Annotated in this window: 44 protein-coding genes; 22 read left to right on the forward strand and 22 right to left on the reverse strand. The window is 64.6% G+C overall.

The window, feature by feature from the left end:
- Positions 1-22 precede the first annotated feature (22 nt).
- From KUW00_RS12485 to KUW00_RS12510, 6 genes are all read right to left on the reverse strand, one after another.
- The gene (locus KUW00_RS12485) at positions 23-2,374 is read right to left on the reverse strand and encodes a glucose/quinate/shikimate family membrane-bound PQQ-dependent dehydrogenase (RefSeq protein WP_124802516.1); all 2,352 of its coding nucleotides are present in this window, start codon (positions 2,372-2,374) and stop codon (positions 23-25) included.
- A gap of 180 nt (positions 2,375-2,554) precedes the next feature.
- Entirely contained in the window at positions 2,555-2,908 is a 354-nt protein-coding gene (locus tag KUW00_RS12490; protein WP_108131519.1) for a metalloregulator ArsR/SmtB family transcription factor, read from the reverse strand.
- Between the two features lie 96 nt (positions 2,909-3,004).
- Complete coding sequence (gene arsJ / locus KUW00_RS12495) at positions 3,005-4,252, reverse strand: organoarsenical effux MFS transporter ArsJ (RefSeq protein ID WP_124802937.1); 1,248 nt, start codon at positions 4,250-4,252, stop codon at positions 3,005-3,007.
- Positions 4,253-4,259: 7 nt separating this feature from the next.
- A complete protein-coding gene (locus KUW00_RS12500) occupies positions 4,260-5,276 on the reverse strand; it encodes an ArsJ-associated glyceraldehyde-3-phosphate dehydrogenase (protein WP_124802518.1) in 1,017 nt (338 codons plus the stop codon).
- Between the two features lie 72 nt (positions 5,277-5,348).
- On the reverse strand, positions 5,349-5,804 hold the full coding sequence (locus tag KUW00_RS12505) for an arsenate reductase ArsC (RefSeq protein WP_308812402.1): 456 nt from the start codon (positions 5,802-5,804) through the stop codon (positions 5,349-5,351).
- A 104-nt stretch (positions 5,805-5,908) separates the two neighbouring features.
- Entirely contained in the window at positions 5,909-6,466 is a 558-nt protein-coding gene (locus KUW00_RS12510; protein WP_231498492.1) for a YgjV family protein, read from the reverse strand.
- Between the two features lie 221 nt (positions 6,467-6,687).
- Here KUW00_RS12510 and KUW00_RS12515 point away from each other — a divergent pair, with 221 nt between their 5' ends.
- Together KUW00_RS12515 and KUW00_RS12520 are read left to right on the forward strand one after the other, a co-directional pair.
- Positions 6,688-7,401, forward strand: coding sequence for an arylamine N-acetyltransferase family protein (locus KUW00_RS12515; protein WP_260425262.1), 714 nt, complete (start codon positions 6,688-6,690; stop codon positions 7,399-7,401).
- Between the two features lie 245 nt (positions 7,402-7,646).
- Positions 7,647-8,171: an invasion associated locus B family protein gene (locus KUW00_RS12520; protein WP_045992593.1), complete on the forward strand. Its 525-nt coding sequence runs from the start codon at positions 7,647-7,649 to the stop codon at positions 8,169-8,171.
- An 8-nt stretch (positions 8,172-8,179) separates the two neighbouring features.
- Here KUW00_RS12520 and KUW00_RS12525 read toward each other — a convergent pair whose 3' ends face one another.
- A complete protein-coding gene (locus KUW00_RS12525) occupies positions 8,180-8,392 on the reverse strand; it encodes a hypothetical protein (RefSeq protein WP_222569205.1) in 213 nt (70 codons plus the stop codon).
- 351 nt (positions 8,393-8,743) lie between these two features.
- Here KUW00_RS12525 and KUW00_RS12530 point away from each other — a divergent pair, with 351 nt between their 5' ends.
- A complete protein-coding gene (locus KUW00_RS12530; RefSeq protein ID WP_124802524.1) occupies positions 8,744-9,208 on the forward strand; it encodes a (2Fe-2S)-binding protein in 465 nt (154 codons plus the stop codon).
- On the forward strand, positions 9,205-11,544 hold the full coding sequence (locus KUW00_RS12535; protein WP_124802526.1) for a xanthine dehydrogenase family protein molybdopterin-binding subunit: 2,340 nt from the start codon (positions 9,205-9,207) through the stop codon (positions 11,542-11,544). Before KUW00_RS12530 ends, KUW00_RS12535 begins: the two co-directional genes overlap by 4 nt.
- A gap of 118 nt (positions 11,545-11,662) precedes the next feature.
- On the opposite strand, the gene KUW00_RS12540 is transcribed toward KUW00_RS12535, so the two are convergent.
- Positions 11,663-12,721: a spermidine/putrescine ABC transporter substrate-binding protein gene (locus KUW00_RS12540; RefSeq protein WP_124802528.1), complete on the reverse strand. Its 1,059-nt coding sequence runs from the start codon at positions 12,719-12,721 to the stop codon at positions 11,663-11,665.
- A gap of 177 nt (positions 12,722-12,898) precedes the next feature.
- On the reverse strand, positions 12,899-14,605 hold the full coding sequence (locus KUW00_RS12545; RefSeq protein ID WP_260425263.1) for a murein L,D-transpeptidase: 1,707 nt from the start codon (positions 14,603-14,605) through the stop codon (positions 12,899-12,901).
- Between the two features lie 281 nt (positions 14,606-14,886).
- Here KUW00_RS12545 and KUW00_RS12550 point away from each other — a divergent pair, with 281 nt between their 5' ends.
- The 5 genes from KUW00_RS12550 to KUW00_RS12570 all read left to right on the forward strand — a co-directional run bounded on the left by KUW00_RS12550 (position 14,887) and on the right by KUW00_RS12570 (position 19,629).
- The gene (locus KUW00_RS12550; protein ID WP_045992598.1) at positions 14,887-15,576 is read left to right on the forward strand and encodes a murein L,D-transpeptidase catalytic domain family protein; all 690 of its coding nucleotides are present in this window, start codon (positions 14,887-14,889) and stop codon (positions 15,574-15,576) included.
- Positions 15,577-16,060: 484 nt separating this feature from the next.
- Positions 16,061-17,410 carry an MFS transporter gene (locus KUW00_RS12555; protein WP_045992599.1) on the forward strand — a complete coding sequence of 450 codons (1,350 nt, stop codon included), beginning with the start codon at positions 16,061-16,063 and terminating at the stop codon, positions 17,408-17,410.
- 278 nt (positions 17,411-17,688) lie between these two features.
- Positions 17,689-18,378 carry an SDR family oxidoreductase gene (locus KUW00_RS12560; RefSeq protein ID WP_045992600.1) on the forward strand — a complete coding sequence of 230 codons (690 nt, stop codon included), beginning with the start codon at positions 17,689-17,691 and terminating at the stop codon, positions 18,376-18,378.
- A gap of 64 nt (positions 18,379-18,442) precedes the next feature.
- Positions 18,443-18,922, forward strand: a complete 480-nt coding sequence (locus KUW00_RS12565; protein WP_108450219.1) for a peroxiredoxin — start codon at positions 18,443-18,445, stop codon at positions 18,920-18,922.
- Between the two features lie 269 nt (positions 18,923-19,191).
- Complete coding sequence (locus KUW00_RS12570; RefSeq protein ID WP_045994383.1) at positions 19,192-19,629, forward strand: GFA family protein; 438 nt, start codon at positions 19,192-19,194, stop codon at positions 19,627-19,629.
- Positions 19,630-19,808: 179 nt separating this feature from the next.
- Here KUW00_RS12570 and KUW00_RS12575 read toward each other — a convergent pair whose 3' ends face one another.
- Positions 19,809-21,365 carry a phospholipase D family protein gene (locus KUW00_RS12575; RefSeq protein ID WP_249743055.1) on the reverse strand — a complete coding sequence of 519 codons (1,557 nt, stop codon included), beginning with the start codon at positions 21,363-21,365 and terminating at the stop codon, positions 19,809-19,811.
- Positions 21,366-21,692: 327 nt separating this feature from the next.
- Here KUW00_RS12575 and KUW00_RS12580 point away from each other — a divergent pair, with 327 nt between their 5' ends.
- Genes KUW00_RS12580 through KUW00_RS12595 form a run of 4 tightly spaced genes read left to right on the forward strand, consistent with a single transcriptional unit; the run spans position 21,693 to position 26,959 of the window.
- Positions 21,693-22,235, forward strand: a complete 543-nt coding sequence (locus KUW00_RS12580; protein WP_124802530.1) for a fimbrial protein — start codon at positions 21,693-21,695, stop codon at positions 22,233-22,235.
- Positions 22,232-23,023: a molecular chaperone gene (locus KUW00_RS12585; protein WP_124802532.1), complete on the forward strand. Its 792-nt coding sequence runs from the start codon at positions 22,232-22,234 to the stop codon at positions 23,021-23,023. Before KUW00_RS12580 ends, KUW00_RS12585 begins: the two co-directional genes overlap by 4 nt.
- Before the next feature lie 9 nt (positions 23,024-23,032).
- Positions 23,033-25,642: a fimbria/pilus outer membrane usher protein gene (locus KUW00_RS12590; protein WP_124802534.1), complete on the forward strand. Its 2,610-nt coding sequence runs from the start codon at positions 23,033-23,035 to the stop codon at positions 25,640-25,642.
- On the forward strand, positions 25,643-26,959 hold the full coding sequence (locus KUW00_RS12595) for a fimbrial protein (protein ID WP_124802536.1): 1,317 nt from the start codon (positions 25,643-25,645) through the stop codon (positions 26,957-26,959). It begins immediately after the preceding gene.
- A gap of 37 nt (positions 26,960-26,996) precedes the next feature.
- On the opposite strand, the gene KUW00_RS12600 is transcribed toward KUW00_RS12595, so the two are convergent.
- From KUW00_RS12600 to KUW00_RS12615, 4 genes are read right to left on the reverse strand one after another with little or no spacing between them, the layout of a single operon-like run.
- Positions 26,997-27,344, reverse strand: coding sequence for a hypothetical protein (locus KUW00_RS12600; RefSeq protein WP_124802538.1), 348 nt, complete (start codon positions 27,342-27,344; stop codon positions 26,997-26,999).
- Complete coding sequence (locus KUW00_RS12605) at positions 27,341-28,717, reverse strand: acyclic terpene utilization AtuA family protein (RefSeq protein ID WP_124802540.1); 1,377 nt, start codon at positions 28,715-28,717, stop codon at positions 27,341-27,343. Before KUW00_RS12605 ends, KUW00_RS12600 begins: the two co-directional genes overlap by 4 nt.
- Positions 28,714-30,624: a TRAP transporter permease gene (locus KUW00_RS12610; protein ID WP_124802542.1), complete on the reverse strand. Its 1,911-nt coding sequence runs from the start codon at positions 30,622-30,624 to the stop codon at positions 28,714-28,716. Before KUW00_RS12610 ends, KUW00_RS12605 begins: the two co-directional genes overlap by 4 nt.
- Before the next feature lie 13 nt (positions 30,625-30,637).
- Positions 30,638-31,603 (reverse strand): TAXI family TRAP transporter solute-binding subunit, encoded by a 966-nt coding sequence (locus KUW00_RS12615; protein ID WP_124802544.1) that lies wholly within the window; start codon positions 31,601-31,603, stop codon positions 30,638-30,640.
- A gap of 199 nt (positions 31,604-31,802) precedes the next feature.
- Here KUW00_RS12615 and KUW00_RS12620 point away from each other — a divergent pair, with 199 nt between their 5' ends.
- A complete protein-coding gene (locus tag KUW00_RS12620; RefSeq protein ID WP_124802546.1) occupies positions 31,803-32,729 on the forward strand; it encodes a LysR family transcriptional regulator in 927 nt (308 codons plus the stop codon).
- 22 nt (positions 32,730-32,751) lie between these two features.
- Here KUW00_RS12620 and cobA read toward each other — a convergent pair whose 3' ends face one another.
- Together cobA and KUW00_RS12630 are read right to left on the reverse strand one after the other, a co-directional pair.
- Entirely contained in the window at positions 32,752-33,627 is an 876-nt protein-coding gene (gene cobA / locus KUW00_RS12625; RefSeq protein ID WP_124802548.1) for a uroporphyrinogen-III C-methyltransferase, read from the reverse strand.
- Positions 33,628-33,697: 70 nt separating this feature from the next.
- Positions 33,698-36,544, reverse strand: coding sequence for a nitrate reductase (locus tag KUW00_RS12630; protein WP_124802550.1), 2,847 nt, complete (start codon positions 36,542-36,544; stop codon positions 33,698-33,700).
- Between the two features lie 746 nt (positions 36,545-37,290).
- Between KUW00_RS12630 and KUW00_RS12635 the strand changes: the two genes are divergently transcribed.
- The 6 genes from KUW00_RS12635 (at position 37,291) to KUW00_RS12660 (ending at position 45,509) form a co-directional block, all read left to right on the forward strand.
- Positions 37,291-37,890, forward strand: a complete 600-nt coding sequence (locus KUW00_RS12635) for an ANTAR domain-containing response regulator (RefSeq protein ID WP_045994380.1) — start codon at positions 37,291-37,293, stop codon at positions 37,888-37,890.
- Positions 37,887-38,981: a CmpA/NrtA family ABC transporter substrate-binding protein gene (locus KUW00_RS12640; protein ID WP_124802552.1), complete on the forward strand. Its 1,095-nt coding sequence runs from the start codon at positions 37,887-37,889 to the stop codon at positions 38,979-38,981. Before KUW00_RS12635 ends, KUW00_RS12640 begins: the two co-directional genes overlap by 4 nt.
- 300 nt (positions 38,982-39,281) lie before the next feature.
- Complete coding sequence (locus tag KUW00_RS12645) at positions 39,282-40,595, forward strand: NAD(P)/FAD-dependent oxidoreductase (protein WP_222569206.1); 1,314 nt, start codon at positions 39,282-39,284, stop codon at positions 40,593-40,595.
- A complete protein-coding gene (gene nirB / locus KUW00_RS12650) occupies positions 40,595-43,162 on the forward strand; it encodes a nitrite reductase large subunit NirB (protein ID WP_124802556.1) in 2,568 nt (855 codons plus the stop codon). Before KUW00_RS12645 ends, nirB begins: the two co-directional genes overlap by 1 nt.
- Positions 43,163-43,248: 86 nt before the next feature.
- On the forward strand, positions 43,249-43,614 hold the full coding sequence (nirD, locus tag KUW00_RS12655; protein WP_222569207.1) for a nitrite reductase small subunit NirD: 366 nt from the start codon (positions 43,249-43,251) through the stop codon (positions 43,612-43,614).
- Positions 43,615-44,105: 491 nt separating this feature from the next.
- Positions 44,106-45,509: a PhoH family protein gene (locus KUW00_RS12660; RefSeq protein ID WP_124802560.1), complete on the forward strand. Its 1,404-nt coding sequence runs from the start codon at positions 44,106-44,108 to the stop codon at positions 45,507-45,509.
- A gap of 313 nt (positions 45,510-45,822) precedes the next feature.
- Here the strand turns inward: KUW00_RS12660 and KUW00_RS12665 are convergent, their stop codons facing one another.
- The 4 genes from KUW00_RS12665 to KUW00_RS12680 form a co-directional block, all read right to left on the reverse strand.
- The gene (locus KUW00_RS12665) at positions 45,823-47,388 is read right to left on the reverse strand and encodes a sensor domain-containing diguanylate cyclase (RefSeq protein ID WP_222569208.1); all 1,566 of its coding nucleotides are present in this window, start codon (positions 47,386-47,388) and stop codon (positions 45,823-45,825) included.
- A gap of 186 nt (positions 47,389-47,574) precedes the next feature.
- The gene (locus KUW00_RS12670; RefSeq protein ID WP_108131499.1) at positions 47,575-48,237 is read right to left on the reverse strand and encodes an alpha/beta hydrolase; all 663 of its coding nucleotides are present in this window, start codon (positions 48,235-48,237) and stop codon (positions 47,575-47,577) included.
- A 273-nt stretch (positions 48,238-48,510) separates the two neighbouring features.
- Complete coding sequence (locus KUW00_RS12675; protein WP_222569209.1) at positions 48,511-50,280, reverse strand: SLC13 family permease; 1,770 nt, start codon at positions 50,278-50,280, stop codon at positions 48,511-48,513.
- 282 nt (positions 50,281-50,562) lie between these two features.
- Positions 50,563-50,769 carry a cold-shock protein gene (locus KUW00_RS12680; RefSeq protein WP_045994373.1) on the reverse strand — a complete coding sequence of 69 codons (207 nt, stop codon included), beginning with the start codon at positions 50,767-50,769 and terminating at the stop codon, positions 50,563-50,565.
- Positions 50,770-51,170: 401 nt separating this feature from the next.
- On the opposite strand from KUW00_RS12680, the gene KUW00_RS12685 reads away from it, so the two are divergent.
- The gene (locus KUW00_RS12685; RefSeq protein ID WP_108450109.1) at positions 51,171-52,820 is read left to right on the forward strand and encodes an FMN-binding glutamate synthase family protein; all 1,650 of its coding nucleotides are present in this window, start codon (positions 51,171-51,173) and stop codon (positions 52,818-52,820) included.
- Between the two features lie 101 nt (positions 52,821-52,921).
- Here KUW00_RS12685 and KUW00_RS12690 read toward each other — a convergent pair whose 3' ends face one another.
- Positions 52,922-53,917 carry a cation diffusion facilitator family transporter gene (locus KUW00_RS12690; RefSeq protein ID WP_222569210.1) on the reverse strand — a complete coding sequence of 332 codons (996 nt, stop codon included), beginning with the start codon at positions 53,915-53,917 and terminating at the stop codon, positions 52,922-52,924.
- Between the two features lie 259 nt (positions 53,918-54,176).
- On the opposite strand from KUW00_RS12690, the gene KUW00_RS12695 reads away from it, so the two are divergent.
- Entirely contained in the window at positions 54,177-56,111 is a 1,935-nt protein-coding gene (locus KUW00_RS12695) for an alkaline phosphatase D family protein (protein ID WP_222569211.1), read from the forward strand.
- Positions 56,112-56,243: 132 nt separating this feature from the next.
- Here KUW00_RS12695 and KUW00_RS12700 read toward each other — a convergent pair whose 3' ends face one another.
- Entirely contained in the window at positions 56,244-57,377 is a 1,134-nt protein-coding gene (locus KUW00_RS12700; RefSeq protein WP_045994370.1) for an AI-2E family transporter, read from the reverse strand.
- Positions 57,378-57,671: the final 294 nt, after the last annotated feature.

Genomic DNA, 57,671 nt, shown 5'->3' on the forward strand with positions numbered 1-57,671 from the left:
TTCGGCTCCCCTCCCTGCTCGCCTACTGTGACGCCTGATCCGGCAGCTTGTAGGCCATCACGTAGTCACCGATGGTGGTGCCGATCGAGCCATGCCCCCCGGCCACCAGCACGACCATCTGCTCGCCTTTGCTATTGAGGTAGGTCATCGGCGTGGCCTGGCCGCCGGCTGGCAGCCGCGACTCCCACAGCTGCTCGCCGGTGGTCAGGTCGTAGGCACGGAAGTAGTCGTCCACGGACGCCGCCAGGAAGGCCACTCCTCCGTCGGTGATGATCGGACCGCCGATACCCGGCACCCCCATCTCGAAGGGCAGCGGCAGCGCTGTCATGTCTTCGATGGTGCCGTTCTTGTGCTGCCAGGCGACCTCACCGGTACGCAGGTCGGTGCCGGCCACGTAGCCCCAGGGCGGCTGCTGGCAGGGAATGCCCAGCGGCGACAGGAACGGCTTCATCTCCACCGCGTAGTCGGCACCGGCGTTCTCGTTGAGCCCCTGCTCACCCTGGTTGGTCTCGCCGAGTTCGGCGCCATCCTTGGGCACCAGGGTGCTGGTGAAGGCCAGATACAGCGGCATGCCGAACATCACCTGGCGCTTGGGGTCCACCGCCAGGCTACCCCAGTTGAAGACGCCGAAGTTGCCGGGGAAGACGATGGTGCCCTGCTCGGACGGCGGGGTGTACTGACCCTCGTAGCGCAGCGAGCGGAACTGGATACGGCAGACCATCTGGTCGATCAGGCTGCCTCCCCACATGTCGGCCTCGCGCAGCTTCGGCGGACGGAAGCTCAGGGCAGACCTGGGCTGGGTCGGTGCCGCGTAGTCGCCTTCGATGGTGCCCTGCGGTGCCGGCTCCTCGGTGATCGGGAAGATCGGCTCGCCGGTGGCGCGGTTGAGGACGTAGACGTCCCCCTGCTTGGTCGGCACCACCAGCGCGGGCTGCATGCCCTCGTCGGTCTCCAGGTCGACCAGGCTCGGCTGCGCCGGGGTGTCCATGTCCCACAGGTCGTGGTGGACGAACTGCTGGACCCACTCCACCTGGCCGCTGTCCAGACGCAGCGCCACCACCGAGGTGGCGAACTTCTCTTCGGCCTCACTGCGGAAGTGGCCGAGCTGGTCCGGGGTCCGGTTGCCCATCGGGAAGTAGATCAGCCCCAGCTCTTCGTCGGCGCTGGCCACCGCCCAGCTATTGGGGGAGCTGGTGGCGTAGGTCTCGTCCTCACCGATCGGCGCGGTCTCGTTCGGGTTGCCGGAATCCCAGTTCCAGCGCAGCTCGCCGGTCCTGGCGTCGTAGGCGCGGATCACGCCGGAGGGTGAATCGACGGCGTAGTTGTCATTGACCGCCCCGGCCACCACCACCAGGCCATTGGCCACCACGGGGGGCGAGGTCGAGTAGTAGAAGCCGGACTGGGTGAACGGCATGTTGTGCATCAGGTCCAGCTCGCCGTTGTCGGCGAAGTTGGCGCAGCGGGCACCGGTGGCCGGATCGACGGCCAGCAGGCGCGCATCGGAGGTCGGCATGAACAGCTGGGCGTCGCACTGGATCGGCTCCAGCGCCTCGGCCGGCTGGCTCGCCGCCGCGACGTCGAGGCTATCGCCATCGCCGGATGCCGGCGGCAGGTAGGAGACGCCACGACAGGTCTGGTGCTGGCGTGAGCTTTCCGCAGGCACCTTGGCGTCATACTGCCAAAGTTTCTCGCCGCTATCGGCGTCCAGCGTCACCAGCCAGTTGTGCGGCGTACACAGAAACAGCGCATTACCCACCTTCAGCGGCGTGGCCTCGTAGGTGGTCTCCCCGACGTCGTCAGGGCCCTTCCTGTCACCGGTCTGATACTGCCAGGCCAGTTCCAGTTCGCCGACGTTATCCGGGGTGATCTGGTCCAGCGGCGAGTAGCGCTGACCCAGGTTGCTGCGGCCGTAGGCATGCCAGCTCGCCTCCGGCGAATCGCCAAGCTCGGGTGACTGGACGATCTCGTCCTCGTTGAGTCGCCCCTCGATGCGATGAGCGTCCACCGCCAGACTACCCAGCAGGCCTACACCCAGCACCGCCCAGACCGGCAGCAGCACCGCCGTACCCAGACGCTTGCCGGCACGCGGCGGCCACAGCAGCGGAATGGCTAGCAGCATCAACAGGCCCATGCGGGTGGCCAGCGGCCACCAGTCATAGCCGGATTCCCAGAGGGCCCAGGCGGCCGTGGCGACAAGCAGCCCGGCGTAAAACAGCTGCGCCGGCACGCGACGGGAGCGCGCCATGGCGCCCACCGCGATCAGCACCAGACCGGCCAGGGCGTAGTACCAGCTTCCACCCAGGGTGACCAGCCAGGCGCCGCCCCCCAATAGCGAAAGCCCCACCAACAACAGGATGAGGGAGTAGATGATCATGATCCAAGGTCCTTGCACTGAATCGTTTAAGTGGCCGGCATGTTAATTGGTTAGCATGAGAATTAACATGCCGGTGCACAGCTTCAGTGTAGGCCCTCTTCTTGTAATACAGGCAAGTTGCCTGCGTCTTTTCAAAGGCCGGGCAAGGCGATCAGGGTGACCATGGAAGGCGACAGCGCCTCAGCAGAGGCTCTCGCAGCGCTGCGGACGATCCCCCATCCTGGCCAGTCCTGCGTGCAATGCCTCAAGCTCGGCCCGTCGCCCCCGGGCGCCGGCTTCGAGACAGTCGAGCGCCCAGTCGGGCAGCTCGGCGCTCAGGCGGTAGTGGACCCACTGGCCATCGCGACGATCCTGGAGCAACCCACAGCGACGCAGCTCTGCCAGGTGGCGTGACACCTTGGGTTGCGACACCTCGAGCACCGCGGTCATTTCGCAGACGCAGAGCTCTCCTTCCTGCAGCAGCAACAGCATGATCGACAGGCGCGTCTCTTCCGACAGGCACTTGTAGAGGCGTAACGGGTCCAGCGACATCATCGGCGTTTCCTGTTCATCTTTGCCTGTTCATCTTTTTTCCCTGGGCAGCGGCCTTCTTCGTTCAGCGTCACGGGGTTCCTCCGCGGGCCGACTATCTTAAGCGGGCCTTGCCTCGTCGTCAGCGGCTGCGGGCTCAGGCTGACCATCGCCGGGCAAGGCCAGTGCCATCAGGGCGCTGGCCAGCACCAGCGCCGCTGACACCCACAGGCAGGCCGACAGCCCCTGGCTTTGATACAGCCAGCCCGACAGCAAGGTGCCGAGCAGGCGCCCCATGGCGTTGGCCATGTAATAGAAGCCCACGTCCATGGAGGCACCCTCGGCGCGGGCGTAGTGCACGATCAGGTAGCTGTGCCAGCTCGAATTGATGGCGAACAGCACCCCGAACAGCAACAGGCCCACCACCAGCCAGCCCACCTGAGCCAGCGGCAGCACCGCCAGCAGGGCTGGCAGCCCCGCCAGGGCCAGCGCCCAGAATACCGTCGTGCGTCGCTGGCTTCCTGCCATCAGCGAGGTCAGCCGGGGCGCCTGGGTCTGGACACCGCCGTAGCCGATCACCCAGATCGCCAGCAGCCCGCCCACCGTCCAGTGGCTCCAGCCATGCTGGTCATAGAGAAACACCGGCAAGGCCACCACGAACCAGACGTCCCGGGAGGCAAACAGACACAGGCGCGCGGCCGACAGGACATTGATCGCGCGGGACTTGGAAAATATCTCGGAGAACTTGGGCTTGCGCTTCGCGCGCCCCAGATCGGCCTTGAGGCGAACCAGCGAGAGGACCAGCACCGCCAGCAGCATCAGCGCCATGACGATGACCGCACCACGAAAGCCGATCAGCGTCAGCAGCAGGCCGCCGAGGAAGAAACCGGCCCCCTTCAGCGCGTTCTTGGAGCCGGTCAGGATCGCCACCCAGCGATACAGGGTAGAGCTTGCCGAGGCACTCTCGGCGGGCACCAGTACCTTGACCGCGCTCTTGGCGCTCATCTTGTTGAGGTCCTTGGCGATGCCCGACAATGCCTGGGCCGCCATGACCCAGGCCACGCTCAGCGCCGAGGACGGCACCATCAGCATGGCCAGCGCCACGATCTGCAGAGCGAGTCCCAGATTCATGGTGCGATTGAGCCCCAGCCGTGCCCCGAGCCAGCCCCCCACCAGGTTGGTGATCACCCCGAAGGCTTCGTAGAACAAGAACAGCATCGCCACCTCGAGGGGCGAATAGCCCAACTGGTGGAAGTGCAGCACCACCAGCATGCGCAGGGCGCCGTCGGTAACGGTAAAGGCCCAGTAGTTGCCGGTGATCAGCAGGTACTGGCGGATTTCGAAGGGCAGCGCCTTCACCCGCGCCATCAACGATTCAGCCACGACCCACCTTCAGCGCCAGCTCTGCGGTGCGGTTGGCGTAGCCCCACTCGTTGTCGTACCAGGCGTAGAGCTTGAGCTGGGTGGCGTTGACCACCATGGTCGACAGCGCATCGATGATCGAGCTGCGCGGGTCGGTGCGGTAATCGATGGAAACCAGCGGGCGCTCCTCGTAGCCGAGAATACCGGCAAGCTCCCCTTCGGCGGCCTCGCGCAGGGCGGCGTTGACCTCATCCACCGTCACCTCGCGCTCAAGTTCGAAGACCATGTCGGTGAGCGAGGCATTGGCCAGCGGCACGCGGATGGCGTGGCCATTGAGCTTGCCCTCGAGCTCGGGAAAGATCGCGGTGATCGCCTTGGCCGACCCGGTCGTGGTAGGGATCAGGCTCATGCCACAGGCCCGCGCCCGACGCAGGTCCTTGTGGGGCGCGTCGAGGATGGTCTGGGTGTTGGTGATGTCATGCACCGTGGTCATGGAGCCATGACGGATTCCGAAACACTGTTGAATCACCTTGACCACCGGGGCCAGACAGTTGGTGGTGCAACTGGCGGCGGTGACGATGCGGTGCCGCTCGGGCTCGTAGAGATCATCGTTGACCCCCATGACCACGTTGAGCACGCCCTCCTCCTTGACCGGCGCGCTGACCACGACGCGCCGCACGCCCTGGTCGAGATAGGCCTGAAGCCTGTCCAGAGTCTTGTGCTTGCCGGAGCATTCGATCACCACGTCGCAGCCGGACCAGTCCGCGTCGGCCGGCACGCTTGCTCCGCTGAAGGCCACCGCGCGACCGTCGAGGTTCAGCTGCTCGCCCTCGCCATTGATCCCGCCCTCGGGCGAAAAGTGGCCGTGCACCGAATCGAACTCCAGCAGGTGGGCGAAGGTGGCGGCGTCACCACCGGGATCGTTGACGCGAACCAGGTCGACCTCCCCAGCGGCGATACGCGGCCACAGACTGCGAACCACCAGGCGGCCGATCCGCCCGAAACCATTGATACCGATACGTAGCGTCATGAAAGTCTCGCTTTAGAAAGTGAGTATTGCGCCCCGGCACCCGCCAGGCTCTGCCGACAGAGGGTTACGCCATCAATCGTCGGCCAGGTGGCGGGCGCGATCACGATCCTTGATCTGCAGCCACAGCATCAGGCGCACGCGGATTTCCTGAAGCGCCTGGGCGTAGGCGTTGTCACGCTCGATGCCACGGGGATCGCGGATATCCCAATAGAGATGCTCGTCGCGACTGCCCTCCCAGTCGCGACAGGTTTCCTGGGCCTTGTCGCACAGCACGATGACGGCATCGAAGTGCTGTCCCTCGAAGCTGTCGAGGGACTGACTGGCGAGCCCCTCGGTGCTGATGGACTGCTCCTTGAGCGCGGCCAGCGTCTTCTGATGCGGCTCGTCCGGCTCGGTACCGGCGCTGAAGGCATCGAAGCGATCACCGGCCAGGTGGCGCAACAGCGCCTCGCCCATCAGCGAGCGAGCGGAATTGGCGTGACACAGAAACAACACGCGTTGCTTGCGGGACTCTTGTGACATCGTCATCGGGGGCGCCTCAGGATATATGGAATTTCATATATACGAGACAAGGATGTCAATTCCGTGACCGTTTCGCGTCCACCACAAGGAATCGACGACAGCCGCCAGGATCAGTGGGCGGCGGCCGAGGCCTGGCGCCTCAGGCGCACGATGGTGATGATGTTGGTGGCGAAGATCAGCGTCTCGGCCAGAGTGCCACCCAGCGAACCTGCCAGCAGATTGCTGATGATCCAGCAGAAGGCGGCGCCGGCCAGTACCAGACGCATCGCCACCCCTCTGAGCATGAACATGGCAAAGGTGCCAAGCAGCCCTGCCGCCAGGGCAGGAAGATCACGCGCATCGCTCCAGGTCAGCGCCGCTACCAGCAAGGTGGCGAGCAACATGCCAAGCATGATCGCCAGATTGCCGGGAAAGCGTCGCGCCAGAGCGATGCGCAGGATGATCAGGGCCGAGATCGACGCGGCTACCCAGCTCCCCAGCAGGGCAAACTGGGTCGCGAAGGCCAGGTTGGCTCCCAGCAGCAATACCAGGAGCTTGTCGTCATGCCGGCTGGCGAAGCCGATCACACAGAGCGTGAGCGCCACCAGGCTGACGGCCTGCCCGGCGAGCCATCGCAGCCCCATCTCCTCCATGCCAAGCCCCCAAGCGATCGAAAAAGGATCGGTCATCCTAGCACGGCTGTTGCGCTGTGCCGGGCAGGCAGGCAAGCGACCGAGCCTGTCCGCATGCGTGGTGACGACGCGCGAAGGCTGGCAAGGCCGCTGCCCTCGCACTAGGCTAAACCGAACTTTGCTACGCGTAACCGCCCATGCCCCTCTCGGACTTTCCCTGCGACCAATACCTTGAGCGTATCGGCCTTGTGCAACCTGTCGAGGTGTCTGCCGAGTGCTTGCACGCGCTGCATCGCGCCCAGCTCACCTCGCTGCCCTTCGAGAACTTCGATATCTGCCTGGGCCGCGGCGTGGATGTCAGTGCCCAGGGCATTCTGGCCAAGCTCATCGGTCAACGCCGGGGCGGCTACTGCTTCGAGCTCAACGGCCTGTTGCTGATGGCACTTGAGGCCTTCGGATTCGAGGCCAGGGCCCTGTTGGGACGTGTGCATCTGTCGGGAACCCCCACCGGGCGCAGTCATCAGGTATCGCTGGTGACGCTGGACAACCGCCAATGGCTGGTCGACGCCGGCTTCGGCACCAATACGCCCTGTGCCCCGATACCGCTGACCCCGGACACCCCGCTCCACATCGGAGACCAGACACTACGACTGGTGGAGAACGCTTGCTACGGGATCATGCTGCAATCATTGATGGGAGCCCAATGGGTCGACCTCTATAGCGTCGATTTCACCACGGTGTGCGAAGGTGATATTCAGATGGCCAATCACTTCACCTCCACCTGGCCAGGCCTGCACTTCACCACCTCGCGCATGGCCGCGCTGACCACCCCCGAGGGCCAGATCAGCCTTTCCGACTTCACCCTGAAGATCCGACGCGGGGGCGCGGCAAGCGAACAGCTCCTGCCCCCGGGCGCGGCCTATCTGGCGGCGCTGGAAGAGCACTTCGGGATCGTACTGAAGGCCAGCTACGAGGATCTCGCCCCACTCTAGTCGATCCCGCTGTCGATCTCTCGATCGATCCCGCAGTCGCTCCTGCTTCCACGCTACCCGAGGTCGACCGCATCTTGTGTAGGGTTGGGCTGGGCTGGGCTGGGCTGAGAAAAAGAGAAAATCCGACATGGCGCCGTGGTCAGTGCCCTTAACCCCTCGCGACAGTCGCCAACAGGCCCCATTCCGTGTTGAACTATGCCCCGAGCCTTTGTCTGCCAATGGATTTGGAAAGGAGCCTGCCGTTTATGTTCAATCGCCTTGCGTCCGGCCTGCGTGCCGCCGGTGTGCTGAGCCTGCTGGCGCTGTCGCCGCTGACCTTCGCCCAGAGCACCGGTAATGCCGGACCCGCCGTCAACACCGAAACCTTCCAGTCCTGGGAGGTCAACTGCCCGGTCAACCCGTCCGACGGCTCCTGCTCCATGACCCAGCTGGTCAATGGTGCCGATGGCGAGCCGGTCCTTCGGGTCGTGGTCGGCAACCCTGCTCAGCTGGACGGTTCTGCCATGACCTTCCTGGTTCCGCTGGGCGTACGTCTGGCCCCAGGCCTGCAGCTCAAGGTCGATACCAACGAGCCGGTGGGCATGCCCTACCAGGTGTGTGTGCCCCAGGGCTGCCGTGCCGACATCCCGCTGCAGCCGCAACTGCTCAACCAGTTGAAGGCCGGCAGCACCGCCACCGTCAGCATCGTCAACCCGCGCGGCCAGCGTCAGGACCTCAACGTGTCGCTGATGGGCTTCAGCGCCGCCAAGGATCGCGTCGACCAGAACTGATCGATCCTTCACGCCACCCGCCTTCGGGTGGCGTGTCCCTTGTCTTTTCTCCTCTCCTGTCTCTCCTGTCTCTCCTGTCTCTCCTGTCTCTCCTGTCTCTCCTGTCTCTCCTGTCTCTCCTGTCTCTCCTGTCTCTCCTGTCTCTCCTGTCTCTCCTGTCTCTTCTCCCCACCTGTCGATTTTCTGCCAGTCGCATTGTTACCGATCTTGCGCTCGCGCATTCCTTTAGGTCCTCTCCCGCTGCCGTTTTCGGTCGGCAGAGCCGAGGCCGTGCTACGGCACTCGTGCACCTAAGTACGCTTAGCCAAGGGCGCCGACTTCGGCCCAAAGTGGAACAATAAGTTGCAGGTAAATTGCCTATGATCAGCTGCAGGGGCAAAGCCTCGACCGTGACACGCCAAGGCAACGGCAAGCATGGCGACAACGACCAGTGCAGCGCCAGTGAAGAGCGCAGCGATATCGCAAGCGCATCGACACTAAAGAGCGCAGCGCCAACAAAGAGCACAGCGCCAACAAAGAGCACAGCGCCAACAAAGAGCGCATCGACAACAACAAGCACCAGGAGGTGAACGGTGATAACCCTGACGATCAACGACCAGCAGCATGAACTGGACGTGCCCGAACAGATGCCGCTGCTGTGGGCGCTGCGCGATGTGGTAAATCTGACCGGCACCAAGTTTGGCTGCGGCATGGGGCTGTGTGGCGCCTGTACTGTTCACCTGGACGGCGCCGCCGTGCGCTCCTGCGTCACGCCGGTAGCGGCGGCTGCGGGCAAGCACGTGACCACCATCGAGGCCATGGCCACCGACGCTGTCGGCAGCAAGGTGCAGGAGGCATGGCTGGATGTCGGCGTGGCCCAGTGCGGCTACTGCCAGGCCGGCCAGATCATGAGCGCGACCGCCTTCCTCAAGGACAACGCCAACCCCAGCGACGATGACATCGCCAGCGCCATGGGGGGCAACATCTGCCGCTGCGGCACCTACAACCGGATCCGCACCGCGATCCATCGTGCAGCCGGACAGGAGGAGCAGGCATGAACCGTACCGTCGATACGCTGCTGCTGGCCAACGTCAGCCGCAGACGCTTTCTCCAGGGACTGGCCGCCGGCAGCGCGCTGGTGGTAGCCGCCCGCTGGGACCTGGCCGCCGCCGCCGAGGACAAGCAGTACGGCGCCGCCGGCATGGCCTACGGCTGGGTCGACAATCCCAACGTGTTCATCCAGATCGACGAGGACGGCAGCGTCACCGTGACCAACCATCGCGCCGAGATGGGCCAGGGCATCCGCACCAGCCTGGTGATGGTGGCCGCCGATGAGCTGGGTGCCGACTGGAGCAAGGTCAAGGCTACCCAGGCCCCGGGGGATTCCGACACCTACGGCAACCAGGACACCGACGGCTCGCGCAGCATGCGCCACTGGTTCGATCCCATGCGGCGGGCCGCCGCGTCGGCCCGTCGGATGCTGGAACAGGCCGCCGCCCAGCGCTGGGACGTACCTGTGGACGAATGCCAGGCCGGCGTCCACGTCATCGTCCACACGCCTAGCGGGCGCGAACTCGGCTTCGGCGAGCTGGCGGCGGCGGCCAGGGAGCTCGATATCCCCTCTCGAGACTCGCTGACACTCAAGCCCGAAAGCGAATGGCGACTGATCGGCAAGTCCCTCGGCCCCAGCCACGACAGTGATACCGGCAACCTCGAGCGCGCCCCGGCGGTGGACGGTGAGGATATTGTCAGCGGCAAGGCCATCTACGGCGGCGACATGCGCCTGCCGGACATGGCCTACGCGGTGATCGCGCGCCCCGATGTGCTGGGTGCAAGCGTCGCCAGCGTCGATGACAGCGAGACGCTCAAGATTCCCGGGGTGATCAAGACCGTCAGGCTCGAGGGCACCTCCCAGCCGTCTTCCTTCCACCCGCTCGGCGGCGTGGGGGTGATCGCCGACAACACCTGGGCGGCCATCGAAGGACGCAAGGCGCTCAAGATCCAGTGGAATACCGAAGGGCTCGACGCCAACGCCGGCTACGACACCGAAAGCTACCGCGAGATGCTCGAGCAGCGCGCCGATTCCCCCGGCAAGGTGCTCAGAGCCAGCGGCGATATCGAGGCAGCGCTGGCCGACGCCGAGTCCCGCCACAGCGCCACCTACTACATGCCTCACCTGGCCCATGCCACCATGGAACCACCGGTGGCCATCGCCCGGGTAAACGCAGACGGTGCCGAGACCTGGGCGCCGGTGCAGGACCCGCAGAGCGCCCGCGACCAGGTCGCCAAGCAGCTCGGCATCGACGGCGCCAGCGTCAAGGTCAACCAGACGCTGCTGGGCGGCGGCTTCGGGCGCAAGGCCAAGCCTGACTTCGTGGTGGAGGCGGCGCACTTGAGTCGCGCCCTCGACGGCCGCCCGGTGCAGCTTCAGTGGACCCGCGAGGACGACCTTCACCACACCTACTTCCACGCGCTGTCGGTGGACCGCCTGGAAGCCGGCCTTGGCAGCGACGGCAAGGTCCAGGGCTGGCGTCATCGCACCCTGGCGCCGACCATCATGTCGATCTTCCAGGACGACCCCAAGTACAAGGCGACCTACGAACTCGGCATGGGCCTGACGCCCCTGCCCTTCGACATTCCCGCGCTATCGCTGGAAAACGGCGAGGCCCCGGCACACAAGCGCATCGGCTGGTTCCGCTCGGTGGTCAACCTGCCCCACGCCTTTGCCATCCAGAGCTTCGTTGCCGAACTCGCCGCAGCCGCCGGACGCGATCATCGCGACTACCTGCTGGAACTTCTGGGGCCGGCGCGCGAGATCGACCCGCTGGCCGTCGGCGCCACCTGGAACTATGGAGAGGACCCGGAGCGCTATACCATCGATGTCGGTCGCCTGCGTGGCGTCGTCGAGCGGGCGACCGAGGAAGCCGACTGGGGCAAGTCGTTGCCCGAAGGCCGCGGCCAGGGCCTGGCGGTGCATCACAGCTTCTGCTCCTACACCGCCATCGTGCTGGACGTGGAGGTCAACGATCAGGGCAGTGTGATCGTCCACCAGGCGGACGTGGCCTTCGACTGCGGCCCCAGGGTCAACCCCGAGCGCATCCGTGCCCAGATGGAGGGCTCGGTGGTGATGGGCATCGGCATCGGCCTGCTGAACGAGATCAGCGCAAGCGGCGGTCGCATCGAACAGGACAACTTCCACCAGTACCTGCTGCCACGCCAGGCCAACGCCCCGCGTGAGGTGCGTGTCCATCTGGTAGACAATCCCGATGCGCCGATGGGCGGCGTGGGTGAGCCAGGGCTTCCCCCGGTGGCGCCGGCCCTGACCAACGCCATCTTCGCCGCCACCGGCAAGCGCATCCGGGAGCTGCCGGTGGGCAACCAGCTGAAGGGCTGACATCCACCGAGGTGAGCCCCCTTGCGCGGTGACGTCCGCGCAAAAGCGAGCGGCCAGGCTACCCTGAAAGGGTCGCCTGGCCGCTTTTTTACCGCCATTCCTTGACCGGACGGCTACCTCAACGTGAGCGCACCTCGGTCCATAGCTGCTGCAGCATGGTCAGCGAGTCCCCCTCGATCAGCGGCGTGGTCACCAGGTGACCGCTGGTCTCGGGATCGAGCCTGGAGGCCTCTCGCAGCGCCTCGTCGACCATCGGCAGGGCAGCCTCATTGGGTGTTCTGTAGTAGGCATAGTTCGCCGCCTTGGCGGCATTTTCCGGACGCATCATGAAGCTGATGAAGTCCTGGGCCAGCTGCGGATGGGGGGCTCTCGCCGGCACCACGAAGGTATCCATGCCGAGCTGGGCGCCTTCCTCGGGGGCGAAGAAGGCCAGATCACCATAGATCTCGGGGGAATCGGCCTTGCGGTAGTCCACGTCGCCGCTGTAGGTCACCGCCACTGCACTGACGCCTCGTGCCACCTGCTCCACCGCCGCGGTACTGTCGACGAAGCCGGTGAAGTTGCCCCGCTCCAGGGTCTGGCTGACCAGCTTGGCGGCGTTGATCCAGGCCTCCTGACCGACGCAGTCGAACCCAGCTCCCTGGTAGGCGCAGGCCATGCCGAGTGATACCTGGGGATCGCCACCCAGCAGCGCGAAGGGCTGGTCGGGATTGATCTCGGGGTCGAACAGCACGCTCCAGGAGTGCGGCAGCTCGGCGAAGGTGTTGGTGTCGTAGACGATACCGGTAACGCCCCACAGGTAGGGCACGCTGTAGCGCTCTACGGGGTCATAGGGCGGCTGACGGAAGGCTTCCATCAGATCCTCTCGCCCCTGCTGGATGCGCGGGTCGTCGAGCTCCCTCACCAGGCCGGCGTCGATCAGCCGGGTGACGTAGTAGTCGGTGGGCACCACCACGTCGTATTGAGCGTCACCACCGGCGGCCAGCTTGGAGAACATCTCGGCGTTTGAGGTGAAGTAGTTCTGCACCACCTCCACCCCGAACTCCTGCTCGAAGGCCTCGACCAGCGCCGGGTCCATGTACTCGGTCCAGTTGAACAGAAACAGCTTGTCGTCATCCTGCGCCCAGACACCGGTACTGACCATGCCCAGTGCTGCCACCGCCATCCATCGTTGCATGACTTCGCCTCATTCCATGTCGTTGTTGTTTGATCTTGTCTGAAAAGCGCTTGGTTCGCAGGCAAATAATGCGCCAGCCAGACAGCGTTGTACAACGCGAAACTGACAGGCCCGCCCCTCCCCCTCACAAGGCACGACGCCGCTTGCAAGAGCGGCGTCGTGGATACTCCAGGCCTGTTACAGGATGACCGGGGTATCCAGCGCCGTTACCACCGCCTGGTCGCGGTCGTAGATATCGGGACGGAAGGCCAGGTGGCCATCGGTCTCGGGTTGCACCGTCCAGTAGTTGAGCACCACCGGAATGCGCCGATCCAGAGCCACGTTGCGGGTCTTGCCGTCGTTGATCAGGCGGCCGACGTTGGCGGAGGTGTCCGAGTCGTCGAACAACAGCTGGGCCAGCTCCGCCACCCCTTCCACGCGGATGCAGCCTGAGCTCAGCGCACGCTGAGTACGGTTGAACAGCCCTCGCGACGGGGTGTCGTGCAGGTAGACCAGGTGGTCATTGGGAAAACGGATCACGACCCTCCCCAAGGGGTTGCGAGGCCCGGCCCCCTGCCGCAGCATCACCCCGCCGGGGCTCGACCAGTTGACCGAATAGGGATCAACACGCTTGCCGGAGGGTGATAACGCCACCATGTCACGGCTGGCCAGATACCCCGGATCGCGCTTCACTCGAGGCAGAATGTCCTCACGATAGATCGTGGGCGGCACCGTCCAGGTGGGGTTGAGGGTCAGGTGGGTAATCTCCGAACGCAATGTCGGCGTGCGCCGGTAGGGTTGGCCGACGACGATACGTGAGCGCCAGACGTCGCCGTCGGGGCGGAAGTAGCTGAGCCGATAACCGGCGATATCGACCAGCACGAAAGACTCCGGCAGGCCATGCAGCAGCCAGCGGGCACGCTCCAGGTTGGCGCGGATCTGATCGATGCGAAAGCCCACCGGAAGATTGAGGGCGGTCTGGGTATTGGGTCCGACCACCCCATCGTCGGCGAGCAGGTGGCGGCGCTGAAAACGGCGTACCGCCTCGGCCAGGGTGCTGTCGTACACCTCAGCTTCGGGGGCCTCGAGCTCAACGTGCGGGTAGTGGCCGGTGTCGGCGGACATCACTTCCAGTTCACCGATCATCGCCAGGCGCTGGCGCAACAGCGCGACGTCGGTGTCCTGATCGCCGGGACTCAGCGGCGTCTCGCGACTCGGCAGCAGTGGCCAGCCCCCCAGACGTTCGATGTTGCGATAGCGTGCCAGGGCGGCCCTTAGCTGACGATACGGCTCGAAAGGAGGCCGTGCCAGCGCCAGCGCAGCCTCGACATCGCCGTCGTCCAGGGCACGCGACAACGCCACCAGGTCGAACGTCGGTGGCGCAATATCGACCTCCCAGTCACTGTCGATGCGGTGTGGATCGACCTTGCCACGTTGCAGATGGGCCATGGCGGTCAGCAGCGTTTCGGTGGCCTCGAGCTCGAAGCCTCCGGGGGTCTCGAGATCGGCCCCTCTGGCCTGGCCAAGCAGCGCGTCGGGCGCGTAGTCCGAGGGTGAGAGCCCATCATCCTCGAGCGTCTTGAGTCCGTCGGCCAGGGCCTCCACGCGGCCCATGTCGGTCCACACCGGACGCTGGCCACGCAGACTGTAGAATCGCTGTACCATCTCGGAGGCGCCGACCAACTCGTTGGCCAGGGGACCCGGCACGACCCCGTCGAGATCCTGAAGGTTCTGCTCGACGCTGGCATCGCTGGCAAGCCCCTGGCCGTTGGCGACCTCGCCACTGACGTCGCCTCCGTCGCTTGCCGTTGCCCCCCAGACCGGGGCTACCAGCAGACCATAACAAAGCGCTACAGCGACGCCCCTCCTTGGCATGAGTCGCAATAGAACATTTGGGCTAAACATGGCATCTACTCCCTGCAACATGACGTCAATACTGGCCATCCTGGGCGGTATTGTCATAATAGAGTCGTCGGTATCGGGTTCCGCCGAGCCGACCTGATTTTTCTAGCGTGCGCGAAGATCATGTTTCTCCGCTCTGTGTATTAGCGTATCGCGTTATTTGATCTTGCGTAACGCCTGTTCGCGTATCCGCGACATCACCGACAGGAAGCCTAGAGATGTCACGAAGCTCCTCTCATGACAATGCATCACCTCGTCTCTCGATTTTTCGTTACCTCTTATTATTGACCCTAAGTGCCTTTTTTGCGGCGCCTGTTCTCGCTCAGGACTTTCTCAGGACATCCGTCAGGGCGAATGCGCCGTCAGCCACATCGCTCGAACAGACCCTGGCCCGCCTCGCCCCCAAGGCCAACCCGGGGGTACTGCGCCTGGCCGCACGGGCGCTCAACTGCGCCGACCCCGGCGCCGAGCGCCTGGCGGTCATCGACTTTTCCCTGCCTTCAACCGAACGCCGCCTGTGGGTCTTCGACCTGCGCCAGCCCAGGCTGATGTTTCGCGAATGGGTGAGCCACGGCAAGAACTCCGGCGACGCCATGGCCACGCTGTTCTCCAACGTGCCCGAGAGCTACCAGTCGAGCATCGGACTGTTTCGCACCAAGAACAGCTATGTAGGCAGCAACGGCTATTCCCTGCGACTCGAGGGTCTTGAGCCGGGGGTCAACGACAACGCCTTCGATCGCGCCATCGTGATGCACGGTGCGGACTACGTCAGCCAGGAGTTCATCGACCGTACCGGACGCATCGGCCGCAGCCACGGCTGCCCGGCGGTACGTACCGAGGTGGCGGTACCCTTGATCAACAGCATTCGCGACAATCAGTACCTGTTCACCTACTACCCGGACCAGCGTTGGCTCAACAATTCGGCCTTTCTGCGCTGTCCGAACAGCAGTGAGCGCCTGGCCCTCAACGACTGAGTCCATCGCTTGAGGCTCCAGCATCGGCGTCACCCGCCAGCGACGGGTGACGCCTCCTCCTTGTTCTCTTTTGTTCGCAGTTCTGTTCGCACATCTTCTTGAGTCGTTCTCCTCTCTCGTTCTCTCCCTTCTCTCTCCCTCTACCTTCTCTCTTCCTGCTCCTTCTCTCTCTTCCTGCTCCTTCTCTCTTCGCTGCGCTCCTCTACCTTCTCTCTTTGGCACCAAGTCGGCGCACTGGGGCGGTGTCGAGTGCACAATGATGCAGCGCAATGATGCGATCCTGCTGAAGTGCTATTCCGCATGAAAACCACAAGGTGTTGATATAACGAGGTTTCAATAAAAACAGGCATCCCGCTTGCTTAGTAGTGGTTAGCGAGAGCCAGACGTAGACCAGGCCCCAGCGGTACGAGTGCGTCGGACCCGACCTTCAATGGCGAAGGCCACACAAGTTCGAGTGTTCGTCCACCCAGCGAGGGCTGTGTTCATGAATCTGCGCAACAAGGCCAACAGGATTCGCCTGTTTTCCTTCTCGACTCCCCAGATGCGAGCCTTTCACTTCTCCTGGTTCGCCTTCCACCTGTGCTTCTTCGGCTGGTTCGGCATCGCGCCATTGATGGCCGTGGTCAGAGATGACCTCGGACTGACCAAGACCCAGATCGGCAACACCATCATCGCCTCGGTGGCCATCACGGTAATCGTGCGTCTGGCCATCGGCGTCCTGTGTGACCGCATCGGGCCGCGCCTGGCCTACACCTGGCTGCTGTGCCTGGGCGCCATCCCGGTGATGAGCATCGGTTTCGCCGACAGCTTCGAGTCCTTTCTGATGGCCCGCCTGGCCATCGGCGCGATCGGCGCCTCCTTCGTCATCACCCAGTACCACACCTCGGTGATGTTCGCGCCCAATGTGGTGGGTACGGCCAACGCCACCTCCGCCGGCTGGGGCAACCTGGGCGGTGGCACTACCCAGATCCTGATGCCGTTGATCTTTTCTGGCCTGTTGATGCTGGGCGTCAGCGAGACCCTGGGCTGGCGCCTGGCCATGGTGGTCCCAGGTGTGGTGATGTTCATCGCCGGTCTGTGCTATTACCGCTTCACCCAGGACGCGCCCGACGGCAACTTCAAGGACCTGCGCGCACGCGGCGAGTTGCCGGAAGCCTCCGGCGAAGGCTCCATGTCCAGCACCTTCGGCGCCGCCGCCCGGGATATCCGCGTGTGGGCGCTGTTTGTGGTCTATGCCGCCTGTTTCGGCGTCGAACTCACCATCAACAACATCGCCGCCATCTACTTCTTCGACAACTTCGACCTGACCCTGGCCACCGCCGGCATGATCGCCGGACTGTTCGGCCTGATGAACCTGTTCGCTCGCACCATGGGCGGGGTCTTCTCTGACCTGTTCGCCCGCAACGCCGGGCTCAAGGGTCGCGTACGCTGGCTGTTCATCGCCATGCTGTGTGAGGGCGTGGCACTGATGTTCTTCTCCCAGATGCACGTACTGGCGCTGGCCATCGGCCTGATGCTGGTGTTCAGTCTGTTCGTGCAAATGGCCGAAGGCGCCACCTTCGGCGTGGTGCCCTTCATCAACCGTCGCGCCCTCGGCGCGGTGGCCGGTATCGTCGGCGCCGGCGGCAACGCCGGTGCGGTGGCGGCGGGATTCCTGTTCCGTTCCGAATCGATCAGCTACCAGCAGGGGCTGTTCTACCTGGGCGCGGCGGTGATCCTGGCCTCGCTGTGCGCGCTGCTGGTGCGCTTCAGCCCCGAGGTCGAAGCCGAAGAAGCCGCCGCCTACGAACAGGCTGCCTCAGGCGAGACAAGGGGCGCGCTGTCGCTGCGCTGAGTCCGCTGTTGCGACCCCTGGCAAGACGACCTGGGCCCGGCATCCTGCCGGGCCTTCTCGTATCGGGCCCAGCCTGACGAGCCCCTCCCGTGCAGGTCCGTCCGCCAATATCCGACAGGACTCATCCTTTTCTGCTACCCGATATCCGGGAAAAGATGCCCCTTGAAAGTCGCAGACGCCGCCCGAAGGATTGCAACAAAGGCAATGGACGAGCATGCTGAATCAATCATACAGAGATAGCCCGTCAAGCCCCGTCACCGAGAGACCAGGAGGAAGCGATGCGAGAACGAGTGTTGCTGATCACCGGAGCGTCAAGCGGCATCGGGGCCGCCACGGCCAGGGCGGCCGCTCGAGAGGGCTATCACCTCGTCCTGGCGGCCCGTTCGAAGGACGGACTCGAGGCCCTGGCTCAGGAGCTGGGACCGGAGAACGTGCTGACGGTCGGCGTCGACGTGACCGACATCGAGGCCCAGAAGACCATGGTGGACGAGACCCTCGAGCGCTTTGGTCGTCTCGACGCGGTGTTCGCCAACGCCGGACGTGGTGGCTCTCCCGGCGGCTTCAGCGAGGCCGACCCGGAAAGCTGGAAGTCGATGCTGATGACCAACGTGTACGGGTTGGGGCTGACCATCCAGGCCTGCCTGCCAGAGCTCAGGCGTAGCCACGGACACATCCTGCTGACCGGCTCGGCAGCGGGGCGCACCACCATCCCCGGCTCCATGTACGGTGCCACCAAGTGGGCGGTCTCCGGCATCGGCTACAACCTGCGCGAGGAACTGCGCGGCAGCGGGATCCGAGTCACGCTCATCGAGCCCGGCATGGTCAACACCCCCTTCTTCGATGAACCACCGGAACATGCTCTGGAAGATCGCGACGTCGCCAACGCCGTGATGTACGCCATCTCCCAGCCTCACCATGTCGACGTCAACGAGATTCTGGTGCGTCCCACGCCACCGCTGGAAGAGTGAGCGTCTTCACTCTTCGGACACCACCATCACCGACGCGATTTCACCACACCCAGATGGAGACCTCATGACCATTGCTACCGGCGAACGCCTGCCCGACGTGACCCTCTTTACCAACGGCGACAAGGGTCCAGAGTCACTGACCACCGACGCCTTCTTTTCAGGACGCAAGGTGGTGCTGTTCGCTGTCCCCGGCGCCTTCACTCCGGGCTGTTCCAACACCCATATGCCCGGCTTCGTGGTCAACGCCGACAAGCTGCTGGAAAAGGCCGACGCGGTCGCCTGCCTGGCGGTCAACGACGCCTTCGTCATGGGCGCCTGGCAGAAGGACCAGAACGCCGAAGCGATCACCATGCTGGCCGACGGTAACGCCGATTTCACCCGAGCCATCGGCATGGACAAGGATGCCAGTGCCGCAGGCATGGGCGTGCGCAGCCTGCGCTACGCGATGATCGTCAACGACGGCGTAGTCGAGTATCTGGGCGTCGACACCGAACGCGGCGTGATCGAGGCGTCCAGTGCCGAGACGGTGCTGGCCAGGCTCTAAGGCTTGTACGAAAAGTGCCTGCGCTCGGTAATACGGCGTTAAAAACCGGCTGGTGCGCCAGCCCGGTCAACATGCTCACTTACTCCTCGTAAACTGCGCTTTCTCACCGATTTTTGCCTTGTCTAACCATCGCTCGCCGGCTTTTCGTATAAAGCCTGGAGCTGCAAGCGGGGGCTGACGCCCCCGCCTTCCCCCCCTTCTTCAAGGCGGTCATCCAGCACAGTTCTGCTAGTCTTGGGGAGTAGCCCCCACTGACGAGAGCACGGTCCATGAACGCGACAGCAGACCAGGCCATGCGCTTGAGCGGTACCTGCCTGTGCGGTGCGGTGACACTCAAGGTAGCACTTGAACAGCAGAGCGTCGGCGCCTGCCACTGCCAGATGTGTCGAACCTGGGGCGGCGGCCCGCTGTTGGCACTGGAGTCGGTCAGTCAGCTGACGCTCGAAGGCGAAGAGGCTGTCACCTTCTATTCATCGTCCGACTGGGCCGAGCGTGCCTTCTGTCGCCACTGCGGCACCCACCTGTTCTACCGATTGAAGAACGGCGAGCACACTTCGGTGCCCGTTGGCCTGATCGACAGCGGAGAAGCCTGGCGGTTCGACCTCCAGATCTTCATCGACGAGAAGCCCCACTGGTACCACTTCGGCAACGACACCCGCAATCTGACAGGCCAGGAACTGTTCGAGGCGTTTTCCAAGGACACCTGAGACTGGCTCCTGCCAGGCCCTTGGCCAGCGTTGGTGACTTTCGCCACTTGCGTCAGAGCCCGTCCTGTTCCCCCAGATAACACCAGGACGGCCAGCGCAATGCTGGCCGTCCTGTCTTTGTATCGAGCCGTGTCGAGCCGAGTCTTGTCCTGGCATCTCGGCACTTGCCGCTTGGGACGCTAAAGCATCCACTCCACCGGCAGCACCGAGATCAAGGTTACCGCCGCCCGGCGGAAGATGCCCACGTTGGGCTCGCCGTCGTACTGCACTACCCCTTGCGGCGTGCGCTCCAGCCAGATCATGCTGCCGTCTTCGTCCAGCTTGACCTCGTAGGCGTTGTCGAGCACGTCGGTATTGAACACCCGCTGCATTTCCTGAGCGAGCTCCGGACTCTCGATGATAAAGCCGAGTTCGGTATTCAGTCGCGCCGAGCGTGGGTCGAAATTGAACGAGCCGACGAACAGCCGATCGCCGTCCACGGCGAAGGTCTTGGCGTGCAGGCTGGCACCCGAGCTGCCGAAGGGGCCGGCAGATTCGCTGCGCCCCGGCGCATCTGGCGCGCGCTTGAGCTCGAACAACCGGACGCCAGCCTCCAACAGCTCGCGTCGCCGCTTGGCGTAGCCGGCGTGCACCGCGGCCACATCGGTCGCCTCCAGTGCGTTGGTCAGAATGGTCACCTCCACGCCGCGCGCCTCTAGATCGGCGAACATGCGAGTGCCCTTCTCTACCGGCACAAAATACGGCGACACCAGATGCACGCTGTCCCGGGGCGGCCCCAGCAGGCCACGTATGCGTCCGGTCAGCAGGTCTTCATCGGCGGCCAGCCCCAGGCCCTTGGCCGGATCGTCGCTGACCATTCTGGTGTTTGCCCAGACCAGCTCAAGGCTACCGTCCTCGATCGACTCGATGAACTGGCTTTCGTCCAGCGCCTGCCGGTACTCCAGCGAATCAGGGGTACGGACGATTTCCGCCGAGGCCTGCTCGAAGCGTGCCAGCCCCTGGCGCCCCGCCGAGTCGAGCACCCGACTGGCCGGGTAGGAGGACTGGCTGGCCCAGTACAGATCGAAGTCTTCAGAGACCTGCTCGACCACCGGCCCCACGGCGACGACATCGAGATCGGCGAACATCACGTTGTCGCCGGCGCCGAAATACTCGTCGCCGATATTGCGCCCGCCGATGATGGTGGCCTGGTTGTCCACCGTCAGTGACTTGTTGTGCATGCGCCGATTGGCCCGGGAGAAGTCGGTCAGGTAGCCGATAAACCGCGGTGAGCGCACCACGAAGGGATTGAACAGGCGTATCTCGATATTGGGGTGAGCATCCAGCGCTGCCAGCTTGTCATCGAGCCCTGCAGTGTTGGTGTCATCGAGCAGCATGCGGACGCGCACGCCACGATTGGCGGCGTCCAGCATGGCCTGATACAGCATCGAGCCGGTGATGTCGTCGTGCCAGATGTAATACTGGACATCGAGGGTCCGCTCTGCCGCTTCCGCCAGCAACAGTCGTGCGGCAAAGGCGTCGTGGGGATTGCGCAGGGTATGGATACCACTCTTGCCGGGATGGGCATCCACATAGGGTGCCAGCATCTCGCCGAGCGCCGTGTCGCGGGCCTGCTCCAGCGTCAGATGCTGTGTCTGGCTACGCCCTTCCAGGGAGGGCAGGCCGCTGCATCCAGTTAACAACACGGCCACCGATAGCCACAGGGCAAGCATCAGCGGTTTTCCGATAACGGGCATTCGAGAGTTCCATTCGTCGCTGGGTTGGCCGTTACAGCATAGCGAAGTTGCAGAAGAACCACCGCAAGGCTTTTTCTCATCGCCGGCCTCCTCGGCCGCCCCCTCGATCAACCTCTCGAATGCCCTCTCGATGCCACCCCCACGCGGCCACCGTTGCCACCCGAACGCCATATTGACCACAACGAGCGCTTGCAGCCTTCGTTCGTCGCTGCACTGATTTACGTCAAATCTAATTTTACTTTTTCTAATAGCCTTTCCCCGATCCCCTCACGCAGGCCTTCTCCACCGCCGTGAAAAGCCGACTGCCCCGAACAAGAGGAAACCACGATGCCCGTCCGTCACTTCTCCATCGCCCGGCTGAGCCTTGTCGCTCTGTTGCTTGCCGGCACCTCGACCCAGGCCGCCGACGGTACCATCAGTTTCACCGGCGAAATCGTCGCGGCCAACTGCACCATACCGACGGCGGCCACTACCGTGACGCTACCCAAGGTGTCCACCAGCGCCTTCGGTGCCTCCGGCACCCGAGCTGGCCAGAAGGCCTTCCAGCTCGTGCTGAAATGCGCCGCCGGCACCACTGGCCGCAACAAGGTCTCGGTGCGCTTTACCGGAGATGACACCCAGGTGGATCCGGTCACCGGGCTGTTCCTGCTCACCAGCGACAGCACTGCCAAGGACGTGGGGATCGCCGTCTACGACGCCAACGACGATTGGGTCAAGGCGGCCGACAACGACAGCACCCCGCCGGTGGACATCGTGGCAGGCGATGACACGACGGTCATTTCCCTGAGCGCCTGGTACCAGTCCACCGCCGCCACGGTAACCGCCGGCACCGTCAAGGCCAGCGGCAATATCGAGATTGTCTACCAATGACCGCGATAGAAGGCCCCGGCGCTTCGCCCTTTGCCATGCGGGCGTGGCAGCGACTGGTGATACACGCCCTCGGCCTGGGTCTGAGTCTGTGTCTTGCGCTCATGATCGCGGCGTTGCCAGGCCACAAGGCCGAGGCCAGCATCACCATCAATGGCACCCGCGTCATCTATCAGGAGGTCCAGCGGGAGCAGACGCTCCGGCTGGAAAACCAGGATAGTGTCCCGGTGCTGGTCCAGGCCTGGGCCGACCGCCACGCCGGAGGGCGCCCGGCGCGGGACGCCGAGTCGCCATTTCTGGTGACGCCATCGGTATTCCGTCTCGACCCCGGTGAGAGTCAGACCCTGCGTATCCTGCGCATTCGCGACGTGGAAAGGTCCGACCAGGAGTCGCTCTACTGGCTCAACATCAAGGAGGTGCCACCGCTACCCCAGGGGACCACCAACCGACTGCAGCTAGGCATCCTGACACGCCTGAAACTGTTCTATCGTCCGACGGGCCTCGCCGGTGAACCCGGCGACGCCATCGCCAATCTTCAGTGGCATCTGGCGCCTGGCCCCGACCTGCGCCTGGTGTGCGACAACCCCTCGAACTACCACGTGTCGTTGATCGGCGGTGCCTGGCGGCAGTTCAGCGACCACGATGATCTTTCCCTCGACATGCTGGCTCCGCACAGCGAGGCAAGCTGGTCACTGCAGACGAGGCCTGCGCCAGGGTCATCACTGTGGTACCGGGCGATCAACGACTACGGCGCCGTCGTGGTGCGCGAGGCCATCCCGGACACCGAATGAACCGACGACATGGCACTACCGTCTACCGAGTCGACGCCGCTGGCCGCTGCCAGACATCCTCCCCCCTGCCGGTGGTGCTTCACCGCCGGGCGCTACCGGTGGCGAGCGGCATTGGTGGTCGCGGCGGCAGTGGTGGCGACGGTAACTGGGCCACGGCCGGTCCAGGCCGACGAGGTGACCTTCGACCCAGCCTTCCTCGAAGACGCCAGTCTCGACATGCGTCGCTTCTCCCGACCGGACTACGTGCTACCAGGCGACTATCTGGTCGATCTGACCCTCAACCAGACGCCGCTGGGACGCTATCCGCTACGTGTCGAGGACATCCCGGACGGAACACAGCGACTTACCCTGCCCTTGGACGCCTGGTTGGCCGCACGCCTTGAGCCGGCCCTCGAACAGGAAGTGCGACATAGCTGCCGGCTGGACGCCAACTGCTTTCTGGGGGTGGACGCCGCCCTGCCCGGCGCCAGCCTGGATCTCGCCATCGGTGACCTGCGTGCCCACCTCAGCGTGCCCCAGGCGTTGCTTCATCGGCTGCCTCGTGGCCAGGTCGACAGCGCGCGCTGGGAGCCCGGCACCACCGCCCTGCTGGCCAACTATCAAGTGAACGGTTATCGCTCGAGCACCGACGAAGGGCACTATCAAAGTGCCTTTCTCGGCACGACGCTCGGCGCCAACCTTGGCCTGTGGCAGTTTCGCAGCAGCCTCAACGTTTCCCGCAGCGATGACGGCGACGTCGACTGGGACAGCCTTCATCACTACGTTCAGCGGCCCCTGCCGGACCAGGGCTTGCTGCTGCGGGCCGGCGAGATCAACACCCGAGGGGACTTCTTCGATTCGCTGGCGCTGCGCGGGGTTACGCTACGCACAGAGACCCGCATGCTGCCCGACAGTCGACGTGGCTACGCTCCCGTGGTCCGCGGCAGCGCCAGAACCCAGGCGCATGTCACCATCTCCCAGCAGGGACGGCGTCTGCTCGAGACCAGCGTGCCTCCCGGCCCCTTCGAGATCGACGACCTCTATCCCACCGGCTACGGGGGCGATCTTGAGGTGAAAGTCACCGAGGCCGATGGACGCGTCGAGCGTTATAGCGTGCCCTACGCTGCCGTCCCGGGCCTGCTGAGACCGGGTCAATCGCGCCTCTCGCTGGCCGCCGGTCAGTACCATGCCAAAGGCCTCGATGACCCTCCCTCACTGCTGGAGGCCGGCTATCGACGGGGGCTCGGCAACGCCATCACCGCCTACGGCGGCGCCCAGCTCAGTGAACACTACTGGTCTCCACTGATCGGCGCCGCCTTCAATACCCCCGCGGGGGCCATTGCTGTCGATGCCCAGTACGCCCATGCCGACCTTCCCCAGGGAGGTCGCAACGGCTGGAGTCTCGAGGCCTCCTACAGCCGCCACCTGCAATCCACCGATACCGACATCAATCTGGCGGCGTATCGCTACTCGACCACGGGGTTCGTGTCGCTGGCCGACGCCGCCTGGATTGCCGACGCTGACGACGACGGCGCTCAGGCAGACGAAGGATACGTAGACAACAGCACGACCATCGATCAACGCAGTCGCCTGCAGCTCAATCTGAGCCAGCCCCTCGGGCCACGTACACGCATCTCCGCAACCGGCAGCCTGGCGGACTACTGGCATCGCGGCGGCACCGAGTCGTCCTACCAGCTGAGTCTGAGTCACCGCATCGGGCGCGTCAGCCTGGCCCTCAACCTGTCGCGCACCGACAACCGCGAAGGAGAGGCCGAGCACCGCGCGCTGGTATCGCTGACGCTGCCACTGTCCAACGCGTCCTTCGCCCCACGTCTGGGTGTCTCCGCCAGTCGTGACAGCCGCCATCATGACGATGCCCACCTCGACCTCACCGGCACCCTGGGCGACGAACGCGAGCTGTCCTACGGGCTGTTCGCCAATCAGACCCGCGGCCCGAATGAGCGCTACCGCTCCTACGGGCTCAACCTGTCGAGCGGAACCTCCGTCGGCCGCTTCACCGCGGCAGGCTCGAAAAGCGACGACTACCGACAACTTTCCATCGGCGCCAGCGGCGCCGTGCTGATACACCGCCACGGCGTGACCTTCGGCCAGAGCACCGGCGATACCGTAGGCCTGGTCAGCGCCCCGGGGGGCGCCGGCGCTCGCGTCACCAACGCCGCCAACCTGACCCTCGACGATGACGGCGAGGCATTGGTCCCCTACTTGACGGCCTACCACGACAACGCGGTCCAGCTGGACCCGCGCGGCGCCGCCACCTCGGTGGAATTTCAGCGAACTTCGATCGATGTCGCGCCCTATGCCGGCGCGGTGGTGCCACTGCGCTTCGCCACTCGAACCGGGCTGCCGGTGGTGATCGTGCTGGAGCAGAACGGCCGGGGCGTACCGCTGGGCGCCGAAGTCAGCGCCACCGACGGACGCAAGCTGGGGGTGGTCGGCGCCGGCGGCATGCTGCTACTGCGCGATCTGACGCCCGGTACCTCGCTCCAGGTGACGTTGGGAGGCGAACGACGTTGCTGGGCACGTCCTGTCTGGACGCCTCCGACGGACAGCGACGAGATACCGATCGTCACCAGCCCCTGCCAGCCAACGCCACTGAAAGACCTGCTGGAGACAACGTGAATGCGCACCATCGGCTTGAAGACCCGCAGCGCGAGCGCTCCGCTGCGTTTCGCCATCAGACTTCTCGGCTTGCTGCTGTCGATCGCCGCACTGCTGTCGGCGACCTCGGTGGAGGCCAGCTGCCGACGCATCAACCCACCATGGAGTGACCAGCCTCTGACGGTAAATTTTGGCGCCGAGATCGTGCTCGACGAAAACGTGGCCGTCGGCACGCCCATCGCCACGGCGGTCATCCCCGGCAGCCAGCTCTATGCGATCAAAGGAGGCTGGGTCGCTACCTGCAACAATCAGGACGACGCGATCAAGTACTGGTGGCTCGAGCAGCACTACTCCCAGTCCAGCGGCTACTACCCGGTCCCCGGCATCAGCGTGGACAGCGCCGACGGGCGCGTCTACATCATGCAGGACAGCGGTAGCCGCAATCCCTACGGCGGCGGGGGCAGCGGCAGCGTCGGCTATACCACCGAATTGCTGGTCAACGGCAACGCCCATGCGTTCTCCTGGGTTTCCGCTTCCCCCAACAAGAACCTTCCGCCGATCGGCGGGGAGATCCACGGCATCCCCTGCCGCGACGCCCTGCTGGGGACGGGTGCCGCCGAGGGTTACCCCCCCTTGATAGAAATCAACTGCCCCATCGGCGACTACGCCGTCAACTGGCGCCAGCTTCCCCCCTTCCAGATCAAGGTCACGCTCTACCGCATGGCCGGTTCCCCCGGCACCAGCGGTGTACAGCTTCAGAACAACAACAACGCCGGCTTCAGCCTGTTCTCGTTGCTGAACAGCCAGGGCACGCCCTCCGGGGCCAACCACGAACTATTCAATCTGGTCAGGCTGCAGCTGGCCCAGAGTACACGGGTTAGAATCAATCCCTGCCATGGCATCAACAATGTCTCGGTGTCACTGGGAGAGGTGGGCAGCCATCGCTTCACCACCCTGGGCCAGCCCGCCACGGGCGTCGCCGACACCCCGGTGCACGTCACCGCCTGGTGTCACACCGACGGCGACATCAAGTGGGCCGTGCTGGGCAAGGCGGCGGCCTACGATCCCGGCGGGAATCAGGGCATTCTGGCCTTGGACAACGAAGAGCAAAGCGCCAGCGGCGTGGGTATCCAGCTGATCCACACAGGTAGCCTGGCGCCACTGCCGATCACCCCCGAAGGCAGCGCCTTCGATGCCTACCGCTGGATCGACACCAACCTTCATGCGCAGGGCGGCAACATCTTGATGCTCGACTTTCTGGCCCGCTACGTGAAGACCGGCACCGTCACGCCAGGTACCGCCAACGGCCATGCCACTCTGGTGCTGTCGCCTAAATGACAGCACCAGCCTCGAGCCCCATGCCTGACACCTTGTTCTAGACACTATCCAGTGACATCGACAGCAACAGAAAGGAAAGCGTCTTGCCGTGACCATCCAGGTTCAGCGCGCCATTGACGCCACCCTGGAGCACGTCATCAAGGACCAGGTTCATCCCGCCCAGCGCAGGCATCAGATAACGTTGCACGCGTGTTACCCCTCGATGGGCGAACATGGCCTTGACCCTGTCCTCGGTCACCAATGACACCAACCGCTCATAGTCGTCGTGCCGATAGGCAAACAGTGCAATGTTCAGACGATCACCCTTGTCACCGGCCCGGGCGTGGGCAATATCGTGCAGCCGCTCTGGTGCAGCACGCCTCGCAGCATTGCTCTCCTGACTCATGCCGGTTCTCCTCGGGTTGCAGACTTGAGCCTCGCGCCGGCCACGATATCCTCGCGCCGCACCAGATAGGATGAGCTGAGCAAGCGACGCTGGAACTGCCGCCGTACCCCTCCGCCACCCGCAGGTCCTGCGCAGTAGAGTGCCAGCAGCTCCTGGGTGGCACGCTCGACCCAACGCTTCTTCGGGTGCTCTACCGCCAAACGCAGGCGGTAGTCGCCATCACGGTTTCCCGACCCCGTCAGTTGGCCGGCGTCATCATTGAAGACGCTGAGGTGCCCGATGATGTCGAAACGCGCCTTGAGATCCGGTGGAGCACGGAAGCTCAGACGCTCACGCAGCACATCGGCGGCCAACCTGGCTCGTTCCAGCGCATTGGGGCCGGCGTAGGAAATTTCCGCCTCTCCCTGCCAGCCGGCATCGTGGCATACGGTGGTCTTCAATCGGTCGGGGGCAGGCTTGCCTCGGATACCGGTCACCGCCACCCTGTCGATACCGACCTGCTCAAGACGCACGCTTGTCAGGTCCACCACCACATCGGGCGTCAGATAGGCGCTGGGGTCATGGACCTCGTAGAGCAACTGTTCCTTGACCGTCTCGATCGTGACCAGGCCACCGGTCCCCGGCGGCTTGGTCACCACCAGGGTGCCATCCGCCTCGACTTCGATAATCGGATAGCCAAGCCGCGCCATGTCCGGGACGTCCTTGAACCCGGGATCGGCGAAATACCCACCACTGACCTGCGAACCGCACTCGCCGAGGTGCCCCGCCATGGTACCTGCCGCCAGCAGGTCCCAGTCGTCCCACGACCAACCGAAATGCTTGATCAGAGGGGCCAGAAACAGCGCCGGATCGGCCACCCGGCCGGCGACCACGACCTCGGCGCCGAGCTCGAGCGCCTCCACCAGCGGCGCCGCACCAAGATAGACGTTGGCCGACACCAGGGCTCCTGCTTCGGGCAGGTCTCTGGATTCGGCCTCCCAGCGTGTCAGGTCGAGCGCCTCCAGCCGGTCACGGACGTCATCGCCAAATACCTCCGCCACCTCCAGCGCCCCCAGCTCCAGCCGTCGCGCCAGAGTGTGCACACGACAGCAGGCGCTGGCCGGGTCGGCGGCGCCGAAGTTGCCGAGAATCGCGATGCCATTGTCCTGGCAGGTGGCGAGAACCGGCTCGAGCAATTCTTCGATCAACGGCTCGTAGCCTCCTTCGGGATCGTCACGCAGACGCCGGTGAGCCCCCGCCAAGGTGCGTTCCCCCAGGGTCTCGAAGACCAGTGCGCAGGGTTCTCCGCGCCGGGCCAGTTCCGCCACCACGGCGATCGCGGCATCGGTACGATCACCGGAAAAGCCCGCACCGCTACCAAGTAGAAAGCTCATCGGGTGATCTCCTCCGAGTGGGTGCTGGCGCCGACAACCGATTCATGGGCGCTGTCGAGCCTGCCCAGTTGGCGACGCCTGGAGACGAACATCGCGAACACGCCCACCAGCGCCGCCAGGGTGGATAGCCAGCCAGGGGTCAGCGCCAGGGCAATGAGGGCCACCAGCGCCAGGACGTCCAGCCACGGCCGGCCGGTGAAGGCGGCGCGAGACATCAAGGATGCGAAGGCCAGCACGAAGACCACCCCCTGGCTCGCCGCCAACAGGATGTCGATGCCATCGCCAAAGCCGGCCAGGGCCGGATATACCAGCAGCAGAAAGGGAATCACGTAGATCGCCGCCGCCAGGCGAACGGCTTCCACCGCAGACTTCAGCCAAGGCGTATTGGCGATGCCGGAGGCGACGAAGACGGCGACACAGACCGGCGGTGTGATCACCGACAGGGTGGCGTAGTAGAACACGAACAGATGGGCGATCAGCGGGTCCACGTCGATACTGGTCAGGGCCGGTGCCAGCACCGAGGCCACCAGCACGTAGGCGGCGGTGGTCGGGATCCCCATGCCGAGGATCAGACACACCAGCGCCACGATCAAGGCCACGATCATGGTGGACTGGCCTACGTCGACGATCAGGCTGGTCAGGGTCACGCCGATGCCGGTCATGCCGATCATCGCCACCAGAACCTGGGCGCCTGCCAATAGCACGCCAATGATCACCATGCCGCGACCGGCGTCTTCGAGACCGGCGAACAGGGTGTTGACGATGTCTCGCGGCGAGCGCCGTGCCAGCACGGCGAACAGCACGAAGGTGATCACCGTCATGGCGATACCGTAGAAGGCCGCAGTCTGGATCGACTTGCCACTCAGCACGCCGGCGAACAGACCGCCGAGAGCAGCGAGGATCGGGATCAGACGTGACGCTCGCAGCACCTCAGACCAGGCCGGCAGGTCTTCGGCAGGCACCACCCTTAGCCCGCGACGTCGCGCGACCAGATGGATGGTCATGAACACGCCCAGGTAAAACAGTACCGCCGGCAACAGCGCTGCCAGAGCGATGCGCAGGTAACTTTCGCCCAGTATCTCAGCCATGATGAAGGCCGCAGCGCCGAGAATCGGCGGGGCCACCTGGCCTCCGGTGGAGGCCACCGCCTCGACCCCAGCCGCGAAGGGGCGCGGATAGTCCAGGCGCTTCATCATCGGGATGGTGAAATTGCCGGTGGTGGCGACGTTGGCCACCGCACTGCCGCTGACCATGCCGAACAGCCCCGAGGCCACGGTGGCCACCTTGGCCGCCCCACCCGGAGAGCGCCCGCTGATACGCAGGGCGATATCCATGAAGGTGTTGCCACCCCCGGTATGCAGCAGTAGCCCCCCAAACATGACGAAGGCCGCGATGGTGGTGGCTGCCACTCCTACCAGCATGCCCCAGACCCCGAGATCCCCCAGGTAGAGCGTCTCGGTGATGTAGAAGACATCGAAGCCTCGATGGCCCAGCGGCCCGGGAATGGCAGCACCGAGCCAGGCGTAGGCCAGGCCGCCGAGCACCAGCAACGGGAAGATCGCGCCGATCGCCCGACGCGACAGCTCCAGTACGGTCACCACCAGCACAGCGCACAGCGCCATGTCGCGTGGTGTGGCCCAGGGCAGTTCGGTCAGAATCCGCTGCTGGTTCAGCGCCACGTAGACGCACGCCACCACCACACCCAGGGCCAACAGAACATCGACCACGCCACCGATGCGCCGCCAGGACGTGCCCCGACCCAAGGGATAAAGCGTCAAGCCGAGCAGCAGCACCAGTGTCAGAAAGAGACTGCGCTGGACCAGGCTTTCGAACGCGCCGAACGCCGAGGTATAGAGGATCAAGGCGCCCAGCGACAACGCCAGGCCCCGGGAAAGCAGTGTCAGCATGGGACGGCCTCGATCAGTCGGCGGGGGTCAGCGCTTCGGGAATCGCGTGCCCTTGCTCTTCGTAGTAGCGCGCGGCACCGGCGTGCAACGGCACGCTACCAACCGTCAGGGTCATCTGCGCCATATCGGCACCTTCCAGAGCGCCAAAGGCGTTGACCTGAGGCTCGGGGTTCTCCATCACCGCCTTGACGATCTCATAGGCAGTCTGCTCGTCCAGTGACGGAGAGGCATGGACCGCGACGCCAAACGCCCAGGTGGTGTAACCAGGAATGTCTTCAGCAGCACCCGCCGGGATATCCACCACCGCCAGTTCCGGCATCTGTTCGCGCAGTGTGTCGGCCTGGGCTTGATCAAGCGACAGCACGGCGACGTCGGTGAAGGTCGCGATATCCAGGCTGGAACCGTCCAGGCGTTCGCCGACGCCAGACTTTACGTAGCCGGCGATGCGCCCATCCTTGATCGAGTCCACCACGTCGCTGGTGGACCCACGAACATAGTCTGGCTCGATGCCGAGGGTGGCGAAGACCGCCTCGGAGGTCGCCTCGGTGGACGATCCGGTAATCCCCGGGTTCAAGCGAACGCCGTCCAGACCGGCGAGATCCTCGACGCCGGCGTCCTGACGCATCACCACGTTCTGGGGCGCCACGGTGTAGACCCACAACAGACGGGTATCGACCGGCCGAGAGGCGTATTCGCCGGTGCCGGAATAGGCCTGATAGCCGGTGTTGGTCGTGACCAGCCCCATGTCGACCTGATCGCGGCTCAGGCGACGCAAGTTGTCGACCGTGGCGCCGGTCTCGGCCACCGAGGAACTGACGCCCTCCAGGTGCTCGTTGATGATCTGGTTGACGGCAACAAAGTAGCCGTAATGGCTTGAGGAACTGGACGTGGAGCCGATCAGCAATCGGTCCTGGGCGTAGACGGAGGATGTGGCGATCATCGCGGCGGCGGCCGCGCACAGGGTCACTCGGCGGTTCATGGCGTTCTCCAGCCCTTCAAAGGGCATGTTGTTGTTGACCGTGTTGCAGGGCTCGCGGAACTGAACAGTGGACCGGCGCTGTGGACCAACGCCGCCACGAGCCATTCGCCTGTCTCTGTGGGAAGGCGACATCCTGAGCATGGTCCCGACACCACCTTTTGACTATTGAATAGTTTTTTGGAAACGTTTTAATAAATTTATGAAACCCAGCATCCAGCAGTTGCAGGCCTTTGTCGCCGTGGCCCAGTCTCACTCGCTGTCCCAGGCCAGCGAACGACTGCATCGCTCACAGCCGGCGATCTCCATTGCCCTGCGCAATCTGGAATCCCAGGTAGGTGGTCTGCTGTTCAGCCGCGACGCTCGTCAGCTGGTGCTGACGCCTGAAGGCAGAGACTTTCTTCCGGTGGCGTTGCGCCTGCTGGGTGACTGGAAAGATGCGCTCGATGACCTGGAAGCCACGTTCTCCAAGCGCCGCGGCAAGATCACCGTCGCGGCACTACCGACCCTGGCCGGCGGGCTCTTGCCTGGTGTCATCGCCGACTTTCGCCGCCGCTATCCTCAGATCAAGCTGAGCCTGCATGACGTTCTCGCCGATGAGGTCGCCGCTCTGGTTCGGGAAGAGCGTGCTGACTTCGGCCTGTCGGTCGAGCCCCAGGGCGCCGATGACCTGGACTTTCAGCCGATCGTCTCTGATCACAATGTGGTGATCTGCCCCCTGGGGCATCCCCTGCTGGCGCTGGACAGGGTCCCCTGGCGGGCCTTGATGGATCATCCGTTCATCGGCATTCACCGCCAATCCAGCTCTCGCCAGGAGATCGATCGAGTGATGGCCGACATCGGAGGGTCACTGGACCTGCAGTGCGAAGCGGGGCAACTCGCCACGGTGGGTCGCATGGTGGCGGCGGGACTGGGGATCAGTGTGCTGCCCTCCCTGAGCCTGCGCCTGATCTCCCCTGTGGGCCTGGACCACCGTGTCCTCGTATCGCCATGCCTGCCACGTCGGCTCGGCATTCTCTACCGCCGCCGTGCGCCGCTGTCCGCCGCCGCATCAGCGCTGAGAGACATGCTTCAAGAGGCTGCCCGGTCAGAGGCTCCGTCGACGTTGAAAGCAGAGCCTGAACCCTGAGCCACGATCAGGTCGCCAGCCACTAGCAACTGGCGTCGCTGGCCCCTCGTGTAGTCTGCAACGCAGCCGTTGCCGCCGCGCCTGCCGCTACCCGCGACACCACGCCGCCGACGATGATCAGGCAGGGGGATGGCAGGGGGCTCTCCGCCAGGCGCTGATCGATATCGCCAAGGGTGCCCACCAACGAGGCCATCTCAGGAAGACTGGCGTTGGCCACCAGCATCACCGGCCAGTCCTGTGGCAGGCCTGCGCCACGCAGGCCACGGGTAATCGCTCCAAGCTTGTTGAGCCCCATGTAGAACACCAGGGTCTCGTCGCGTCGGGCCAGCGATGCCCAGTCCGGCTCGCCCCCCTCGCGACACTGCTGGGCGGTGATCAGGCGAAGACTCTGGGCGTGGCCGCGATCGGTCAGCGGAATCCCCATGGCGGCGCAGGCGCTGGCCGCCGCCGAGATGCCGGGCACGATCTCACGCGCTATGCCGGCCTCGTCGAGGGCGTCGAGTTCTTCCCCCAGGCGTCCAAAGATGCCCGGATCGCCGCCCTTGAGGCGCACCACCGCCTTGCCCTGGCGCGCCAGCGCCACCAGCAGGGTGCCGATCTGCGCCTGATCGACGCTGTGGTGGCCCCTGGCCTTGCCGACATAGTGGCGCTCGACACCGGCCGGAATCATCGCCAGTACCTCGGGCCCCACCAGGCGGTCGTAGACCACCGCGTCGGCGTGTTCGATCCGATCCAGCGCCTTGAGCGTCAGCAGTTCACCCGCGCCGCTGCCAGCCCCCACCAGCGCGACCCGGCCAACAGCGCCGCCTGACCGATGGCCAGCGCCGCTGGCAGCGGACAGGGAAGCCAGCCGGTCGGCCAAATGCTGGCTTTGCCCTGCCAGTCGCCCCAGCAGCATCGACAGCCCGTCCAGACGACGTGCCAGCCAAGGCTTCGTCCCCGCTTCAGCAAGGTGACCCTGCCGGTCTCTAGGCCGACTGGGGTTGTGCGCGCTCGATGCGACCACGGCTCTTCTCCTCTTCCACCAGACTCTTCAATTCGGGAATACAACTGCCGCACTGGGTGCCACAGGCCAGCCGCGCACCGAGCGCCTCGACGCTGTCGTCGCCGGCACGAATCGCCCGCTGGATCGGGGTACGCCCCACCTGATGGCAGCTACACACGATCGGCCCCTGGTCGGCGGCGCCGTCATGACAGGCCGCCAGCACTCGCCGCCGATGCTGCTGCCCCATGGCCTCGCCACGCGCGGCCTCGTCGAAGCGCTCGCACAGCCAGCCAAGCCCCGGCAGTTCGCTGACCGGGCCAACCATCAGCCACCAGCACAGGCGTCCTTGTTCGAACCCCGCCAGGCGCCAGCGACCACTGGCCGGGTCCTGGGCCACCGGGCCCAGCTCCCCCGGCAACTGGCGTGCGGCCCAGTCGAGCCAATCGCGGTCGACGCCCGCTTTCTCGACGCTCCCTTTCTCACCCCCCCCTTTCTCACCCCCCCCTGGCTCGATCGGCTCACCGGCCAGTTGCCATCGCTCCGCCGAGGCCAGCGGGACCCGCGTCCAGTAGTTGGTCCCCTCGACCACCCGGGCCGCCAGGCCCGAACCCTCGGGCGGTCCCTGCTGGGCCAGTGCCCGGGAAACCACCAGGGTCGCCTCCCAGGCGTGCTGCAGCGGCGTGACCGCCACCGCGCCATGCTTGGTCTCCGGCTGGCCAGAAAGCGGATCGACGTCCGGGGCGAACAGGCTCCCCGCCAGTGGCGAGTGACTGAAGCGCGGTGTCCAGTGGATGGGCACGAACACTTCCCCACGGCGCTGGGCGGCAGAGACCCTGACGCGGGCGCGCATCTCGCCGCTGCGCGAGCGGATCCTGGCGAGCCCCTGGTCACACAGCCCCAGGGCCTCGGCGTCATCCCGGTGGACCTCGACGAAGGGCTCGGAGCGGTGATTCATCAGTCGGCTGGCCCTGGCGGTACGGGTCATGGTGTGCCACTGATCGCGCACCCGCCCCGAATTCAGCCGCAGCGGAAAGTCGGCATCAGTCGCCTGGCGCGGCGCCCGGGCGCTCACCGGCCACAGCCGGGCCCGACCGCTCTCGGTGTAGAAGCGGCCGCTTTCGAACAGCCGCGCGGTGCCTCGTGGTGCGCTTGCCGTCACCGGCCACTGGATCGGAGCCAGATCGTCGTACTCGACCCGGGACAGCCCCGCCAGCCCGGAAATATCGAAGGCCCGCCGTCCCTGGTTGTCGAGGCCCGACAGGCGCGCATGCTCGTCGAAGATCTCGCTGGGGTGGTCATAGGCGAAGGCCTCGCCGAAGCCCAGGCGCTCGGCCACCCGGCACAGGATCCACCAGTCGTGGCGGGCCTCGCCAGGCGGCGGCAGGAGCCCGCGCTGGCGCGAGATACGCCGTTCGGAGTTGGTGACGGTACCGTCCTTTTCCGACCAGCCGCTGGCCGGCAGCACGATATCGGCGAGTTCCACCAGGTCGGTGTCGGCCATGCACTCCGACACGATCACCAGCGGACAGCGCTCGATGGCGCGGCGTACCCGGTCGGCATCCGGCAGGCTCACCAGAGGGTTGGTGGCCATGATCCACAGCGCCTGGATGTCGCCGCGCTCGACGGCCTGAAACAGTTCGACCGCCTTGTGGCCGGGCTCCCGGGGCAGCGTCGGCACCAGCGCCTCGGTCGACCAGAAGCGGGTCAGCCGTTCGATGGCGCCCGGGGTGTGGTAGTCCATATGGGCGGCCAGCTGGTTGGCCAGTCCGCCGACCTCGCGCCCGCCCATGGCGTTTGGCTGGCCGGTGATGGAAAAGGGACCGGCGCCGGGCAGGCCAATCTTGCCGCCGGCCAGGTGGCAGTTGAGGATGGCCTGGCACTTGTCGGTGCCGCTGGTCGACTGGTTGACCCCCTGGGAGTAAAGCGTGACCACGTGCAGCTGGGTGGCAAACCAGTAGTAGAAGGTCTCGAGGCGCTCGGCGTCGAGATCGCAGGCCGCCGCCACCGCCTCGATGTCCGAGGCCTCGTCCAGGGCGGCGGCAATCGTCTCTTCGGCGCCGTCCACATGGCGCTTCAGATAGACCTCATCGAGCCGTTGGCGACGGGCCATCCAGGCCAGCAGGCCATTGAACAGCAAAGCGTCGCTGCCGGGGCGCAGCCCCAGGTACAGATCGGCGATCTCGCAGCTGTCGGTGACCCGAGGATCGATGACCACGACCCGCATCAGCGGATTGCGGGTCTTGGCCAGACGCAGCCGCTGATACAGCACCGGATGGTTCCAGGCCAGATTGGACCCCACCAGCACCACCAGTTCGGCCTCTTCCAGGTCCTCGTAGTTGCAGGGGACGGCGTCGGCGCCCAGGGTGCGCTTGTAGGCCGCCACCGCCGACGCCATGCACAGCCGCGAGTTGGTATCCAGGTGCGGTGTTCCGAGAAACCCCTTGAACAGCTTGTTGGCGACGTAGTAGTCCTCGGTCAATAGCTGCCCGGACAGGTAGCCGGCGATGGCCTCTGGACCGCTGCCCTCGGCAATCGCTCCGAGACGCTCGGCCACGGCGTCCAGCGCGCTGTCCCAGTCGGCTTCGCGACCGTCCACCCTGGGTCGCGTCAAGCGCCCCTGAACGCCAAGGGTCTCCGCCAGGGCCGAGCCCTTGACGCACAGGCGCCCGAAGTTGGCCGGGTGATCCCGATCGCCCTGGAGGGTGACCGACTCGCCATCGCGACGTAGCTCGATGCCACAGCCGACCCCGCAGTAGGGACAGGTGGTGCCTGTGGCCTCGCCGCCAGCACCGCTGTCGATCTCCGTGCTGTCGCTATCCGTCCGGGTCATCGCGCTCTCCTCTGGGCCATCTTGCTGCCTTGGCATATCGTCGGCATCTCATCGGCAGATCATCGCTCCGCTAGCGGCCGGGCCTTGATCGGTCGGGTCTTGCTGCGGCCCAAACGCACGACGCCCATCCCGTCGAGCGAGGCTCGAGGAGATGGGCGTCGTTGCCGGATGAAATCCCGCGCTGGATTTCGTGTGTGCTAGCGCCCGTTGCAGACGAGTTGTCGGACCGGCCCACCCGCCACCAGCGTCGGGACCCTTCCTGGCTCGGCCTAGTGATCTGGCTCGGCCTAGTGATCGGGCTCGACGTAGTCATCTGGCTCGGCTTAGTGATGCCCATGGCACCAACAACGGCACTAGCTTTGCCAGTAACCAAAGCAAACCCTGTGCCAGAACACCATAATCGCCCCCTGCAGTGTGGAATGCTGGTGCCAGCCAATTGAAGCCACGACGTTTTTTCTGACGTTTGCCCAGGCGATGGTGGCGAGAAGACGTCTGACAGACCCCAGGCTCGCACCACAACGAACGATAGAGGCCACCGTTTACGCACCCTTTCGGTGCGCGAGCGCCTGCCCGGCATATCTGCGGGGGCACGGCGGCGGCTTTGCAGGGGGTTATCTCCCTGACAGAAAACGACAAGATCGAAAATGGAACGCCTTTTGCGCTGACAGGTGCAGAGGCACCCAAGGTGCACCCTTCATCATGTCGACTCGAGCTCTATCGAGCGACAGCATCATCGAGCCACGCCCATGCCCGAACACGACACCTTGAAGGTCCTGCTGGTCGACGACGAGATAGTGCGCGCCGCCATGGTCGAAGAGGCGCTTGCGCTGGACGGACACCAGGTGGTCTGCCGACTGTCAAGCCCGGCCAGCCTCAACGACATGGTGCAGCAGCATCAACCCGACGTGGTCATCATCGACATGGAATCGCCTGACCGGGACACCCTGGAAAGCATGGCGCTGCTGCAGCGGGAAAACCCTCGACCGGTGGTGTTCTTCGCCGACCAGCACGACCCCGAATCGCTCAAGGCGGCGGTGAAGGCCGGCGTCAGCGCCTATGTGGTGGACGGTCTGGCGGCCAACCGCGTCAAGGCGGTCATCGATGTCGCCATCGCCCGCTTCGAAGCCTTTCAGGGAATGCGCCGCGACCTCGACAAGGCACGCAATCAGCTCGCCGACCGCAAGCGCATCGAACAGGCCAAGGGCCTGTTGATGAAGCATCAGAGCTGCGATGAGGAACAGGCCTACCGCATGCTGCGCAAGCTGGCCATGGACCGCGGCCAGCGCATCGCACAGGTCGCCCAGAACGTCATCGACATCCTCAAGCCACTGGAGAAGGGATCATGAGTCCATCGCTGTCTTCTGACGCGGCCAGCACGTCCAGAACTGGCGCGCCGCATCCACCCGAGCTCGCCAGCCTGACCCTGGGATTCGTGCCACTGCTGGATGCTGCGCTGTTGATCATCGCCCGGGAAGGCGGCTTCTTCGCCGCCCAGGGGGTCGAGGTCAGCCTGTCACGCGAGAACGCCTGGTCCACCCTGCGCGACAAGGTCGCCGCCGGCCTGCTTGACGGCGCCCAGATGCTGGCGCCAATGCCGCTGGCCATGAGCCTGGGGCTGTCCCGCGCGCCTTGTGACACCCTGGCCGCCGCGGTGCTGAGCCGCCAGGGCAATACGCTGGTGCTGTCTCGCCGCCTGGCCGATGCGGTCGGCGCTTCGGTCGACAACGGGGAGCCCGGCGCCTTCGGCGCGGCCAGCGAACTGGCCCGACGCTTCAAGGCCTCGCTGAAAGAAGGCACCCGGCCACGCCTGGCCATGGTCTACCCCTACTCCTGCCAGCACCTGTTGCTGCGTGACTGGCTGGCCCGCGGCGACATCGACGTCGACAGCGAGGTCGAACTGGTCGCGCTGCCGCCCCCGCGCATGGTGGACGCCCTGCGCGAAGGCGAGATCGATGGCTTCTGCGTCGGCGAGCCCTGGGGCAGCCTGGCCCAGCATCGTCAGGTGGGTCGAGTGGTGGCCAGCGGTGCAGAACTGATGCCGGCGCATCCCGAGAAGGTGCTGGGGGTGACGGCCTCCTGGGCGCGGCGCTACCCGAATACCCTGTCCGCGCTGCTGCGCGCCCTCCAGGCCGCCGCCCTGTGGCTGGACAAGGCGCCTGAGGCCAGACGCCAGACCCTGGCCTGGCTGGCACTGCCCCCCTACCTCGATGAAGCCGTAGGCCATCTCGACGAGCTGCCGCTGGAAGCCGCCCCGGGCTACCCCTGCATCGGTGAGCGACTGCGCCCCCTGACGGCCGACTTCGAGGGGCTGATCCAGCGGTTGTCGCCGCTGCTCGAGGCTCGCGGGCGACAGCTCGACACCGCCACCCTGGAGGAGTGCTACAGCGCTGTGCATTACGACGCCGCCACGCACCAGTACGGTGCCGACACGCCCTGAACCCTGCCTGACCGGTGCTGACGCCCGCCACCAGTGCCTGCACCAACAGGCTGTTTTACCTGCACAAAACGTAAAACAGGCATGAAACTTGGATAGCCTGTAGCAAGTGCCGGCGAATGCCGGCGGCGGTCAACGGCGATCGCACCGACACTAGACAAAGACGTCTCTTCACCCTCCGACGCCGGAGGTGTGAGAGACGTCTTTGGCGTTTTTGGAGCCCATGCGATGCCTTATTCCACTGGTCCTTCTGACTCCAGGCCCCGTTCCTCAGGCCTGCCTGACTCAAGGTCCCGTTCCGAAATGACCCAGGCCGGCTCGTCTTCGCCGACGAGGTCTGACGACGCACGTCTTCCCCACCTGGTGATCGTCGGCAACGGCATGGCCGCGCATCGATTGATCGAGACCCTGGCGGCCCAGAGTGGTGCCCCACGACACATCACCGTGATCGGTGCCGAACCGCACGCGGCCTACAACCGCATTCTGCTGTCGAGCTGGCTGGCCGGCGATGTCGAGCAGGATGGATTGACGCTGACACCGCCGCATGACTCCGCCGTCACTGTCGATCAGCGCCTGGGCGCGCGGGTGGAGCGGATCGATCGTACCCGGCGCCTGGTCGAGTGCGACGACGGCGAGGTGATCCCCTACGACCACCTGGTGCTGGCACTGGGTTCGCGCAGCGCCATGCCACAGATCCCCGGCATCACTCTGACGGGCGTGTCGGGCTTTCGCGATCTGGACGATGCGGCGCGCCTGGCCGACGCAGCAAAGGCTGGCGGCGCGGCGGTGGTGGTCGGTGGTGGCCTGCTGGGCCTGGAGGCCGCCGCCGGCCTCGCCGCCAGAGGCATGCAGGTATGCGTGCTGCAACGCTCACCGCGCCTGATGAACCGGCAGCTGGACGCCACCGCCAGCACCATGCTGGCAAGCGAAATCGAAGGCCGCGGCATCCATCTGAAGACCGGGGCGCGGTTGGCCGCGATCGTCGGCGATGAAAACGGCCAGGTGGTCGGTGTGCGCCTGGAAGACGACGAGCGCCTGCTGCCGGCGAACTGCGTGGTGATCGCCGCCGGCATCACCCCCAACGCCGAGCTGGGCAGGGATGCGGGGCTCGATTGCGATCGCGCCATCGTCGTCGACGACACCCTGGCCACCTCGGACCCCGACATTTCTGCCCTCGGCGAATGCTGCCAGTTCGAGGACACCACCTACGGCCTGGTGGAGCCGATCTGGCATCAGGTCGAGGTACTGGCCAGTCGCCTGTGCGGCGAGCCCTCGGCGCCTTACCACGAACGCGCCTGCGCCACCAAGCTCAAGGTTTCCGGCGTCTCGCTGTACGCCTTCGGCCCCACCGAGGCCGAGGACGGACATGAGGTCCTCAGCTATCGCGACCAGGGCGAATACCGCCGACTGCTGCTGCGCGACGGCCTACTCGAGGGCGCCGTGCTCTACGGCGATACCCGCATGGGCCCCTGGCTATTCCGGCTCGCCGAGCAAGGCCAGCGACTGGACCGAGCGCGCCACTCGCTGCTGCTGGGCCAGGCCGATACCGAGGCCCTGCTGGCGGACGACGCCACCACCGACACCGACCCATCGACCACCGAACAGGATGCCGCCTGATGTCCAGCACAAAGCACAATCTCGCCGCACACAATGCTCCCGACAGCGACGCCACGGATACCCGCCCCACCCTGGTCGTGGTAGGCAACGGCATGGTAGGTCACCACCTGGTCGAGCAGCTGGTCGAACGTGATCAGCACCGCCGCTACCGCATCGTGGTGTTCGGCGAGGAACGTCATCTGGCCTACGACCGAGTGCACCTGTCGGAGTACTTCAGCGGCCGCGACGCCCAGTCCCTGGCGCTGTCCACCGCCGACTACTACGCCGAGCACGGCATCGAGCTCAAGTTGCACCAGGCGGTCACCGCCATCGATCGCGATGCACGGCGCGTTCACACCGACGCTGGCTACCTCGACTTCGACCGTCTGGTGCTGGCCACCGGTTCCTTCCCCTTCGTCCCGCCGATTCCCGGCAATGATCGCGAGGGCTGCCTGGTCTACCGCACCCTGGACGATCTCGACGCCATTCGCGCCGCCGCCGCCACCGCCAATACCGGCGTGGTGGTGGGGGGCGGACTGCTCGGGCTGGAGGCCGCCAACGCCCTGCGCGGCCTCGACCTGGACACCGCGGTGGTCGAATTTGCCCCGCGTCTGATGCCGATGCAGGTGGACGAGCAAGGCGGTGAACTGCTCAAGGAAAAGATCGAGGGCCTGGGCGTCCAGGTGCTGACCGAAAGAGCGACCCGCGAGATCGTCCCCGGTGAAGCCAGCCGTCTGCGCATGGTATTTCAGGACGACAAGGTGCTGGAGACCGATCTGATCGTGTTCTCCGCCGGCATACGCCCCCGGGACGAGCTGGCCCGCGAGTGCGGGCTCGAGATCGGCGAACGTGGCGGCGTGGTGATCGATGACCACTGCCTGACCAGCGATCCCGCCATCCTCGCGGTGGGCGAGGTCGCGCTGTACAACAACAGCATCTTCGGTCTGGTCGCCCCCGGTTATCAGATGGCCAAGGCCGCGGCCGACACCCTGTGCGGTGGCGATTCGACCTTCACCGGGGCCGACATGAGCACCAAGCTCAAGCTGATGGGGGTCGACGTGGGGGCCATCGGCGACGCCCACGCTAACCGCCATCCCGGCGCCAAGCAGTACCGATACTTCGACCAGATCCAGCAGGTCTATCGCAAGCTGGTGGTCTCCGGTGACGGCAAGCGCCTGCTCGGCGCCATGCTGGTGGGCGACAACTCCGCCTACGACAGCCTGATGCAGTACTACGCCAATAACCTGGATCTGCCGGCGGACCCCGCCTCGTTGATCGTGCCCTCCAGCGAACCGGCGCCGGCGCTGGGCCCGGACGCCCTGCCGGACAGTGCCACCATCTGCTCGTGCCACAACGTCACCAAGGGCGCCATCAGCGCCGCCATCGACGCCGGCTGCGAGGACCTCGGCGCGGTCAAGGGGACGACCAAGGCCAGTACCGGCTGCGGCGGCTGTGCGGCGCTGCTCAAGAACGTCTTCGACCATGAACTGGCGGCCCGCGGCATGGAAGTCGACACCTCCCTGTGCGAGCACTTCGCCCACACCCGCCAGCAGCTCTTCGATATCGTCCGGGTCGAGGGCATCAAGACCTTCAGCGAGTTGATGACCCGACACGGCACCATCCTGGACGACGGGGCGCCGAGTCTCGGCTGTGACGTCTGCAAGCCGGCGGTGGCCTCGATCCTGGCCTCCTGCTTCAACGAACCGATCACCGACGCGGCGCATATCCCGCTGCAGGATACCAATGACACCTTCATGGCCAACATGCAGAAGAACGGCACCTTTTCCGTGGTGCCGCGTATCGCCGGCGGTGAGATCACCCCGGACAAGCTGATCGTGCTGGGCCAGGTGGGCAAGAAGTACGGCCTCTACACCAAGATCACCGGCGGCCAGCGCATCGACCTGTTTGGCGCACGTCTCGAGGACCTGCCGGCCATCTGGGAGGAACTGATCGACGCTGGCTTCGAAACCGGACACGCCTACGGCAAGTCGCTGCGCACGGTGAAATCCTGTGTCGGCAGCAGCTGGTGCCGCTACGGCGTCCAGGACAGCGTCGGCATGGCGCTGCGACTCGAGCATCGCTACAAGGGACTGCGCTCGCCGCACAAGCTCAAGTTTGCGGTGTCCGGCTGCACCCGCGAGTGCGCCGAGGCCCAGAGCAAGGACATCGGCGTCATCGCCACCGAGCATGGCTGGAACCTGTACGTCTGCGGCAACGGCGGCATGCGTCCGCGTCATGCGGAGCTGTTCGCCACCGACCTGGATGACCAGGCCCTGATCCAGGCCATCGACCGTCTGTTGATGTTCTACGTACGCACCGCCGATCGACTGCAGCGGACTTCTGTGTGGCGCGAAAACCTCGAGGGAGGCCTCGACTACCTCAAGGCGGTGGTGCTCGACGACAGTCTGGGCATCGGCGAGGAGCTCGAACGCCAGATGCAGCACGTCATCGATACCTACGAGTGCGAGTGGGCGGGCGCCCTGGCCGATCCGGACAAGCTCAAGCGCTTTCGCAGCTACGTCAACGACAGCCGTCCCGACCCGGACATCATCGTCACCGAGGAGCGCGGTCAGCTCCGCCCAGCCTGAGCAAGCCTCAGCCAACCACCGTTTCCGCCCTCGTGACCACACCTCGTCACGAGACGGGCCGCCAACAACGCCACAAGGAGTTTTCCATGACCGCTTCTTCCATCAGCCGTTCGCTGGACTGGATACCGCTGTGCCAGCGCAGTGACCTGGTGCCCTTCTCCGGTGTCGCCGCCTGGATCGACAGCGCCGAGGGCCCCGCCCAGGTGGCGCTGTTCTACCTGCCCGGGCATAGCCCGGAACTGTTCGCCATCGACCACCACGACCCCATCGCCAAGGCCAATGTGCTGGCCCGAGGCATCGTCGGCGACATCCAGGGAGAGCCAGTGGTGGCCTCTCCCCTGTACAAGCAGCACTTTCGCCTGAAAGACGGCAGTTGCGTGGAAGACGACAGCGTCTCGCTGCGTACCTGGGCGGTGGCCTTCGATCAGGACAGCGTGATGATCGCGCCCTGAGCGCTGCAGCATTCCGGCACGGGGCTTTCCACCGTCAAAGCTGGCAGGAACCGCCTTTTCGGGCGCGCTGACCTTCGCCGCCGACTCCCTGCTGACCGGCCTCGTGGTGACGGGCCTCGTGGTGACGGGAAAGTTGATCGAAGAGTTGACCTGATAGCGCAGCGTTGACACTTCGCCCTTGCAGCATTTTTGTCATCGTCCATGCTTGACTCAAGGGCACCGCTGGACCGAAACAGGGTCCAATGTAAAGAAGCGCCGTTGGCAGCACGTCTTGCGCCACAGCGGGACAAGCTGCAAGGAACGGCCAACCAGCCCAAGGGTTTGAGAACCGATTGAGAACCGGTTGAGAACCGTTTCATGGCCACAGGAGGAGCCTATCGTGTGCAATCCGACACCTTGGCGGCTGTCACATTCCTGACATCGCGCGCTGAGAGTGTCGACATCAAGGCGTCATGTTGACGCCCAAGGTGACAATCAGGAGAGCTGTGCCGATGGTACGCATCGACAAGAAGGCCACCCGACTGTACGTGCTGGACACCAACGTACTGATCCATGATCCCAGCGCCCTCTACCAGTTCGAAGAGCACGAAGTGGTTATCCCCATGACCGTGCTCGAGGAGCTCGACAAGCACAAGAATGGCATCCGCGAAATCGCCCGCACCGCCCGGCAAGTCAGCCGGACCCTCTCTGACCTGACCGCCAACGTCGACATCGACCAGATCCGCCAAGGAATTCCCATCACCCGCGTCAGCGGGCCAGATGGCCGACTACGACTGCTCTGCTACTCCGACCTCACCCTGCCCGACAACCTCGAAGACAGCCCCGACAATCGCCTGCTCGGCGAGACCTGCCGACTGCGTCAGGAACGCCCGGACGCCTCGGTGATCCTGGTCACCAAGGACATCAACCTGCGGGTCAAGGCCGCGGCCCTCGGCGTGCCGGTCGAGGACTACCTGACCGACCGCGCCTTCGATGACTCCGACGCCATGACCGACGGTGTCGCCGTGTATGAGGACGCCGGCCGTGGCCTATGGGACGCCATGGCGCTGGACGTCAAGGTCGAGCGCGACCATGACCGTGTCATCTATCGCCTGAGTGGTGAGATTCCTCAGCACTGGCACCTGGGCATGCTGGTGTCCGACGCCGACAGCGAGGCCAGCTTCGAGGCCATCGTGCGCGAACTCGCCCCCCACCAGGCCACCCTGGAGCTTCTGACCAACTATCGCCACGGCGCCAGCGTCTGGGGGGTACACGCCCACGACAGCCGGCAGAATTTCACCTTGAACCTGCTGATGGATGACGCCGTGGACCTGGTCACGGTGGCCGGCAGCGCCGGTACCGGCAAGACCTTCATGACCCTGGCCGCGGCCTTCCAGCAGACCTTGGACACCAAGCGTTTCGAACGAGTGGTGTTCACCCGGGCACCGATCTCGATGAGCGAGGACATCGGCTTTCTGCCCGGCACCGAAGAGGAAAAGATGTCGCCCTGGATGGGCGCCTTCCACGACAACATGGATAACCTGCTGCGCGACGAACATGACGGAAGTTCGACGTGGAACCAGGACGCCACGCGCCAGTTGCTGGGCTCACGCGTGCAGATCCGGGCACCGGGCTTCATGCGTGGGCGAACCCTCAACGACACCTTCCTGATCATCGACGAGGCCCAGAACTTTACGCCCAAGCAGCTGAAGAGCTTGATCACCCGAGCAGGACGCAATACCAAGATCGTCTGTCTGGGCAACGTTGGCCAGATCGACACCCCTTACCTCACCGCCAATACCTGCGGCATGGCCGCAGTGGTTCAGAACTTCAAGAACTGGCCCCATGCCGGCCACGTCACGTTAAAAAGCGTCGAGCGCTCGCGCCTGGCGCTGGCCGGCGAAGAGCTGCTGTAAGCGCCCCCGGCGAAACGAAAGCGCCCCCCAACGAAACCAAAGCGCCCCCGCCCGAAAAGGCGGGGGCGCTGGCGTCTAGACAGCCGACATGGCATGGCGGCGGTGGTACGCTCCCGACAACACCGTCACTACAGTACCGTCAAGAGCTGGCCACATGCCGGCCAGCTCTTCATAAGACACCTTGAAGAGCGTCGAGCGCTCGCGCCTGGCCCTGGCCGGCGAAGAGCTGTTGTAGCACCTCCCCCCAAACGAAACCAAAGCGCCCCCGCCCGAAAAGGCAGGGGCGCTGGCGTTCGGCCCGGAGCTGACACGTTCACTTGTCCCGGTTCATGGCCTTCTCGATCAGTTCCTCGGACTCGCTCTTGGGTGTCTTCTCGATCATCTCCTCCGCTTCGGCGTAAAGGCAGACGTAGGTCTGGCAGGAAGCGCAGTGCACCTTTTCATCGGGATTCTTGGTGCTGGGGACTCGCATGTTGTAGCTGCCGCAGTTCGGGCAGGGCTTGGGGATCCGCAGATCTTCGCTCAACGCCATCTCGATCTCCTTGTAGATGGTGGATGATGCCAGGGCCTTGCCCAACGCGAGGTTATCGCGTTCATACTCAGGAAGGAGGCCCTTCAATTGGTTGCGACCGGCACGCTTGGCATCGTAGAGCGCTCCGTCCACACGCCGCATGGCCATGTCGAGACTTTCGTCCTGCCCGACACAGATGGCTCCCATGCTCACCGTTACCTTGAGGGCACGACGGTCGACCTTCAAGGTCGATGCTTCCACGTTGCTTCGAAGACGCTCCAGTATGTCCCAGGCGTCTTCGGCATGAACGTCACCGAGCAGTACCAGAAATTCTTCGCCCCCGATACGCGCCAGCAGGTCATAGGGGCGCAGGCTCAGACGACAGGTATCGGCGAAAGCCTTCAGCACCATGTCCCCGGCGGCGTGGCCGTAGGCATCGTTCAGTGACTTGAAATGGTCAAGATCCAGCATCGCCAGCACCGCTGGCTCGCCACGGCGCCGCAATCGGGCGAGTACCCGCGCTCCTGCCTCGAGGAAGGCACGGCGATTCATCACGCCGGTGAGGACATCGGTGCTGACCAGCTTGGCGACACGCGACTCCGCCTGCTTGCGCTGGGTCACATCCAGCAGCAGGCCATCCCAGACCACGGTGCCGTCATCGAATCGCTGGGGCGTGCCCCTGGCCTCGAACCAGCGCTGACCTTCCGCGACGGTCTCCTGAGCATCACCCAGGGTGATGTCCAGGTGCCAGGGTGTAAGGCTGACCAGGGACTGGGCAAGCGCCAGCATAAACTGCTCACGCGCATCTTCGTCCAGCCTGGAAAGCACGACCTCGACGTCTTCCAGGGCGCTTTGACGAGAAAGCCCCGTCTGGGATTCGAAGCCAGGTCCCAGGTAGTCAAACGACAAGCCTCCCCCGGGCGACTGGCGCAGCCGGAACACCACTCCCGGGAGCCTCGCCATGCGGCTTTCAATGGTGCGGCTCAGTCGCTGAGCTGACGCCGCCTGCAGTTGCAGCCGGCTGACGTCGTGCTTCATCAGCATCCAGCGGGCAGCGCACCACGACACCGGGTGGATGCTGGTACCAAGGTGACGTAGACGACCAACCCCGTCACAGGCCACCACGCCTTCCCAGCTCCCGCCCCCCTCGCGACAACGCGCAAGGGCCAGCTCCAGTGTCTCAGCTGCCGTACTGCAATGAACATCGGTCAGGCGCAGCCCCCTGATGTCAGCCAGAGACTTGCCCAGTTCACTGCACTGACGAGCGTTCGCCCAGACGATGGTTCCTTCATGGTCCAGCAACAAGGCGGCCCCCGGCGCGGCGCCCAGCAGGGCCTCGGCCCCCGACTCCCCATCACTGACCGTCATGGTCTGTGGGGGTGTGCCACTCTCAGCCTTTGTCTTGTCGCGACGGAAAAACCTCCATACAGACATCACCCTGCATCCCGTAAGCTTTTTCTTAATTTTTTGTACGAAAAAAGCTTAGAAGAACCAGACTTCCTTCGCAGGATGAAAAGTCTCATGTTCGCAGGCTGAGCAAAGCAGCCTAAGGACTCACTGTCCCAGCAGCTCACTCATCCACTCGCCGATATCCCCGATCTGCTGCGGGCAGACCGCGTGAGCCATGGGATACTGACGATAGACGGTGTGATAGCCAAGCTCCTCCAGACGAGCGAAGGCGGCTCGGCCCAGGGATTCGGGTACCACCGGATCCATGCTGCCGTGATGGATTTCCACCCTCAGGTCGCGATTGGCCTCGTTCAGCTCGATCGAGTTCGCGGTGGCGAAGTAGGTGGACATCGCCAGCAGACCGCCCAGCGGCTTGTCAAAGCTGAAGGCGGCCTCGTAGGCAACGGCCCCACCCTGGGAAAACCCGGCCAGCAGGATACGTCGGCTGTCGATGCCGGCATCGATCTGGGACTGTATGACGCCCTTGATCCGCTCGGCCGACAGCCGCAGCTGCATCTCGTCCACCCGACGGTCCAGGCTCATCTCGAGAATGTCGTACCAGGCGGGCATGACCATGCCACCATTGATGGTGACCGGCAGGCGCGGTGCATGGGGCAGGATAAATCGGATCTGAGCGTAACCGGGCCTTGGCAGCATGGGCACCACCGGCTCGAAGTCACGTCCATCCGCTCCCAGGCCGTGAAGAATGATCATGCAGGCGTCCGCTTCGCCTCGGGGCTCGATGACCAGCTGGTCGTTGTCGCTCATGGGCAGATCTCAGTCTATGTTGCAAAGCACAACCTCCTAGCCTACCGCAATGCGCCAGAGGGGACGAGCCAAACAGGTGAAGTCACCCGGCTACCGAGAAGCACACAAGGGGTCTCAGGCTTAATCTGAAAAATCGACGAGCGAAGGTTAGACAAGGCAAAAATCGGTGAGACAGCGCAGTTTACGGGGTGTAAATGAGTATGTTGACCGGGCTGGCGCACCAGCCGATTTTTAACGCCGTATTACCGAGTGCAGGCACTTTTCAGACAAGCCTCAGAACGGCCAGAAAAAGGGTGTCAGCACCAGCACCACCACCGCGGTCAGCAGATTCAGGGGGCCGCCGAGCTTGAGGTAATCCTGAACCCGGTAGCCACCGGGGCCCATGACCATCAGATTGGTCTGATAGCCAATCGGGGTGAGAAAACTGGCCGATGCGGCAAACATCACCACGACCACGTAGGGCAAGGGATTGACGCCGAGACTCTCGGCCCCAGCCATGGCGATGGGGAAGGTAATGACCGCTGCGGCATTGTTGGTCACCAGCGAGGTCAGCAGCGCTACCACACAGTAGGTGCCCACCAGCAGCGCCCAGGGACTGTCGCCGACGACACTCAGCAGCCCACGGGCCACCACATCTGCTGCCCCGGACGTCTGCAGTGCGGCGCCCAGGCCAAAGGATGCGGCGATGGTCAGTAACACCTGGGTGTCCATGCCGCGACGGGCACTGCGGACGCTGACACAGCCGCTCAACAGGGCTGCCGTGGCGCCCAGCATGGCGGCGTTCATCATGCTCATCAGTCCGGTGGAGGCCAGCACCACCACCGTCGCCAGGATCGCCCAGGCGCGTAGCGCTCGATCGAAGGCTGGCCTGGCCTGACCATTGACCTGGCTGATCAACAGGAAGTCCTGAGACTGTCGATGACGTTCGATAAAGGCCGGGCGCGCCTCGAGCAACAGCACATCGGAGGGTTGCAGACGAATCTGTCCGAGGCTACCCGCCACCCTGCGCCCGCCACGACAGACCGCCAGCACAGCGGCGCCATAGAGCGTGCGAAAATGGCCGTCGCGAATCTTCTGCCCGATGAACTGGCACTGGTCGGAGACTACCGCTTCCACCAGGCGGCGCTCGCGAAACTCCTTCTCAAGATGCGACTCCCCCGGACGGGATGGCCTCAGACCGCGCATCTGCTGCAATTCCACGGCCCCCTCAGTGGTGCCGGCAAAGACCAGGTGATCCCCGCCCTTGAGACGTTCACCCGGCCCCACCACGCTGACCACATTGCCACCGCGTTCGATTTCCACCAGGAAGAGCCCGGAAAGATGCCGCAGCCCGGCCTCTTCGACGGTGCGGTCGACCAGCGGCCCCTGCGGATCCACTTCCATTTCGATGGTGAACTCGCGCAGGTTGGCGAAGGCCTCCTCGCTGCCGGGGCGCCTGGACAGCAGACGAGGCGTTACTACCAGCAGGTAGACGACCCCAACCAGCGCCATGGGCACGCCCACCCAGGCGATTTCGAACAGCCCCAGGTGGAGGTCCGGGAAGCGCTCCTGCATCAGCGAATGCACCACCAGATTGGTGCTGGTACCCATCAGGGTGACGGTGCCGCCGAGGATCGAAGCGAAGCTCAGCGGCATCAGCAACAACTGCGGGGCAATCGAGAAGCGACGCCCCCAGCTGATCACCGCAGGGATGAAGGTGGCCACCACCGGCGTGTTGTTGAGCAGCCCGCTGACGGCGGTGACGGGCCACACCAGGCGTGACAAGGCGTGACGTTCGCCGGAGGGGCGTCCCAGCACGTGACGAATGATCAGATCGATACCACCGGTATCACGCAGACTGGCGACCAGGATGTAGAGGAAGGCGACCGTGAACAGGCCACTGTTGGAAAAACCGCCCAACGCCTGCTCGGCGTCGATGACCCCAAGGCTCAGAAGCACCACAAGAGCCCCCATCAGCACCATGTCGGGGCCGAGACGGGTCAGCGCCATCAACGGGAAGACGGCACAGGCAACGGAAAGGGCGATCCAGGCATCCAGCGACATGAGGTGGCCTTGCTGAAGAGAATCAGCCTATTGTGCCTCCCTCACCTTATTCTAAATAGTTACAATGTATTATTTTTTTATCTCTTTCAGGCATATAAGGCCTTCACCCTATGCCACAGCGCCTTTGCGAGAGATTCACCCCGTTTGCGGGTGTCCTTTACCGGCCCCCACCCGGGGCGCAGAACGACACATCAGAAATGCAAAAAGGCCCGCCGTAGCGAGCCTTTTCCATGCATCAAGTGCGATGCATCATGCCGCCTGAGCGGCCATCAAGCGATCGACTTAGTCGATGACCTTGATGTTGGAAGCCTGGAGGCCTTTCTTGCCCTGAGTCACCTCGAAGGAGACCTTCTGGCCATCCTGCAGGGACTTGAAGCCGTCGGCTTGAATCTCGGAGAAGTGAGCGAACAGGTCGTCACCGTTGTCGTCCGGAGAGATGAAGCCGTAGCCCTTAGTGTCGTTGAACCACTTGACGGTACCAGTTGCCATGATCGAATCCTCGACTAGCGTATATACATTACCGGGAGATACCCGAGTTGCAGTGGGTAAAACAAGAAACCTTCCCCCGGAACATCGTCGCCAGGATGCTTCGATGACCTCTGAGACGTTCAACTTGCTAACCAACTGCGAGCAGCATGCGCCGTCTTGGCGCTCAGGTCAAACACTATTTGCACTTGGTTACGAGACGATGACGCTTTGCAGTCACCTGCTGCTGCACCTCACGACTGGCCGGCGGCCGCCTTGAGCACGGCCTCCCGCCTGAGCCATGCCTCCGCCTTTTGCTCCACTGTGCCTGGTCGTCACCCGGTGCCGCGTGCCCTATGCCGGTGACAGGTAATGTGCTTGCATGAGTAAAGAACACAAGAAAACCGTGACTCAGGGAGAACGACATGGCCTCGTACCTTTCACGCCACGCCTCGACCCGCTTCGGCGCCTACTACATCGCCGTCGCCGGCCTGATCGTCAGCCTGCTCGGGCTACTGGCGTCACTATGGTGGCTGACGGGGGTGCTGGCGTTTGGCGCGCTGACCGCGCTGGGCACCTATGACATCGTCCAGCGTCGCCGCACGGTCAGTCGCAACTACCCGATCCTGGCGCATATTCGCTACTTCCTGGAATCCATCGGGCCCGAGTTCCGCCAGTACTTCATTGAGGCGGACACCTTCGAGTCGCCCTTCTCCCGCGAGCAGCGCTCGCTGGTCTATCGACGGGCCAAGAGCACCATCGACAAGAAGCCCTTCGGCTCGCTCCGGGACATGAACGCCCCCGGCTACGAGTGGATGGGGCCATCACTGTCACCGGTGGAGATCACCGATCATGACTTCCGTGTGGTCGTCGGCGAGCATCGCGCCAAGCCCTACAAGGCCAGCGTGCTCAATATTTCCGCCATGAGCTTCGGTGCCCTGTCGCCCAATGCCATCAGCGCCCTCAACGAAGGTGCCAAGCTCGGGGGCTTCTACCACACCACCGGGGAAGGGGCGATATCGCCCTACCACCTGCGCGGCGGCGACCTGGTGTGGCAGATCGGTTCCGGCTACTTCGGCTGTCGTCGCGACGACGGTGGATTCGATCGCGACAAGTTCAAGGAGAATGCCCGTCGTGACGAAGTGAAGATGATCGAGATCAAGCTGTCCCAGGGCGCCAAGCCTGGCCATGGCGGCATCCTGCCGGGGGCCAAGGTGACCGCCGAGATAGCCTCGACCCGCGGCGTGCCCGAAGGCCAGGACGTACTTTCGCCGGCCAAGCACTCCGCCTTCTCCACCCCCTGCGAGATGATCCACTTCATCCAGGAGCTGCGCACCCTGTCCGGCGACAAACCGGTGGGCATCAAGCTGGCCCTGGGCCATCCCTGGGAATGGTTCGCCATGGTCAAGGCCATGCTGGAATGCGGCGACCGCCCCGACTATATCGTGGTCGACGGTGGCCAGGGCGGCACCGGCGCCGCACCGCTGGAATTCATCAACCGCCTCGGCATGCCGCTCAATGACGCCCTGATCCTGGTCCACAACACCCTGGTCGGCGCCGGACTGCGCGACGAGATTCGCATCGGCGCCAGCGGCAAGATCATCAGCGCCTTCGACATCGCCCGCACGCTGGCGCTGGGCGCCGACTGGGTCAACATGGCCCGTGGCTTCATGTTCTCGCTGGGCTGCATCCAGGCCCAGAGCTGCCACAACGACCAGTGCCCCAGCGGGGTCGCCACCCAGGACAAGGCCCGCGGCAACCGCCTGGACGTCGAGGACAAGTCGGTGCGGGTGAAGAACTTCCACGCCAATACCAAGTTCGCCCTGTGCGAGATGCTGGAGGCGGCTGGGCTGCATCACCCCAGCGAACTTGGCCCCGAACACATCATCAGGCGCCTCTCCAATGGCAAGGCGCTGCCCTACATCAGCCTGATCGACAGCCTGGCACCCAAGGAATTGCTGGAGGGCGGCGCCAAGAACCATCCGCTGTATCGTGAGTTCTGGGATCTGGCAGATGCGAACAGCTTCGATGCCCCCTGCGCCCTGCACAGTCTGCGACAGACCAAGCTTCTCTAGTCGCCGGCCATCCTCGCCCTCCCTGCCTCCAGGGGGGGCGGCCACCCCCCCTTCCCTTTCGGCTTGCCTTGCGCCTGCCTGACTTCATGCAGTGGTGTTGCTCAGCGATGATCGACGCAGTCCCCCACCTCTTCCAGTTGCATCGTGACATGCTCGATATCGAACCCTTGGGTCAGCACCTCCCGCACTGCCACCAGAGTTGTCTGGTGGTCTTCTCCCGAGCGCACGCCGACGTGCATCGACACCAGATGCCGTCCGGGTGTCAGCGACCAGGCGTGAACATGATGAACGTCGCATACCGCCGGTACCGTCTCGACGACGGCCCGCTTCATGGCATCGATGTCCAGGGATTCCGGAACGCCTTCCAGCAGGATGTGCCCACTCTGGCGCGTCAGTGTCCAGGCATTCCTGAGGATCAACAGCGCCACCAGCACCGACAGCAGCGGGTCGATCGGCGTCCATCCGGTCGCCATGATCACCAGCGAGGCAACGATCGCCGCAACGGAACCGAGCAGATCGCCCAGCACGTGCAGCGCAGCACCGCGAATATTCAGATTGTCGCGATCGCCGCCGTGAAGAATCACGAAGACCACGATATTGACCAGCAGTCCCGCCACCGCCACCGTCAGCATGACAGGCCCCAGCACCTCGACCGGACTCAGCAGGCGGCGGACCGCTTCGATCGAGATCCAGACCACGATGGCGATCAGGGTCAAGCCGTTGACGAAGGCGGCGAGGATCTGCACCCGGTCATAGCCAAAACTGCGGGCGTCGTCGGCAGGTCGCTTGCTGAGGCGGGCGGCAAACCAGGCCAATATCAGGGCAGCGCTGTCGGTGAGCATATGGCCTGCGTCGGCCAGCAGTGCCAGCGATCCGGAGACAACACCTCCGATCACCTCGGCCACCATGAAGGACGCGGTCAGCAGGATGCCCCAGGCCAGCCGACGCTGGCTGTCGGTGTGCACATGGCCGATGCCATGGCCATGGCGGTGCGCGTCATGGCCGAGCGGATCGTGCCGATGCTGGTCTCGCTCAGCGTGCTGGTGAGCAGAGCCGTCCGCTGGGGCGCTTTCGGTCGTTCGATGTTCATGAACCATGGGAGTCTCCCGGGAAGACGCGTTCCTCATCCTTGATGCTAGCATTTGTCAGGTGCTGACCTGGACCGGTCGCGCAGCCAGGGCAAGACCAGCGCTACCAGACCAGTCAGCGCAACGGCCACCTCGGGACAGTCGGCAAGGCATACGCCGACGCTCTGGCCTCCTTGCCGCTTACCGTTGATACTCTTGATGTATTCGCCATGCGCGAGGTCTCCCCCCGGAACGGGGCTTACCGACAGCGAACCGACACAGGACCGCCATGACCGACACCGGAACGTCTCCCGACGACCTTCCCGCTATCCTCGCCGGCCCCATCCTGCGACGCTTGAGTCCCGAACGTCTGCGCATCTGGCTGGTGGCGAGCCGTCCGCTCAGCTTGACCCTCGAGCTGTCACCCAGCGGCGAGTCACCGCGCCGACAGCCGCTTGGTGAGGACGATTACCGGCTGGTGCCACTGGGCCGCCATGCCCTGCTCTACCTGATCGATGCACCGCTGGATGAGCCTCTGCCCCAGGACACCCGGATCGACTACGACCTCAAGGTGACGGACGAGCGCGAAACCTCACTCGGCGAGCTGGCGCCCCATCTGTGCCATGAAGGGCACGAGACGCCGGCATTCGTGCTGGCATCGAGCCACCGACGCCTGCTGCATGGCTCCTGCCGTCGTCCTCACTACGATGGCCCGGACGGCCTGGCCCATCTGGACAGCTGGCTCGCCCAGCGTCTCGACTGTCCCGAACAGTGGCCGGCCTGGCTGTTGATGACCGGCGACCAGATCTACGCCGATGACGTCGCCGGCCCCTTGCTGGTGGCGATACACGCGCTGATCGAGCGCCTGGGGCTGTTCGACGAGACCCTCGAGGGCTCAACCATCGACGACAGCCAATCGCTCTACGCAAGCCCCTTCAGCTACTATCGACGCGAAGAGTTGCTGCCCGACGTCAAGAGCTCGGCTGCCCTCAAGGATCGCTTCTTCGGGGGCGTTCGCAAGCCGGTGTTCACGTCGGCCAGCGCCGCCAATCACCTGATGACCTTCGCCGAGATGGTGGCCATGTACCTGCTGGTCTGGTCGCCGACGCCGTGGCGCCTCATCGAGTGCCAGCCTCCTGCGCTTGAAGAAGAGCGACGAGAGACCTACGACGACCAGGCCCGGATCATCGACGACTTCGTCGCTACCCTGCCTGCCGCCGCCCGCGTCATGGCCCAGTTGCCGAGCCTGATGATCTTCGATGACCACGACGTCACCGACGACTGGAACCTTACCGCGCAGTGGGAAAGCACGGCTTACGGCCACCCCTTCTCCAAGCGCATCATCGGCAATGCCTTGCTGGCCTATCTGCTGTGCCAGGGCTGGGGCAACGCCCCCGAGCGGTTGAAGACACCGCTGGACGAAGCCCAGGCGCTGTTGAGCGACGCCAACGATAACCAAGGCTGGCTCGACAAGGATCAGCAGGATGCCTGTCTCGAGCGCCTCTTTCGCTTCGAGGGCTGGGAATTTCAGGTGGAGGGCAGTCCACGTCTGGTGGTGCTGGATACCCGCACCCGACGCTGGCGCAACGGGCGCAAGCCCGAACGGCCATCCGGCCTGATGGACTGGGAGGCGTTATCGGAATTTCAGCAGGAGTTGATCGACGCGCCGTCGGCGGTCATCGTCTCTCCGGCGCCGATGTTCGGGGTCAAGCTGATCGAGACCATCCAGAAATTGTTCATCCTGGCGGGCAAGCCGCTGCTGGTGGATGCCGAGAACTGGATGGCCCATCGTGGCGCCGCCAGCGTGATGCTCAACATCTTCCGCCACTCGCGGACCCCGGGGCACTACGTCATCCTGTCTGGCGACGTGCACTACTCCTTCGTCTACGACGTGCGTATCCGTCACCGGCACCAGGGCCCGATGATCTGGCAGATCACCTCCAGCGGTCTCAAGAACTGCTTTCCCGACACCCTGCTGGATACCTTCGACCGGCTCAATCGCTGGCTTTACTCGCCACGCTCGCCGCTCAACTGGTTCACCCAGCGCCGGCCCATGGCGGTGGAGCCCAGGGACCCGGACCGCGCCAAGGCCGGAGAACGCCTGTGGAACGGGCCCGGCATCGGCCTGGTCACCCTGGCCGAGGACGGCAGCCCCGAGGACATCCGTCAGCTCGACGCCCGCGGCATGGAGGTGGTGTTCCCACCGCCCGAGAAGGCGCCATAGCCCCGTCCTTGGCTCACTTGCGTTCGAGTGGTCCGTATCGCTGGCTTATGCGCCCGGTCGGCTTACTTGCGCTGGACCGCCTCGACCTTGCGTTCAGGTGGTCCATATCGCTGGCTTATGCGCCCGGTCGGTTTACTTGCGCTGGACCGATTCGACCTTGCGTTTCAGCTTGCTCATGCGAGCACGCTCGGCCAGTGGCCGGCTGGCGTCCTCCACCGGGCCACCCTTGGCTGGCCCCAGCAGGTGGGCCATCCAGCGGGTCTGGGGGTGGCTGTCGAGGGCGATCTTCAACGTCATCGTCAGCACCACCGACAGCAACATGCCGGTGACCCCGAAGATCCAGCCCCACACCACCAGCGACAGGAAGGCGACGAAGGTGGACAACCCCAGCGCCCGCCCCATGACCCGCGGTTCGACCAGATTGCCCATGACGAAGTTGATCGACAGATAGGCAAGGCTCAGCAGCAACGCATCGCCCATGCCCCCGTCCGGAGATACCAGCACCAGCAGCACCGCCGGCACCGCGGCGATGGCCGAACCGATGTTGGGGATATAGTTGAGCGCAAAGGCCAGCACCGCCCACAGCAGCGGGAAGTCGACCCCCACCAGCAGACAGGCCACCCACACCAGGGCCCCGGTGACCAGGCTGATCACGGTCTTGACCGCCAGGTAACGCTTGAGGGTGTGGCTGAACTCGTTGAAGCGCTCGAGGCTCGGGGCGGGGTTGGCCAGCGCCCGGGATATCTTGTCGCGGAAGTTCAGCGTCTCGAACAACATGAACATCACCAGCAGCGCCACCACGACACTCTGCATCATCAGATTGCCGAGCTGGCTGAGCAGTGCCGGAAGCCATTCGCCAAGCTTCTGGGTGTCGAGAAACCCGGCCAGCCGCTGGGTGTCGATGGCAAGCCCCATGCTGGCCAGTCCATCGAGCAGGCGCAGGTAGTATTCGTAGAGCTTTTCCTCGATCCCGGGCAAGGCCTCGGCAAAGGTACCGACACTATTGGCCAGCAACAGCGCCAGCAGGATCAGCATGCCGCCGATCACCACCAGCGTGACCCATACCGATAGTCTCAAGCCCAGCCCCCGCTCGTGCAGCCACTGCACCGGGGCGGTACACACCACCGCGATGAACAGCGACAGCAGCACCGGCACCAGCAGGTCTGCCCCCGCGCGCATGCCGGCGACGATGACCACCAGTGCAGCCAGGGCCAGCGTCAGGTTCAAGGGGAGCCTGCGCTCCTGCGCCTCGACTTCATCTTCCATGGACGGTAGCTCCTCTCGTTAACCAGCCGTCGGCTCGACGGCGTTATCGGCGCCATCATGCCCCGCCAATCGTTTCAGCACAAAGAATCATGACACATGGCGCAACATTGCCAATGTTCCGTGTATCACTCCGGCGACATTGGCCGGCCCAGGCTCAACCATGCAAGGATCGTGGAGACGCTTGAGATCCGGGAACGTCTCGCCAGGGACACCGTCCCAGTCAGTAGGCCCTGGCCGGTGCTGGACCCTGTCAGACTTTTCTGCGACGCGCCCCCTGTTGTTCGCCCTGTTGTT

This window comes from Halomonas sp. DP5N14-9, assembly GCF_019802175.1.
GTDB lineage: Bacteria > Pseudomonadota > Gammaproteobacteria > Pseudomonadales > Halomonadaceae > Halomonas > Halomonas litopenaei.

Bases quoted from the DNA above. Each gene is read 5' to 3' on its own strand.
- KUW00_RS12485 (WP_124802516.1), bottom strand. From the start codon at position 2,374: ATGATCATCTACTCCCTCATCCTGTTGTTGGTGGGGCTTTCGCTATTG.
- KUW00_RS12490 (WP_108131519.1), bottom strand. From the start codon at position 2,908: ATGATGTCGCTGGACCCGTTACGCCTCTACAAGTGCCTGTCGGAAGAG.
- arsJ (WP_124802937.1), bottom strand. From the start codon at position 4,252: ATGGCGCGGGTGAAGGCGCTGCCCTTCGAAATCCGCCAGTACCTGCTG.
- KUW00_RS12500 (WP_124802518.1), bottom strand. From the start codon at position 5,276: ATGACGCTACGTATCGGTATCAATGGTTTCGGGCGGATCGGCCGCCTG.
- KUW00_RS12505 (WP_308812402.1), bottom strand. From the start codon at position 5,804: ATGACGATGTCACAAGAGTCCCGCAAGCAACGCGTGTTGTTTCTGTGT.
- KUW00_RS12510 (WP_231498492.1), bottom strand. From the start codon at position 6,466: ATGACCGATCCTTTTTCGATCGCTTGGGGGCTTGGCATGGAGGAGATG.
- KUW00_RS12520 (WP_045992593.1), top strand. From the start codon at position 7,647: ATGTTCAATCGCCTTGCGTCCGGCCTGCGTGCCGCCGGTGTGCTGAGC.
- KUW00_RS12525 (WP_222569205.1), bottom strand. From the start codon at position 8,392: ATGCGCGAGCGCAAGATCGGTAACAATGCGACTGGCAGAAAATCGACA.
- KUW00_RS12535 (WP_124802526.1), top strand. From the start codon at position 9,205: ATGAACCGTACCGTCGATACGCTGCTGCTGGCCAACGTCAGCCGCAGA.
- KUW00_RS12540 (WP_124802528.1), bottom strand. From the start codon at position 12,721: ATGCAACGATGGATGGCGGTGGCAGCACTGGGCATGGTCAGTACCGGT.
- KUW00_RS12545 (WP_260425263.1), bottom strand. From the start codon at position 14,605: ATGTTTAGCCCAAATGTTCTATTGCGACTCATGCCAAGGAGGGGCGTC.
- KUW00_RS12555 (WP_045992599.1), top strand. From the start codon at position 16,061: ATGAATCTGCGCAACAAGGCCAACAGGATTCGCCTGTTTTCCTTCTCG.
- KUW00_RS12560 (WP_045992600.1), top strand. From the start codon at position 17,689: ATGCGAGAACGAGTGTTGCTGATCACCGGAGCGTCAAGCGGCATCGGG.
- KUW00_RS12565 (WP_108450219.1), top strand. From the start codon at position 18,443: ATGACCATTGCTACCGGCGAACGCCTGCCCGACGTGACCCTCTTTACC.
- KUW00_RS12570 (WP_045994383.1), top strand. From the start codon at position 19,192: ATGAACGCGACAGCAGACCAGGCCATGCGCTTGAGCGGTACCTGCCTG.
- KUW00_RS12575 (WP_249743055.1), bottom strand. From the start codon at position 21,365: ATGCCCGTTATCGGAAAACCGCTGATGCTTGCCCTGTGGCTATCGGTG.
- KUW00_RS12580 (WP_124802530.1), top strand. From the start codon at position 21,693: ATGCCCGTCCGTCACTTCTCCATCGCCCGGCTGAGCCTTGTCGCTCTG.
- KUW00_RS12585 (WP_124802532.1), top strand. From the start codon at position 22,232: ATGACCGCGATAGAAGGCCCCGGCGCTTCGCCCTTTGCCATGCGGGCG.
- KUW00_RS12590 (WP_124802534.1), top strand. From the start codon at position 23,033: ATGGCACTACCGTCTACCGAGTCGACGCCGCTGGCCGCTGCCAGACAT.
- KUW00_RS12595 (WP_124802536.1), top strand. From the start codon at position 25,643: ATGCGCACCATCGGCTTGAAGACCCGCAGCGCGAGCGCTCCGCTGCGT.
- KUW00_RS12600 (WP_124802538.1), bottom strand. From the start codon at position 27,344: ATGAGTCAGGAGAGCAATGCTGCGAGGCGTGCTGCACCAGAGCGGCTG.
- KUW00_RS12605 (WP_124802540.1), bottom strand. From the start codon at position 28,717: ATGAGCTTTCTACTTGGTAGCGGTGCGGGCTTTTCCGGTGATCGTACC.
- KUW00_RS12610 (WP_124802542.1), bottom strand. From the start codon at position 30,624: ATGCTGACACTGCTTTCCCGGGGCCTGGCGTTGTCGCTGGGCGCCTTG.
- KUW00_RS12615 (WP_124802544.1), bottom strand. From the start codon at position 31,603: ATGAACCGCCGAGTGACCCTGTGCGCGGCCGCCGCCGCGATGATCGCC.
- KUW00_RS12620 (WP_124802546.1), top strand. From the start codon at position 31,803: ATGAAACCCAGCATCCAGCAGTTGCAGGCCTTTGTCGCCGTGGCCCAG.
- cobA (WP_124802548.1), bottom strand. From the start codon at position 33,627: ATGCTGCTGGGGCGACTGGCAGGGCAAAGCCAGCATTTGGCCGACCGG.
- KUW00_RS12630 (WP_124802550.1), bottom strand. From the start codon at position 36,544: ATGACCCGGACGGATAGCGACAGCACGGAGATCGACAGCGGTGCTGGC.
- KUW00_RS12635 (WP_045994380.1), top strand. From the start codon at position 37,291: ATGCCCGAACACGACACCTTGAAGGTCCTGCTGGTCGACGACGAGATA.
- KUW00_RS12640 (WP_124802552.1), top strand. From the start codon at position 37,887: ATGAGTCCATCGCTGTCTTCTGACGCGGCCAGCACGTCCAGAACTGGC.
- KUW00_RS12645 (WP_222569206.1), top strand. From the start codon at position 39,282: ATGACCCAGGCCGGCTCGTCTTCGCCGACGAGGTCTGACGACGCACGT.
- nirB (WP_124802556.1), top strand. From the start codon at position 40,595: ATGTCCAGCACAAAGCACAATCTCGCCGCACACAATGCTCCCGACAGC.
- nirD (WP_222569207.1), top strand. From the start codon at position 43,249: ATGACCGCTTCTTCCATCAGCCGTTCGCTGGACTGGATACCGCTGTGC.
- KUW00_RS12660 (WP_124802560.1), top strand. From the start codon at position 44,106: ATGGTACGCATCGACAAGAAGGCCACCCGACTGTACGTGCTGGACACC.
- KUW00_RS12665 (WP_222569208.1), bottom strand. From the start codon at position 47,388: ATGACGGTCAGTGATGGGGAGTCGGGGGCCGAGGCCCTGCTGGGCGCC.
- KUW00_RS12670 (WP_108131499.1), bottom strand. From the start codon at position 48,237: ATGAGCGACAACGACCAGCTGGTCATCGAGCCCCGAGGCGAAGCGGAC.
- KUW00_RS12675 (WP_222569209.1), bottom strand. From the start codon at position 50,280: ATGTCGCTGGATGCCTGGATCGCCCTTTCCGTTGCCTGTGCCGTCTTC.
- KUW00_RS12680 (WP_045994373.1), bottom strand. From the start codon at position 50,769: ATGGCAACTGGTACCGTCAAGTGGTTCAACGACACTAAGGGCTACGGC.
- KUW00_RS12685 (WP_108450109.1), top strand. From the start codon at position 51,171: ATGGCCTCGTACCTTTCACGCCACGCCTCGACCCGCTTCGGCGCCTAC.
- KUW00_RS12690 (WP_222569210.1), bottom strand. From the start codon at position 53,917: ATGGTTCATGAACATCGAACGACCGAAAGCGCCCCAGCGGACGGCTCT.
- KUW00_RS12695 (WP_222569211.1), top strand. From the start codon at position 54,177: ATGACCGACACCGGAACGTCTCCCGACGACCTTCCCGCTATCCTCGCC.
- KUW00_RS12700 (WP_045994370.1), bottom strand. From the start codon at position 57,377: ATGGAAGATGAAGTCGAGGCGCAGGAGCGCAGGCTCCCCTTGAACCTG.